This window comes from Psychrobacter sp. KFRI-CH2-11 (genome assembly GCF_038239325.1).
GTDB classification, from domain to species: domain Bacteria; phylum Pseudomonadota; class Gammaproteobacteria; order Pseudomonadales; family Moraxellaceae; genus Psychrobacter; species Psychrobacter celer.
This window is the reverse complement of record NZ_CP151283.1, coordinates 1,787,811-1,845,481: the sequence shown is the minus strand read 5'-3', so window position 1 is coordinate 1,845,481 and position 57,671 is coordinate 1,787,811. Positions and strand designations below refer to the sequence as shown.

55 protein-coding genes and 3 pseudogenes (2 of these 58 cut by a window edge) are annotated in these 57,671 nt (G+C 45.7%); 31 read left to right on the top strand and 27 right to left on the bottom strand.

The genetic code is table 11. From position 1 onward, the window contains the following. From mutL to radA, 9 genes are all read left to right on the top strand, one after another. On the top strand, positions 1-1,072 hold the 3' portion of the coding sequence (gene mutL / locus AADH33_RS07625; protein ID WP_348548485.1) for a DNA mismatch repair endonuclease MutL. The gene continues 815 nt to the left of window position 1, outside the view; 1,072 of the gene's 1,887 nt are visible here — the last part of the coding sequence; its start codon lies beyond the left edge, outside the window; it ends in the stop codon at positions 1,070-1,072. Between the two features lie 172 nt (positions 1,073-1,244). Then, a complete protein-coding gene (gene miaA, locus AADH33_RS07620; protein WP_348548484.1) occupies positions 1,245-2,396 on the top strand; it encodes a tRNA (adenosine(37)-N6)-dimethylallyltransferase MiaA in 1,152 nt (383 codons plus the stop codon). Between the two features lie 353 nt (positions 2,397-2,749). Continuing rightward, the gene (hfq, locus tag AADH33_RS07615; RefSeq protein ID WP_348548483.1) at positions 2,750-3,244 is read left to right on the top strand and encodes an RNA chaperone Hfq; all 495 of its coding nucleotides are present in this window, start codon (positions 2,750-2,752) and stop codon (positions 3,242-3,244) included. Positions 3,245-3,477: 233 nt separating this feature from the next. Then, positions 3,478-4,470 carry a KpsF/GutQ family sugar-phosphate isomerase gene (locus tag AADH33_RS07610; protein WP_075100953.1) on the top strand — a complete coding sequence of 331 codons (993 nt, stop codon included), beginning with the start codon at positions 3,478-3,480 and terminating at the stop codon, positions 4,468-4,470. A 120-nt stretch (positions 4,471-4,590) separates the two neighbouring features. Then, complete coding sequence (locus AADH33_RS07605; RefSeq protein ID WP_348548482.1) at positions 4,591-5,157, top strand: KdsC family phosphatase; 567 nt, start codon at positions 4,591-4,593, stop codon at positions 5,155-5,157. Continuing rightward, a complete protein-coding gene (lptC, locus tag AADH33_RS07600) occupies positions 5,154-5,735 on the top strand; it encodes an LPS export ABC transporter periplasmic protein LptC (protein WP_075100951.1) in 582 nt (193 codons plus the stop codon). Before AADH33_RS07605 ends, lptC begins: the two co-directional genes overlap by 4 nt. A 104-nt stretch (positions 5,736-5,839) precedes the next feature. Continuing rightward, the gene (lptA, locus tag AADH33_RS07595) at positions 5,840-6,367 is read left to right on the top strand and encodes a lipopolysaccharide transport periplasmic protein LptA (protein WP_348548481.1); all 528 of its coding nucleotides are present in this window, start codon (positions 5,840-5,842) and stop codon (positions 6,365-6,367) included. A gap of 123 nt (positions 6,368-6,490) precedes the next feature. Next, positions 6,491-7,201, top strand: coding sequence for an LPS export ABC transporter ATP-binding protein (lptB, locus tag AADH33_RS07590; RefSeq protein WP_243456105.1), 711 nt, complete (start codon positions 6,491-6,493; stop codon positions 7,199-7,201). Between the two features lie 94 nt (positions 7,202-7,295). Then, positions 7,296-8,735, top strand: a complete 1,440-nt coding sequence (radA, locus tag AADH33_RS07585) for a DNA repair protein RadA (RefSeq protein ID WP_348548480.1) — start codon at positions 7,296-7,298, stop codon at positions 8,733-8,735. 111 nt (positions 8,736-8,846) lie between these two features. Here the strand turns inward: radA and AADH33_RS07580 are convergent, their stop codons facing one another. Both AADH33_RS07580 and rodA read right to left on the bottom strand, forming a co-directional pair. Next, entirely contained in the window at positions 8,847-9,461 is a 615-nt protein-coding gene (locus tag AADH33_RS07580) for a septal ring lytic transglycosylase RlpA family protein (RefSeq protein WP_075100948.1), read from the bottom strand. A 612-nt stretch (positions 9,462-10,073) separates the two neighbouring features. Then, complete coding sequence (rodA, locus tag AADH33_RS07575; protein ID WP_348548479.1) at positions 10,074-11,216, bottom strand: rod shape-determining protein RodA; 1,143 nt, start codon at positions 11,214-11,216, stop codon at positions 10,074-10,076. 300 nt (positions 11,217-11,516) lie between these two features. On the opposite strand from rodA, the gene AADH33_RS07570 reads away from it, so the two are divergent. Next, positions 11,517-12,419 carry a D-Ala-D-Ala carboxypeptidase family metallohydrolase gene (locus tag AADH33_RS07570; RefSeq protein WP_348548478.1) on the top strand — a complete coding sequence of 301 codons (903 nt, stop codon included), beginning with the start codon at positions 11,517-11,519 and terminating at the stop codon, positions 12,417-12,419. A 223-nt stretch (positions 12,420-12,642) separates the two neighbouring features. Further along, on the top strand, positions 12,643-13,194 hold the full coding sequence (locus AADH33_RS07565) for a hypothetical protein (RefSeq protein ID WP_348548477.1): 552 nt from the start codon (positions 12,643-12,645) through the stop codon (positions 13,192-13,194). A gap of 114 nt (positions 13,195-13,308) precedes the next feature. On the opposite strand, the gene AADH33_RS07560 is transcribed toward AADH33_RS07565, so the two are convergent. The 3 genes from AADH33_RS07560 to AADH33_RS07550 form a co-directional block, all read right to left on the bottom strand. Beyond that, complete coding sequence (locus AADH33_RS07560) at positions 13,309-14,835, bottom strand: M16 family metallopeptidase (RefSeq protein WP_348548476.1); 1,527 nt, start codon at positions 14,833-14,835, stop codon at positions 13,309-13,311. Positions 14,836-14,882: 47 nt separating this feature from the next. Continuing rightward, a complete protein-coding gene (locus AADH33_RS07555; protein WP_348548475.1) occupies positions 14,883-16,445 on the bottom strand; it encodes a M16 family metallopeptidase in 1,563 nt (520 codons plus the stop codon). Positions 16,446-16,533: 88 nt separating this feature from the next. Then, a complete protein-coding gene (locus tag AADH33_RS07550; protein WP_158676722.1) occupies positions 16,534-16,695 on the bottom strand; it encodes a hypothetical protein in 162 nt (53 codons plus the stop codon). 725 nt (positions 16,696-17,420) lie between these two features. Here AADH33_RS07550 and ftsY point away from each other — a divergent pair. Beyond that, positions 17,421-18,476, top strand: a complete 1,056-nt coding sequence (gene ftsY, locus AADH33_RS07545) for a signal recognition particle-docking protein FtsY (RefSeq protein ID WP_348549970.1) — start codon at positions 17,421-17,423, stop codon at positions 18,474-18,476. Positions 18,477-18,559: 83 nt separating this feature from the next. Continuing rightward, on the top strand, positions 18,560-19,132 hold the full coding sequence (locus AADH33_RS07540; RefSeq protein WP_348548474.1) for a methylated-DNA--[protein]-cysteine S-methyltransferase: 573 nt from the start codon (positions 18,560-18,562) through the stop codon (positions 19,130-19,132). A gap of 43 nt (positions 19,133-19,175) precedes the next feature. On the opposite strand, the pseudogene AADH33_RS07535 reads toward AADH33_RS07540, so the two are convergent. After that, positions 19,176-20,252, bottom strand: a pseudogene (locus tag AADH33_RS07535) (transposase). Positions 20,253-20,446: 194 nt separating this feature from the next. Next, positions 20,447-21,196, bottom strand: coding sequence for a YebC/PmpR family DNA-binding transcriptional regulator (locus tag AADH33_RS07530; RefSeq protein WP_075100940.1), 750 nt, complete (start codon positions 21,194-21,196; stop codon positions 20,447-20,449). A gap of 333 nt (positions 21,197-21,529) precedes the next feature. On the opposite strand from AADH33_RS07530, the gene AADH33_RS07525 reads away from it, so the two are divergent. Beyond that, entirely contained in the window at positions 21,530-22,360 is an 831-nt protein-coding gene (locus AADH33_RS07525) for an ion transporter (protein ID WP_075100939.1), read from the top strand. A gap of 28 nt (positions 22,361-22,388) precedes the next feature. Here AADH33_RS07525 and AADH33_RS07520 read toward each other — a convergent pair whose 3' ends face one another. Together AADH33_RS07520 and aroQ are read right to left on the bottom strand one after the other, a co-directional pair. Then, positions 22,389-23,690, bottom strand: a complete 1,302-nt coding sequence (locus AADH33_RS07520; protein WP_348548473.1) for an ABC1 kinase family protein — start codon at positions 23,688-23,690, stop codon at positions 22,389-22,391. A 140-nt stretch (positions 23,691-23,830) separates the two neighbouring features. Beyond that, positions 23,831-24,358, bottom strand: coding sequence for a type II 3-dehydroquinate dehydratase (gene aroQ, locus AADH33_RS07515; RefSeq protein WP_348548472.1), 528 nt, complete (start codon positions 24,356-24,358; stop codon positions 23,831-23,833). A 339-nt stretch (positions 24,359-24,697) separates the two neighbouring features. On the opposite strand from aroQ, the gene AADH33_RS07510 reads away from it, so the two are divergent. After that, positions 24,698-24,913, top strand: a complete 216-nt coding sequence (locus AADH33_RS07510) for a cold-shock protein (RefSeq protein WP_075100936.1) — start codon at positions 24,698-24,700, stop codon at positions 24,911-24,913. Between the two features lie 264 nt (positions 24,914-25,177). Beyond that, positions 25,178-26,332, top strand: a complete 1,155-nt coding sequence (locus AADH33_RS07505; protein ID WP_207969262.1) for a DEAD/DEAH box helicase — start codon at positions 25,178-25,180, stop codon at positions 26,330-26,332. Between the two features lie 206 nt (positions 26,333-26,538). Here AADH33_RS07505 and AADH33_RS07500 read toward each other — a convergent pair whose 3' ends face one another. From AADH33_RS07500 to ilvA, 7 genes are all read right to left on the bottom strand, one after another. Next, positions 26,539-27,417 (bottom strand): sulfite exporter TauE/SafE family protein, encoded by an 879-nt coding sequence (locus tag AADH33_RS07500; RefSeq protein WP_348548471.1) that lies wholly within the window; start codon positions 27,415-27,417, stop codon positions 26,539-26,541. A gap of 112 nt (positions 27,418-27,529) precedes the next feature. Then, complete coding sequence (ccoS, locus tag AADH33_RS07495; RefSeq protein WP_075100933.1) at positions 27,530-27,775, bottom strand: cbb3-type cytochrome oxidase assembly protein CcoS; 246 nt, start codon at positions 27,773-27,775, stop codon at positions 27,530-27,532. Between the two features lie 220 nt (positions 27,776-27,995). After that, complete coding sequence (locus AADH33_RS07490) at positions 27,996-28,808, bottom strand: YdcF family protein (protein ID WP_348548470.1); 813 nt, start codon at positions 28,806-28,808, stop codon at positions 27,996-27,998. Beyond that, a complete protein-coding gene (gene murB, locus AADH33_RS07485; RefSeq protein ID WP_348548469.1) occupies positions 28,798-29,943 on the bottom strand; it encodes a UDP-N-acetylmuramate dehydrogenase in 1,146 nt (381 codons plus the stop codon). Before murB ends, AADH33_RS07490 begins: the two co-directional genes overlap by 11 nt. 108 nt (positions 29,944-30,051) lie before the next feature. Then, entirely contained in the window at positions 30,052-30,549 is a 498-nt protein-coding gene (locus AADH33_RS07480) for a low molecular weight protein-tyrosine-phosphatase (RefSeq protein ID WP_348548468.1), read from the bottom strand. A gap of 207 nt (positions 30,550-30,756) precedes the next feature. Then, positions 30,757-31,200 carry an RNA-binding S4 domain-containing protein gene (locus AADH33_RS07475; RefSeq protein WP_348548467.1) on the bottom strand — a complete coding sequence of 148 codons (444 nt, stop codon included), beginning with the start codon at positions 31,198-31,200 and terminating at the stop codon, positions 30,757-30,759. Positions 31,201-31,470: 270 nt separating this feature from the next. Then, complete coding sequence (gene ilvA / locus AADH33_RS07470) at positions 31,471-33,024, bottom strand: threonine ammonia-lyase, biosynthetic (protein ID WP_288995925.1); 1,554 nt, start codon at positions 33,022-33,024, stop codon at positions 31,471-31,473. A gap of 256 nt (positions 33,025-33,280) precedes the next feature. On the opposite strand from ilvA, the gene AADH33_RS07465 reads away from it, so the two are divergent. The 5 genes from AADH33_RS07465 (at position 33,281) to rpiA (ending at position 37,006) form a co-directional block, all read left to right on the top strand. Further along, positions 33,281-33,643: an ArsR/SmtB family transcription factor gene (locus AADH33_RS07465; RefSeq protein ID WP_348548466.1), complete on the top strand. Its 363-nt coding sequence runs from the start codon at positions 33,281-33,283 to the stop codon at positions 33,641-33,643. Between the two features lie 43 nt (positions 33,644-33,686). After that, positions 33,687-34,097 carry an arsenate reductase (glutaredoxin) gene (gene arsC / locus AADH33_RS07460; protein ID WP_348548465.1) on the top strand — a complete coding sequence of 137 codons (411 nt, stop codon included), beginning with the start codon at positions 33,687-33,689 and terminating at the stop codon, positions 34,095-34,097. Continuing rightward, complete coding sequence (gene arsH, locus AADH33_RS07455; RefSeq protein ID WP_348548464.1) at positions 34,081-34,839, top strand: arsenical resistance protein ArsH; 759 nt, start codon at positions 34,081-34,083, stop codon at positions 34,837-34,839. Before arsC ends, arsH begins: the two co-directional genes overlap by 17 nt. A gap of 43 nt (positions 34,840-34,882) precedes the next feature. After that, complete coding sequence (locus AADH33_RS07450) at positions 34,883-36,193, top strand: arsenic transporter (protein ID WP_348548463.1); 1,311 nt, start codon at positions 34,883-34,885, stop codon at positions 36,191-36,193. 153 nt (positions 36,194-36,346) lie between these two features. Next, positions 36,347-37,006: a ribose-5-phosphate isomerase RpiA gene (gene rpiA / locus AADH33_RS07445; protein WP_348549969.1), complete on the top strand. Its 660-nt coding sequence runs from the start codon at positions 36,347-36,349 to the stop codon at positions 37,004-37,006. Between the two features lie 137 nt (positions 37,007-37,143). On the opposite strand, the gene argF is transcribed toward rpiA, so the two are convergent. The 4 genes from argF to dnaB all read right to left on the bottom strand — a co-directional run bounded on the left by argF (position 37,144) and on the right by dnaB (position 42,231). Next, positions 37,144-38,067, bottom strand: a complete 924-nt coding sequence (argF, locus tag AADH33_RS07440) for an ornithine carbamoyltransferase (protein ID WP_025646602.1) — start codon at positions 38,065-38,067, stop codon at positions 37,144-37,146. 281 nt (positions 38,068-38,348) lie between these two features. Next, positions 38,349-39,458, bottom strand: a complete 1,110-nt coding sequence (alr, locus tag AADH33_RS07435; RefSeq protein ID WP_348548462.1) for an alanine racemase — start codon at positions 39,456-39,458, stop codon at positions 38,349-38,351. A 101-nt stretch (positions 39,459-39,559) separates the two neighbouring features. Further along, on the bottom strand, positions 39,560-40,636 hold the full coding sequence (locus AADH33_RS07430) for an RNA-guided endonuclease InsQ/TnpB family protein (RefSeq protein WP_348548461.1): 1,077 nt from the start codon (positions 40,634-40,636) through the stop codon (positions 39,560-39,562). Between the two features lie 191 nt (positions 40,637-40,827). After that, positions 40,828-42,231 (bottom strand): replicative DNA helicase, encoded by a 1,404-nt coding sequence (dnaB, locus tag AADH33_RS07425; protein WP_201587114.1) that lies wholly within the window; start codon positions 42,229-42,231, stop codon positions 40,828-40,830. A gap of 359 nt (positions 42,232-42,590) precedes the next feature. Between dnaB and pdxA the strand changes: the two genes are divergently transcribed. Continuing rightward, positions 42,591-43,685, top strand: a complete 1,095-nt coding sequence (pdxA, locus tag AADH33_RS07420) for a 4-hydroxythreonine-4-phosphate dehydrogenase PdxA (RefSeq protein ID WP_348548460.1) — start codon at positions 42,591-42,593, stop codon at positions 43,683-43,685. Between the two features lie 126 nt (positions 43,686-43,811). Further along, complete coding sequence (locus AADH33_RS07415) at positions 43,812-44,444, top strand: recombinase family protein (protein WP_348548459.1); 633 nt, start codon at positions 43,812-43,814, stop codon at positions 44,442-44,444. A gap of 263 nt (positions 44,445-44,707) precedes the next feature. On the opposite strand, the gene AADH33_RS07410 is transcribed toward AADH33_RS07415, so the two are convergent. Continuing rightward, positions 44,708-45,325: a trimeric intracellular cation channel family protein gene (locus AADH33_RS07410; RefSeq protein ID WP_348548458.1), complete on the bottom strand. Its 618-nt coding sequence runs from the start codon at positions 45,323-45,325 to the stop codon at positions 44,708-44,710. 337 nt (positions 45,326-45,662) lie between these two features. Between AADH33_RS07410 and AADH33_RS07405 the strand changes: the two are divergent. Next, a pseudogene (locus tag AADH33_RS07405) lies at positions 45,663-46,877 on the top strand (IS256 family transposase). A 275-nt stretch (positions 46,878-47,152) separates the two neighbouring features. On the opposite strand, the gene AADH33_RS07400 reads toward AADH33_RS07405, so the two are convergent. From AADH33_RS07400 to AADH33_RS07385, 4 genes are all read right to left on the bottom strand, one after another. After that, positions 47,153-47,731: a biliverdin-producing heme oxygenase gene (locus AADH33_RS07400; RefSeq protein ID WP_290165007.1), complete on the bottom strand. Its 579-nt coding sequence runs from the start codon at positions 47,729-47,731 to the stop codon at positions 47,153-47,155. 142 nt (positions 47,732-47,873) lie between these two features. Further along, positions 47,874-50,360, bottom strand: coding sequence for a TonB-dependent hemoglobin/transferrin/lactoferrin family receptor (locus AADH33_RS07395; protein WP_348548457.1), 2,487 nt, complete (start codon positions 50,358-50,360; stop codon positions 47,874-47,876). A 236-nt stretch (positions 50,361-50,596) separates the two neighbouring features. Further along, positions 50,597-51,037, bottom strand: a complete 441-nt coding sequence (locus AADH33_RS07390; protein WP_045456021.1) for a YbaN family protein — start codon at positions 51,035-51,037, stop codon at positions 50,597-50,599. Between the two features lie 766 nt (positions 51,038-51,803). Further along, the gene (locus AADH33_RS07385) at positions 51,804-52,007 is read right to left on the bottom strand and encodes a hypothetical protein (protein WP_193030879.1); all 204 of its coding nucleotides are present in this window, start codon (positions 52,005-52,007) and stop codon (positions 51,804-51,806) included. Between the two features lie 341 nt (positions 52,008-52,348). Here AADH33_RS07385 and AADH33_RS07380 point away from each other — a divergent pair, with 341 nt between their 5' ends. Further along, on the top strand, positions 52,349-52,696 hold the full coding sequence (locus AADH33_RS07380) for a type II toxin-antitoxin system RelE/ParE family toxin (RefSeq protein ID WP_348548456.1): 348 nt from the start codon (positions 52,349-52,351) through the stop codon (positions 52,694-52,696). 1 nt (position 52,697) lies between these two features. Further along, complete coding sequence (locus AADH33_RS07375; protein ID WP_348548455.1) at positions 52,698-53,000, top strand: helix-turn-helix domain-containing protein; 303 nt, start codon at positions 52,698-52,700, stop codon at positions 52,998-53,000. A 260-nt stretch (positions 53,001-53,260) separates the two neighbouring features. Here AADH33_RS07375 and AADH33_RS07370 read toward each other — a convergent pair whose 3' ends face one another. Then, positions 53,261-53,689, bottom strand: a complete 429-nt coding sequence (locus AADH33_RS07370) for a hypothetical protein (protein ID WP_348548454.1) — start codon at positions 53,687-53,689, stop codon at positions 53,261-53,263. Between the two features lie 366 nt (positions 53,690-54,055). Between AADH33_RS07370 and AADH33_RS07365 the strand changes: the two genes are divergently transcribed. The 5 genes and pseudogenes from AADH33_RS07365 to AADH33_RS07345 all read left to right on the top strand — a co-directional run bounded on the left by AADH33_RS07365 (position 54,056) and on the right by AADH33_RS07345 (position 57,416). After that, positions 54,056-54,406: an IS630 transposase-related protein gene (locus AADH33_RS07365; RefSeq protein ID WP_348548453.1), complete on the top strand. Its 351-nt coding sequence runs from the start codon at positions 54,056-54,058 to the stop codon at positions 54,404-54,406. A gap of 117 nt (positions 54,407-54,523) precedes the next feature. After that, positions 54,524-54,877: pseudogene (locus tag AADH33_RS07360) on the top strand (transposase); the annotation flags it as partial. 128 nt (positions 54,878-55,005) lie between these two features. Beyond that, on the top strand, positions 55,006-55,263 hold the full coding sequence (locus AADH33_RS07355) for a hypothetical protein (RefSeq protein ID WP_348548452.1): 258 nt from the start codon (positions 55,006-55,008) through the stop codon (positions 55,261-55,263). Between the two features lie 400 nt (positions 55,264-55,663). Next, positions 55,664-56,527, top strand: coding sequence for a 16S rRNA (adenine(1518)-N(6)/adenine(1519)-N(6))-dimethyltransferase RsmA (gene rsmA / locus AADH33_RS07350; RefSeq protein ID WP_348548451.1), 864 nt, complete (start codon positions 55,664-55,666; stop codon positions 56,525-56,527). Positions 56,528-56,579: 52 nt separating this feature from the next. After that, positions 56,580-57,416 carry a symmetrical bis(5'-nucleosyl)-tetraphosphatase gene (locus AADH33_RS07345; protein WP_105245641.1) on the top strand — a complete coding sequence of 279 codons (837 nt, stop codon included), beginning with the start codon at positions 56,580-56,582 and terminating at the stop codon, positions 57,414-57,416. 80 nt (positions 57,417-57,496) lie between these two features. Here the strand turns inward: AADH33_RS07345 and AADH33_RS07340 are convergent, their stop codons facing one another. Beyond that, positions 57,497-57,671: the 3' portion of a YnfA family protein gene (locus tag AADH33_RS07340; RefSeq protein ID WP_105245643.1), read on the bottom strand. The gene runs 158 nt beyond the window's last position; only the last 175 of its 333 coding nucleotides appear in the window; the start codon falls outside the window, past its right edge; it ends in the stop codon at positions 57,497-57,499.

Here is a 57,671-nt window from a genome sequence, read left to right as displayed (position 1 = left end):
TGATAGAGCCCGTGTCCATGGCTGGCTTTGGCCCAGTGTCGAGACACAAGTGGCGTCGGCACAGAGTATGCCAAAGCTGCTCTACGTCAATGGCCGTTTGGTCAAAGAGCCGATTATCAGCAATCAGCTGCGTCAATTGGCCCAAAGCGCGCGGCTGGCGGGTCTGGGTTATGCGCTATATTTTGAGTTGCCAGCCGAGTGGCTCAATATCAATGTACACCCGACCAAACAGCGTATTAAGATCAGTCCTTTAAATAACATCATGGCGCATCTCAATCATGCGGTTCGTGCTAAGCTAAAGCCCATTATGCCGGCCCAGCTGCCAGATGAGCCTATTCACAAAAAAGATAAGCGATTAGCAAATTACAATGCTACCAATAGCCACTCAGACAATAGGTCAGATGCTAAGCGTTGGCTGTCATCTGCAGTAGCCACCAATGATCATCACGATAGCTCATCACGGCTGCAGTATCGGCAGTCCAGCAGACGAGTCAGTGAATACCAGCAGCCCTATGAGCTATCCAAAAACCCAGATAGCACGGCAACAGCGGCGCCAGCAGGCAAAGCCTCGACTAAGACGTTGACTAAGACGCTGGGTGAGTCAAGGGATGCCGCACCGCAGGTGGTCTCTACAGAGTATGGGTTAAAGACGTTTTATTTAGACCTCGTCTGTTTAGAGGTCATCCATTTGGACAGCTTGCATAGTATCGAGCCTCTCATGGACTCTGCTGCTACAAATATAGATACATTTATAGGTAAAGATACATTGCCGTGGTTGCTGTTTTATCATCAAGGTCAATGCTCGATTGTCAGTGCCACCGTATGGCAGTCGCAGCTTAGCTTGCTGTTTGCGCCCAATAGGTGGACGGATAGTACTGATACAGATCAAGCTTGCATTGCCACTGATATCAATCAGCAACTAAGCGAGATAGGGCAGCAGATGTCGATGCCAGATGCGTTGGCATTCAAGGCTGACTTACAGGCTTTGCTAAGTAACCATGCCATTTATTCGGTAGCGGGCAGTCGATTAATCGCATGGATGCTATCAGCCGCCGCGCCGTCAATATCATAACCATATCACCAGTACTCGTCTTCTATAGCCAACCACTCATCAGCCTTATCATAAAAACCCTACAATAATTATCATATACCCTGCAATCAGCCATTGTGCTTTAGCATGTATAAAGCAATTAGTGTGGCGTTGGCTCACAATTTATATAAAAATCATTTATAAAGGTCGTTTTATGCAACTTTCCTCTGATAGCTCGTCTTATCGCCTAAATCCCAATTTGGCGGACAACAGCGTGGTGTGTTTGATGGCGCCTACCGCCAGTGGCAAGACAGCGCTAGCGTATGAACTATATGACACAGGACGCTATGAGCTAATCTCAGTGGACTCAGCGCTGATATATCGTGAGATGAATATCGGAACCGCCAAGCCCACAACAGAGGAGCTGGCGCGTTATCCGCATCATTTGGTCGATATTATCGACCCTGTGCAAAGCTATAGCGTCGCGGAGTTTGTCAGTGATGTGGCGCGGCTGATTGAAGATTGTCATCAAAACGGCAAAATCCCACTACTGGTCGGTGGTACCATGATGTATTACATGGCGCTGCTAGATGGGCTCTCACCTGTGCCGGATAGTGATGAGGCAGTACGCCTGCGCGTAGAGCAGTGGCGGCAAGAAGACGGTATCGACGCGCTGTATGGCTATTTGGAAAAGGTGGATCCGATCAGTCACCGGCGTCTCAATGCCACTGACACGCAGCGTATTACTCGCGCGGTCGAGGTGTATCTGCAAACGGATACAGCGATCAGTGACTGGCAGCAGCAGCCCAAACAAGCCCTCGCGCACAATAAAGACCAACAATGGCATGCGCTGGCCGTCATGCCAGATCGCTCGTGGTTACATCAGCGCATCGAGCAGCGCTTGGATATCATGTGGCAAGAAGGGCTGGTTGCTGAAGTCCTAGGCCTGCTTGAGCGTCATTCGTTAACGCCTAATATGCCCTCGATGCGCTGCGTTGGCTATCGGCAAGTGCTAGAGTATCTCGTCCAGATTGACCACCCAGTCTTTGAGCACAGCCACTTGGACAAAGCGCTATTTTATGATGCTTTTTTAACCTCGTCATCGCAAGATCAAGCGGCCGTCTCTACCAGTGAGCGTGCGCGGCTTGCTTGTCAGCAAATGCAAAATAAGGCATTATACGCCACTCGGCAGCTGGCAAAGCGTCAATACACATGGCTACGTAAGCTCACGAAAATGCCTACCCTGTCTGATACGCAAGTCAATGACGCGCACTCGCTTGCCCATCCTAACGATCGACAAGCCGTTCATCCAATCACGCTACAGACATTTGATACCATGGCCCACGTCAGAGATTACTTGTATTAACGCATGTTTTATCAATATGTAAAAAATAATGACAATTAGTTTCAAAATATAATGTAGATAACTGTTATAATTTAAACCTAGTAAACTAGTGGGAATTGCCTAATTATTGCGGTTTTTATGGATATTGACTGACCTTTGTTTATAGAAAGTCTTTGTGAAACAAGTGGTTACTTAATTATTTACAATAAAGATGTATTCGCGATAAAGTAGAATGACTCACATAGCATGCGTGTTTATTTGGATGCGTTTGATGAAAGCGTATCATTGTATCTATCTTCAGCCATTATAATGAAAGCCACACTTAAAATAATTGGCGCTCAAAACATAATTATATAATATTTAGGAGAGACTTCATGTCAAAAGGACAAACTTTACAAGATCCGTTCTTGAATTCGCTGCGCAAAGATCGCATTCCTGTCTCTATCTTTTTGGTTAATGGTATCAAGCTGCAAGGTCAAATCGAATCGTTTGATCAATACGTGGTACTGCTCAAAAACACAGTCAGCCAGATGGTTTACAAGCATGCCATCTCGACAGTAGTGCCAGCACGCAACCCACGTAGCAGCACTACTGGCACGGGTAGTCAAACACAAGGCGTTAGTCCAACGGGTTATCAAGGCGGCGGGTTTGAACGAGGCGGCAACCCTGCGGGTGTCGGCGGTTTTGAAGAGCGTGGGTTTGCTTCGAGTCGTAGCGGTTTTAACCGTGGCGGCTTTGGTCAAGGCCAAGACCGCGGGTTTGAGCGTGGTAGCTTTGGTCAAGATCGTGGGTTTGAGCGCGGTGGATTTGGTCAAGACCGCGGCTTTGAATCGCCCGCAGACGAAGGGTCGCACGACGATAACGGCTAGGCGACTTAGTACAGGATAAACGCCGCGATGTGATGCGATGCGATGCGATATGATTGATAGAATTAAAACCTGCTTTATAGTAGGTTTTTTTTATATGGTTTTTATACTTTTACAAGCAATGGGGCGTTGATACTCTAATACCCGCGCCTCTCAGTACGTTTGAAGATATTATTAATATTGACGATAGTATAGTAAAATAGACAGTTGATTCATGATAACAATAGAGCGGATCCATGAGTAATACCCAAAGCAATCTCACCCACGAGCAATTTATCAGCACTGCTATTGAAGCCATCAATACGGAAATTTCTGCGCTGGCCTTGTTGACCGAGCAGATAGATGATCGATTTGCCCAAGCCTGCGATATTATTTTGGCCTGTCAGGGCCGTGTGGTGGTGACGGGGATGGGTAAGTCGGGACTGATCGGGCGCAAGATAGCGGCGACCTTTGCCTCGACTGGTACGCCTGCGTTTTTTATGCACCCAGGCGAGGCAGGGCATGGCGACTTAGGGATGCTGGTCAAAGGCGATGTGCTGCTCGCCATCTCCAACTCTGGCGAGTCAGATGAGATCAAGATGCTACTTCCCGTGGTCAAGCGTCTAGAGATTCCACTGATCAGTATCAGCCGTGATAAGCGTGGCATGCTACCCCGTTCAGCGGACATCGTATTGACACTCGGCAAGTCGCAAGAAGCTTGCCCGCTGAATTTAGCGCCGACTTCTAGTACCACAGCGACGTTGGCATTAGGTGATGCGTTGGCAGTGGCGTTGGTACATGCGCGTAATTTTACCTCAGAAGATTTTGCATTGTCGCATCCAGCAGGCGCGCTTGGTCGCCAGCTACTGACGCGCGTGGAAGACTTGATGCACACCAAGTCTGAAGACTTGCCGCTTATTCATCAGCAAGCGCCTTTACAAGACGCCCTCTTTACGATGTCAGCTGGGCGTTTGGGTATGACGGTGGTGATTGATGATAGCGATAGAGTGGTTGGCGTTTTTACCGACGGGGATTTGCGCCGTGGCTTAGAAAAAGGCATCGATTTACAAACACCGATGCATGAGGTGATGGTCAGTAATCCTCGCCGTGTCAGTAAGACCATGCGAGCATCGGATGCGCTAAGCGTGATGAACGAAAACGGCATCAGTCAGCTACTTATCATCGATGAGCAAGACCGCTTAGAGGCCATCATCACCTTGCATGATCTACTAAAGGCTGGTGTAAAATAACTTTTATTGCGAAAAGTACAGTGGGTAACACAAAGCGCCACTAAACAAGAACCAAGCTCATTAGCCGCTAAAGGGCATGCAATTTAATCACTATCTATAACATAATAAAAGAGAGATATCATGCAAGACTTAATCAAAAAAGCAGGGAAAGTCAAACTTTTGGTGATGGATGTCGATGGTATCTTATCAAACGGTCAAATCATTTATGATGCCAATGGCACCGAGACCAAGGCTTTTTCTGTACAAGATGGCGTCGGCGTCAAGTCGTTGGCGCGCTATGGTATTTTGACCGCCATTATCACAGGGCGCAGCAGTCCTATGGTCGACAAGCGCGCCCGTGAGATGGGTGTGGATTATGTCGTACAAGGTCGAGATGATAAACTGATTGCATTGACTGAGTTGTTAGCGATGCTGAATCCTGCGCTCAACATCACAGCAGCAGACTGTGCCTATATGGGCGATGATTTACCGGACATCAAAGCGATGCAGACCGTAGGGTTTGCCGCCACTGTCCCTAATGCTCATGCCGAGGTTATCAAACGCAGCGACATGGTGACGACGAGAGCGGGTGGTACAGGCGCGGTACGCGAGATATGCGATTTGATTTTAAAGGGTCATGGGCACTATCAGGGTTTTATAGCGCATTATACACTTGAGCAAACGCAAACTGGGGATAAGGGACTGTGAATACACGTGTATTAATCGTTCTGGCATTGATTATCGCTGGTATCGCTGGTTGGTTCTTTCAGCAGCAAGGCGAGATAACCCCGCCGGTCAGTATGGAAGCGACCGATGTCGACTATGAAGCAACGGACATCAAGGCTGTACAGACCAACGAGCAAGGCGAGACAGAATACGAGCTGACAGCCGAATCATTGACCCACAACCCTGTGACCAATCTCGATGAGATGTCCGGTATTACCATGAACTGGGAACCATCTGCCGAGCAGCGCTATCGTATTGAGGCTGGGAGTGCCGCTATCAGCCAGCAGACAGGGGAGCTTAGCTTGTCTGGCGGTTTTACCCTCATCAGTGAAGGCAATCCGGATAAAGAGGTCGAGCCTATCAAGGTGACGGGCAGTACGCTAAAGGGCAATACCAAATCAGGACAAGTGTATAGCGAAGCACCTGTGAAAATCGAGCAAGGAGCAAACCGTTTTGAAGCGGCCACTATGACAGCCAATCTCGAGACTGGTGATTATGAATTTGGGCAAGTAGCGGTCGCCTTTACACCAGCTCAGCGTCAGGACAAGGCACTGTTTTAAAGAGCCGATTTAAAGTGGCTGTTTACAGTACCCATTTAAAGAGCTCATTGAAAGAACCCAGTTGGCGGCAAGTCCTCCTATCTATTATAAGACGAGTGATGTTTATGAAACCTAAATTTTTGTCTACGCTGCGCGTGCTACCGATGCTCATGTTGGTTGCGCTGCCGCTTTATAGCCACGCTCTGCCATCAGATGCCAATCAGCCAATCAAACTATTGGCAGACAAGGCCACGTATAGCGAGCGTACAGGGGTCACCAGCTATGCAGGCAACGTGATTATTACTCAAGGGACTTTTAAGATGACCGCAGATAATATCACGGTCAACCTATCTCAGCAGCGCAGTATCAACTCAGCGGTGGCGACTGGTCGGCCAGCGACGATGCAGCAAATCGTGACACGAGAAAAAGGCCTAGCAAAAGGTCAAGCCAATAAGATTGATTATAATGCCGTCACTGGCATCATCACGCTGACTGGCAATGCCAGACTGGTGCAAAACGGCGCAAGTTTTGCAGGTAATGTCATTCGTTATAGTCTAAAAGCTGGCGATGTTGAGGCCACTGCCGGTGGTAATCAGCGCGTAGAGCTGGTGTTTCCGCCCAATGCCAGTAGCAGCCAAAGTGGTATACGTTAGACGGCAAAGCAGCCTTTGTCGTCGTGCCTGAATTTTGCAAAACATGAGTAAGTTATGAGTGATAATCAAAGTATTGACCCTGTAGTCGCCCAGCAAGCCTCGGTCTCAAGCACCCGACTGTCTATGCAAAACTTGGGTAAGCGCTATGGAAAGCGCTGGGTAGTCAAGGACGTCTCGTTTTCTGTCGAACAAGGACAAGTGGTGGGACTGCTAGGCCCGAACGGTGCTGGCAAAACCACCAGTTTTTATATGGTAGTCGGGCTGGTCAATATGGACAAAGGCCGCGTGACACTCGGTAAGATGGATCTGTCCAAATACGCCATGCATGAGCGTGCGCGGGCAGGTATTGGGTATCTACCGCAAGAGGCTTCAATATTTCGTAAACTCTCTATCGAAGACAATATCTTGGCGATCTTACAGACGCGGACAGAACTAAGTGCCGCTCAGCAGCGCCAAGAGCTTGAAAAACTCATTGGTGAGTTCCATTTAGAGCATGTGCGCAAATCTTTGGGCATGAGCGTCTCTGGTGGTGAGCGCCGCCGCTGTGAGATTGCCCGTGCTCTTGCGGCTGACCCGAAGTTTATTTTGTTAGATGAGCCGTTTGCTGGGGTAGATCCTATCTCTGTCGGCGATATCAAAGACGTGATTTTGACTCTAAAAAATCGCGGTATCGGCGTCCTGATTACTGACCATAATGTGCGAGACACACTGGCCATCTGCGAAAAAGCCTATATCGTCTCAGAAGGTGCTATTATCGCTGAAGGTACCTCTTGTGAAGTGCTAGAAAATGAGTTGGTGAAATCAGTATACTTGGGTAAAGACTTTCAAGTATAAACCAACCATCTTTCATACTTTTTTACCATGATGGGGGCTAGGTACTCAGGTTATTGGTATTATCAATCAAACACCTAAAATAGGCTCATAAATTATGGCAAAAAATAGGAGCAGTTATGTTTGTCAAAGCTGCGGTGCGCATTTTGGTAAATGGGCAGGGCAGTGTAGCGATTGTAGTGAATGGAATACTCTGGTCGAAGCCCCAAATGTCAGCATGCCGCATCATAACAAAAGCGCGGCAAAATCTACGGCCAGCCGTGGCACTCCTCGTACGGCCAGTACTGCCGCGACCGGCAATTACTCAGGTACGCATAGTGCGGTGATGCCACTCAATGCGGTGAGCGTCACATTGGATACACGCTTGCCGACAGGTATCAGCGAGTTCGATCGCGTACTAGGTGGCGGCTTGGTCGCAGGCTCAGTGGTGCTGATCGGTGGTGATCCTGGTATCGGCAAGTCAACCATTCTTTTGCAGACAGCGACCAATATGGCGCGCGCCGACTCGTTGGCGGGTAGTGCGCTGTACGTGACGGGCGAAGAATCATTGGCTCAGGTCGCTATGCGTGCCAAACGCTTAGAGCTGCCAGCCGATAGATTGCGAGTATTGGCGGAGACCAATGTAGAGACCATCTGTGCTGCATTGACCCAAGAGCAGCCGGCGATTGCGATTATTGACTCTATTCAGACCATCTATACCGACGCCATTAGCTCGGCACCGGGCGGCGTCAGTCAGATTCGAGAGTCAGCCGCGATGTTGACTCGTTATGCCAAACAGACAGGTACCGCATTATTTTTGGTCGGTCATGTGACCAAAGAGGGTACCCTTGCAGGCCCGCGCGTACTTGAGCACATGGTCGATACGGTACTGTACTTTGAGGGGCAGTCAGACTCTCGTTTTCGAATGATTCGCGCAGTCAAAAACCGTTTTGGCGCAGTCAATGAGCTGGGTATCTTTGGTATGACGGATTTAGGCCTCAAAGAAGTGGCGAATCCTTCAGCGATTTTTTTGAGCCGTTACGACAAGCCGGTTGCAGGCTCAGTGGTGATGGTCAGCCGCGAAGGTACAAGACCACTATTGGTCGAGGTGCAGGCATTGGTGGACGATTCACAAGGATCGCCTAGGCGCATGGCATTGGGGTTAGATTTTCAGCGTTTATCGATGCTGCTGGCAGTGATGCATCGTCATGGCGGCATCCATACCAGCGGTCAAGACGTTTATGTCAACGTCGTCGGCGGGGTCAAAGTGATAGAAACAGGCTCTGATCTGGCGGTATTACTTGCGTGCGCGTCAAGTATCAAAGAGCGCGCTCTGCCGTCTTCGCTAGCGGTGTTTGGTGAGGTGGGTCTTTCAGGTGAAATCCGTCCCGTACCCAATGGCCAAGAACGGCTCAAAGAAGCCATGAAGCATGGCTTTAAGCATGCCATTATTCCTAAGGCCAATGCGCCTGCAAAAGGTGCGGCGCAGTTTAAAGGAATTAACGTCATCGCGGTGGAGCGTCTAGATGATGCCATCGAAAGCGCTTTTGAGTTATGAGGGGAGTTTTTCTCGAGCAGACACTATAAATGACCTTTAAAATAAAAAAAGCACCTAACTTATTCAAGTTAGGTGCTTTTTTAGTGCTATGTACTAAATATCAAACCAGTATTAGGGTCCTGCAACGCGCTCGATTGATACGTTACCGACACCTTTATTGGTAATGCCTAAACGCTTAGCAGCGCCATAAGATAAATCTAATACTCGATTGCCATGGAATGGGCCACGGTCGTTCACCTTAACCACGACACTTTTGCCATTGGTTTTATTGGTTACTTTGACATAGCAGTTCAAAGGTAAAGAACGGTGAGCAGCAGTCAAACCATTCATGTCAAAAGTTTCGCCGCTGGCTGTTTTGCGGCCATGAAACTTACGACCATACCAAGAGGCAAGCCCTGTTTGTTTAAATTTGCTCACAGAATTAGAAGCCACGGCAGTGAGACGCTCTAATACATCTTCGTCGTTGCTGACTTCTGTGGTATCACTGGCCAGTAGTGAGCTGCTCAGTGCCAACGATGTTGGCTTGCGTGCTGACTTAACCAAGCTTGATGCGCCGTCATGCTGACGGCTAAGCTCACTTAAGACGCGATCGATATGGGCGGCGTTGTCTTGCGAAATCATGGCAAGATTGGTTTTTGCTTCAGCAGCGTTTGCATGAGTCGCCGCTGCAGAGCCAGCGAACAACACAGCTGACACAGTCAGTAAACCAGATAAACGCTTATTCATAGATACCTCGATAACTTATATATCAAAACCTAACTCTATTCTTTGTGAGGTTTAGATGGAGCGCTATAACGTTGGACCAATCCAGCGGTATCGCGTACTCCAAAGCCTTCTCATCACGATATATATTGATGACAACCAAAGGCTTTCTAGGTATTGATATACGTTAATTTTATGTCATTATCATAAGTGGTTTTCAAACCTAGCTACTTATGAAACGCTCAAAGGATGGTTAACGATACATACTTGATTTAAACGATAACGATCTTAGGAGAAAAGACGGTGCCAAATATATAAGGCACATTGCTAACTTAATCAAGGGTTTGAGAAGTGTTAAGTGTAACTTTGTTATTAAACCGTTAATTAAGTAGTGTCTTTGCAAGCCTGCAATCTACAAGTCGCTAACTATACGGCTGAGCTACAACCAAAATATAATTGAATGCAAAGTTTTTTAGCGCCTATGTACGGGTTATGTATCATAGGGCAATAAAAAGAGGGTAACGCAATTATTTGTAAAAAACAAGGATTAATAACTATCCGTACCAACCAACTATGGGTTGGTACTAGAGGATAATTGAGGAGAAATGTTGGATTATGCGATAGGTGAACGTAGTCTTAGCTTGGTCTGTGCGTATGAATAGACATCAGTAGGCCAAAGCCTGCCATCAAGGTGACAATGGCTGTACCGCCATAACTGATGAATGGCAACGGCACCCCAACCACGGGTAATAAGCCGCCAACCATGCCAACGTTGACGAATATATACACAAAAAACGACATGGCGATGGCGCCAGCCAGCAGCCGGCTATAGATATCAGGATGCGTGAAGGCAATATATAACGCCCGTGCCAGCAGGCAGCAGTAAATAAACATTAGCAATAATACACCAAGCAAGCCAAACTCTTCTGAAAATGCCGCAATGATAAAGTCTGTATGACCTTCTGGTAAAAAATGCAGATGTGACTGCGTGCCTTCAAGGTAGCCTTTACCAGTGAGTCCGCCTGAACCGATAGCGGTTTTGGACTGTATGATGTTCCAACCAGCGCCTTGGACATCTGCCTCTGGGTTGAGCAGCGTCATGACACGCGTCCGCTGATAATCGTGCAACAAAAAATTCCATGCAATGGCCACAAAAGGTACGGCAAGAATGGCAGCCGCGGAAATCAGCCGCCAAGACAGACCAGCTAAAAACAACACAAAAATCCCACTGGTCGCGACCAATAACGATGTGCCTAGGTCTGGCTCTTTGGCGATCAACAACACCGGAACCATAATCAAGGCTAAGGTAATGATAATGCTTGCAAAAGAGGGCGGCAGGTCACGCTTGGACAAAAACCAAGCACACATCATCGGCATCCCAAGCTTCATAAACTCTGAGGGCTGCACGCTACCGAACCCTGGAAGGTTAATCCAGCGCTGAGCACCCATCCGAACTTCACCAATGATATCAACCAACACCAATAAGATAAGCCCTAAGACATAAAAGATGGGCGTAAAGGTTCGATAAACGCTAGGAGGGATCTGCGCCATGGTAAACATCACAGCAAACGCCACACCATAACTGACCACTTGACGGATGACCATGTCCACGTCCTGACCGGCGGCGCTGTACAAAATCGTCAAGCCAATACAGCAGACCGTCAATAACAAGAGGGTCAGCCAGGGGTCGATATGAATACGTTGCCATAGCGTCGGTGCATGACCTTGGCCTAAATGATGGCTTTGACGTGAAAAACGGTATTGCGGGTTAGAAGACATAGGCAAGTGGGGCTGACAATTGGTATAAAAAATGGGGGAGCCAAAAATAAGACATCAAACCTAACGATGTTGTCTTAGTATCGATAGCCTACCGTATATAAGGTAACACATAAGCAATAAAGTCACGTAATTATAAAACTATTCAGCATAAGTGTTATTTGTAAATTTTTGACCTCTATTTAGAAGCGATAGTTTAGCCTGCTTGCTGAAAATTTGATAGTATCGATAAAACGTTTTTAGCGGCAGTTTCTTGCGATGACTCATACAAAAAAATCTCTCTATAGGCAAATTTATCAGCCTATGCTGGCTCTCATGCTAGGTGCCAGCAGTATCACCACCCATGCCGTTATTATAAGTGACGATAGTGAGCGCCGTATTCAAGTCAGACACGGTAGCAGCACGGCAAATGCTTATGTTAACAACAGTGACTCTAATCATAGTCCGGGCGTGACCATGCTCAGCGGCGCGAATGCCGTATCGGGCGACAGTATGCAAAGCTTGATTGCTCAAAAACAGCGTGATTTTGAGTCGAGCTTGTCCATACAAGAAAACAAGCGTGTCAATATCAAGCAGCGTCCACCTAGCTATACGTCCCCCAACAATCGCTATAGCACCGCGCGCAATACTTATGATAATACCTATCGTGATTTTTCTAGTATGAATTTTCATGCATGGCTCAATAGCAACAGCTACCGCGCCCGTCAAGTGGCTGATTATCAGCGTTATCTCAGCGCTCGCGTTGGCGCTCAAAACGTACCGCCTTTGTCGCAGCTACTCACCACAGCACGCAGCTGGAGCAAGTGTGGCTATGAGCCCTACCAGTTGCCACCGCAAGAGCTGTGGGCAAATATCGTACCGACGTTGCGATTATATAGCGAGCTCAAGCATCAAGGTGTACTGTCTGCCACCAGTGAAATACGGTCGGTATATCGCAGCCCTGGGCTCAATGAGTGTGCCGGCGGTGCTGCGAGTAGTAAACACATGAATGCAAGTGCCATAGATATTTGGGTGCCAGAATACCAAGACGATCTGTGGCGACTGAGCACCATGCAAGATGGCCTGTGTCAGTTTTGGCACTATCAAGGAGAAGCGCACAACTTTGGGTTGGGGCTATATGCCACAGGGGCGATTCACCTAGATACCGACGGCTACCGAAAATGGGGCTTTAATCATGCCAGCAGTAGCTCATCATGTCGCTATTAGCTCAAGAAAAACGACCGTTTTGCCTAAGGGAGCACAGAGCCTAATAAATTTCGGTCAAAGCCGTTATAATAGTTCTGATACAATAACGATAAGTGGCGCATGCTTGATTGATTGATCACGCCATATTATTGGGTAAATATTGTTGGGTAAATAAGGTAACAACGGGCGTTTATGACAAGCGGGATTTATGAAAAAGCGGTATGTAACCACAGTGGTAACTGCCATGATTGATAAATCAAAGACAGGGTTTTGGCAGTCAAGTAATATACATTTAACATTTTTTGTTGTCAGTTTTTTATTGCTTTTGGCCATCAGTGCTTGTAGTTCAGAGAGCTTCTCTGAAAACGGCTCGGCAGGGGCAGACAAAGCAGTCATGAATGACAATAAAGCCAAAGCTGAGCAAAATGCCCAAGAGATTAAAGACAATATCAGAAACTCTTATGCCAGATTGGCCTCTGGTCGCTCTGATGTCTGCCCAAAGCTCATACAAGAAAAGGTGGGCAGTCTAGTAATTAAGCGTACCGCTGAAGTCATGGTCGATGATTACTGCGACTATTTTTTGTATGTAAGAGAGGAGCAAATGATTGCTGTGCAGACGGACAATCGTCAGCTAGAAGCTTTGCTTATCGTCCCAACGCTGCATAATTTTGCCAACGGTGATTATCAGGTCGGCTCTTATGATAAGCATGTGATTCGCTTAAGCTACAATGGCGCGACGTATAAGCCTAAAAATCTGGTTTATGATGTTGCCGTTACTGTCTCTGATGTACATTAATAGCGCTCAATCATAGAATCTAAGTCATAAAACATGAAATAGAAAATGGACGATACCACATGGCATCGTCCATTTTTTACGGCGGTTTGTTTTATCACCGAGAGGTATTTGGCGCTATTTTTTAGCCTGCTTGTCTTGCCAAGGATCTACCTGCCCGACAGTGACAATCAAAAAATCATCAGGCTGCAACGTATCGCGTAGGGTTTGATTGACGCCAGCGAGCTGTACTTGATCGATACGATTGACATAATCGTCTAGGTAGCTGTTTGGTAGTTGATAAAAGTTCATCATACCCAGTAAACCATTGATGCCTGCATTGCTGGCAAAGCCCATCGGAAAGCTGTTTTTTAGGCTGTCTTTGGTCAGACGTATCTCATCATGGGTAAGACCATTATCCAAAGTCTCTTGAATAACCGCTAGGCTTGCATCAATGGCTGCACGCGCTTTGTCATTGCGGGTCGAAAACCCAATCTGATACGGCCCGCGTGTTAGCATCGGATTCATAGCGCCTGAGATACCATAGGTGTAGCCAAGGTTTTGTCTGATTTCAGTCATCAGGCGAGCGTTAAAATCACCACCTGCCAATACGTCATTACCGATGGCAAAGTTGGTTTGCTGCTGCTGCTCTTTTGGATTGGTCGCGCGTTTGCTACCCAGTTGCCCCATTAGCACCGTAGTTTGTGTACTGGGAAAGGGTATATGAATATGCTTGGCTTGGGTGAGAGGTTTGGGTTCGGCAAGCTCAGGCGCAGGCTGACCGGAGGGCAGCGTGGTGGTAATGTCCTCAGCCAGTTTTTTTGCTTGCGCCAAGGTTAGGTTGCCCGTGATAGCAAGAGAGGCATTGGCCGCGACCAGATAGCGGTTTTTAAAATCGATAAGCTGCTGCTTGTCTATGTTTGGTACGGTTTCAAGGGTACCAACTGAAGGGTGCGCATAAGGATGATCGCCGTATAGTGCTTGACTAAACGCAATGCTCGCCAGGCTGCTTGGGTCTTGTTTTTGCTGCTGTAGGCCGACCAGCAAGCGTGCTTTGTTTCGTGCCAATACTTCATCATTGAAGGCAGGCTCGGTGAGCATCTGTGTCATCAAGTCGGCAGCTGGCAATAAGTGCGCATCATCTGACAAGCTGCGTAGCGAGACAATAAACATATCTTTGTAGGCGCGGCTACTCAGATTGATGCCTAAGGTTTCAACGGCTCGTGTAAACGCTGTTTCATCCAAGCGCTTGGCGCCTTGTGTCAGCATGGTGGCGGTCATATTGGCAATGCCAAAACCTTCTTTGCGTATGCTACTATCGCGGGCGCTACCGGCGTTAAAGCGTAGATCGATATCGACGATGGGCAGCGCGGTTGTTTGGACAAAGCGCACGGGCACACCAGCGCTGGTCGTAAATTGCTCAATCGCTGGGACAGTGACGGTTAAAGGCGCAGCATTATCCAAACTGCTGAGCTTAGATAAGGCGGCAATGGGCGCGCTGGTATCGACGATTGCAGTGCTGCGGTTTTCTTCTGTGACTGTAGTGTCTGCTTGCGCTGGCATGACCAGTGTGGTCAGGCTCAATAATACCCCGCTGCTAAGCTGTGACAGTTTATAGCTGAAGGGTCTTTTGATTACTTGCAATAAATCACTAGTATGGCTCATGGTTTTCTTCTTATTCATCATGTATTTGGCAGGCGACTGATTGAGGCTTATTTATCTGTAGCGTCTTGTTGTCCAAGCTTTTTTTGCACGGACTCTTTTCGCTCAGTCTCTTTGGGCGGTATGATATGCATCGCAGTCAAGTTGTTTTTTACCAGATACTTTTTGCTTGCCGCCTGAATGTCTTGTACTGTGATGTTGTCAAGCTTGCTTGGTAGCTCGGCCAGCAGCCGATCGTCGAGCCCGATAGATTGTAGTGAGCCAATCATACGTGCCTGACCCTCCATGCTATCTTGTGCGTAGATAAGGCCTGTGACGGTGTTGGTCTTAGCGCGACTGATTTCATCGGTGGCGATGGGGTCGGTCTTTAGTTTTTCTATCTCATCGATAATGGCTTGCTGAGCTTGTGCTAAGCTGACGCCTTCGCGCGGTGTTGCCTGAATCAAAAACAATCCGTCACCGCGATCTAACAGATCATAGGACGTGCCGACTGTGGTCAGTAGACCCTGCTCACGTATCAAGCGGCTCTCTAGACGGGCAGAGAGGCCGCCATCTAGGACGTCCTGAGCGAGCGAGAGCGCATAGGCTTGTTTTTCATCGTTTTTATCTACAGTCACAAGGCTTGGGACGTTATAACCCATCAGCAAAACGGGTACTTGTACGGCTTGTTCAGAGTCAACTTTTTGGTAGCCGCGAAAGCCTGGTTGTCTGACGGCTGGGCGTTTGGGTAGATGACTTGGCGTTAGCTGCCCAAAGTAGCGCTGCACTTGCGTCAATACGTCTTGTGGCTGTACATCGCCGACGATGACTAACGTGGCGTTGTTTGGTGTATACCATGTTTTGTACCAGTCTTTTAAATCAGGCAGCGTGATAGACGCCAGCTCATCCATGGGGCCGATGACCGACTCGCCCTTTGGACTATCAGGCAGCGCAAGCAAACGAAATGATTCGTAAGCTTTGGCAAGCGGGTTGTCATCAGTACGCTGACGGCGCTCCTCCATCACTACCTGATGCTCTTTGGCAAACTCATCTGCATTGAATATAAGGTTTTTCATACGGTCAGCTTCTAGCTCAAGCGCTAGCGGAAAACGGTTGGCTGGGAATAGCTCGTAATAACCGGTGTAGTCGTAGCTGGTAAAAGCATTATTGACCCCGCCAAACTTGGCAATCAAGCGCTCAAAGTCATCGCTTGATACATCGCTTGTACCTTTAAACATCATATGCTCAAGCAGGTGCGAGATACCCCCTTTATCGACCGGCTCGTCTGCCGAGCCAACGCGATACCAAACCTGCGTCATCACGACAGGAGCGCGGTGGTCTTCTCTAATCACCACTTTTAAACCGTTTTTTAACTGGTACTCATGGCGGCCTGACATGTCCATACTCAAGGACGATGCACTCTGAGAACTATTAGCGTGTTGGGCGCCGTTATCGGTCTTTTGGCCTGCTTGGCTTTGCGCTTCGCTAAACGGTGTCGCCGCTGATGAAGGTGGGCTAATAGCACTGGTTTGGCAAGCACTTAGGGTCGTTGCCAACGCCAGCGCACACGCGATGCGTAATGATAGAGCAGATAAAGGCGCAGAGGGTACAGACGATAAAAAGGGCAGTGACATGGTAGCTTCTACTTATATAAAATGGCAGCAAATAAACAGGCAAAAAACAATCAATCAGACGTATGATTGATGGCGAAAAAGCGTGCAGTTAGATAGACTTGTGCGCCCCAACCATGACGCTGGCAGTCGGCTTGATTTCTTGAGTCGTGCTACACCCAGTCATCGAGAAGGCGATGCTCGTCAATAATAATGCCGAACCGATGCTGGTGATTTTTTTGCTCAGGCGTTTATGATAAGAAAGTAGTGACATAATTGTTTCCAAAAATAATGATGAAAGATGACTGTGTTTGGATAAGGCAGTCTTTAAATAAGACTCTGTAGAGTAGGCGAAGTTTGGGAAATACAAGGTCAGATTTTTGTGTCCAAACCTTAAGCCAAACTTACTTGGCATCACGCCTGAATCCTCATACCCAAGGCATTTATCGATTGTCCGATATGGTAGGGCAGAGCGCACTTGTAATTATGCTAAACTAGACCAAAATAATCCGCCACGCTGGGATTCGCCGATAGCGAAAACGGATTACATACCAAACCATTTAAAATAATCAAATTATTGATAGCAATAACTTTTAGGGCAAGCTTATGAACAACCCAAATAATAGCAGTCGTGTGGTCATCAATCTAGATGGCGATCTAGACGATTTAGATGACGATGATATTACCTTACCCAGTCTGCCAGCGCAATCGGTGCCCATTATCGATGAGCCTGAACATCAAGATGAGCCTCACACAGCGCAGAAGGACACAACTGCGATTACAAATGGCTCTGCGGCAGATAGTGCAGATAATGTCGCTTTAGGCGCGCCCATCGTGACGCTTGATGAGCAAAATGACATCAGTCACACATCGACGACGCATACTGAAACGGATGAGCACGCGGTCAATGAGGCTAAAGAGAGTGATAATGACACCAGTGGTCACGCCGTATCAGCACCGCCGCAGCCTAAGCCCAGTACTGTTTCCACTATCCCGGCCATGCCATTGCAAGAAAAACTAGGCGATAGCCAAAGTGTTAGTGCGACTCGTACGTCAGCAGCCAGTCAGCCTACATCTAAAGCAGCAGAGGCGGCAGAAGACAAAAAGGTAGAAGACAAGAAAAAGGGCAGCTGGTTTAACCGTATGAAAACGGGGCTAAGTAAGTCACGTAAAAACCTAGCCGAAGGCATGGTTAGTATTTTGATTGGCGGCAAGGAGATCGATGATGAACTGTTAGAAGAGGTCGAAGATCAACTACTGGTCGCCGATATAGGGGTCAATGCCACCAATCGTATCATCAAAAGTCTCACCGAACAGACCGACCGTGGTGACTTGATTTATGCCCACTCCCTTTATAAAGCGCTACAAAATGAGCTGGTTGATATCTTAACACCAAAGGTTGCACCGCTGCTCATTGATACCAGCAAAAAACCCTTTGTTATTTTGGTGGTCGGCGTCAACGGTGTCGGAAAAACCACCACCATTGGTAAGCTTGCCAAGCGTCTACAAGGCGAGGGTAAATCTGTCATGCTCGCGGCAGGTGATACCTTCCGCGCGGCAGCCACCGAGCAGCTGCAAATCTGGGGTGAGCGAAACGACATACCAGTCGTGGCACAGGGTCATGGCTCTGACAGTGCGTCGGTGATTTTTGATGCCATGCAATCGGCCAAAGCCAAAAACATCGATGTGTTAATCGCTGATACGGCTGGGCGCTTGCAAAACAAGACTCATTTGATGGCGGAGCTTGAAAAGGTGGTGCGTGTCATGCGAAAAGCCGATCCAAGCGCGCCGCACGAAGGTATGATCGTCCTTGATGCAGGCACCGGACAAAACGCCATCAATCAAGTCGAGCTGTTTAATAAAGTTGTACCATTGACTGGGATCACCGTCACCAAACTAGATGGTACGGCCAAAGGCGGTGTGGTCTTTAATATCGCTGAAACGACGGACGTGCCGATTCGCTATATCGGCGTGGGAGAGTCGATTGATGACTTGCGTGCCTTTAGCCCTAAGCAGTTTGTCGCCGCTTTATTTGAGACCGATGACAAAGTGTAGCACTGCTAGCATGATTTGGGTGAACAAGCAAAATAGTGATGACTCAAAACGAGTGAGCGTATAAGTAAGAGCAAGGAGGCACCATGATAGTCACTGAAGCGGTATTTGCAGCGCACCGAGTCGCACTGATTGCGACTGGGCACGCGCAGGATACGCCTAGGTTGGTGGAGGTCAACTGGCTGCAAGCTGGGGACAGTTGGCACTCTTCAAAGTCCATTGCTAAGCTAAAAAAACATCATGGTCTTTGTGATAAAGACTTTAGCTTTATCGCAAAAAATAGCCTAAGCGAAAATAAACCAGCTCAAGCGTTACTTATTGACACCATCACGCAGCTAACCGCGTACTTTAGCGGCGCGCGGCAGACCTTTGATTTGCCGCTAGACATGAGTCTGGGTACCGAGTTTCAGCAGCGGGTTTGGCAGGCTTTGCAAGGCATCAATTATGGTGAGGCCATCAGCTATGCTGAGCTAGCAAAGCGAGTGGGCAGCCCAAAAGGCTTTCGCGCGGTTGCCAATGCCAATGGCAAAAACCCTTTTAGTATTATCGTGCCGTGTCATCGCGTGATTGCAAGCGATGGTAAAATTGGCGGTTATACTGGTGGTCTGGACAAAAAAGCGCATTTACTGGCGCTAGAAAGGATAAATTATAAAAGGTAAGCCGTTTGACTTCCTCCCCGACCTAAAGGAACGGGGATTCCTACTAAAGACGGCCAAGCCCGACCGCGAGAATGTTTTTTGCTCCATTAACATCTCTGTTATGGGCCGTTTTACAAGAACGACAAAACCATGCTCTTATACCAAGACCCTCTCTACCTTTCGGACTGTCTTGGCGAGAGCCGCAATTTGATCAGGTTTGGGTGCTGTACGCTTCATTGACTTCGATATAGTGGCAACCTGCGTTCGCGCATTTGTAGTCCAGTTGCCGCTTAATCTCAAACCAACCAGCGTCATAGACGGATTTGGCCAGTTTGGATGAAGTGAATGAGTTTGATTTAATCTTCCCAACAACGATTAGGCTGTTGGCTTTAACAAGCTTTTATGTGAATTTATGAATCAAGTCTTGGCGGGTGTTTTTAATCTTGGCATGAATGGCCTTAACCCGTTTTTTATTCTTGGCTCTTTGGGCAATGGCCAGTTTTTCGGCGTATTGATGGGTGACTTTGGTTTGTAGCTGATCACCTTCACTACTGACTGCGGCATCTTTACAGCCTAAATCAACACCAACCTTACCAGTACCACACTTAATCTTTGGAAATTCTTTGACCGTCACACAAGCATACCAGTGGCCGTGATTGTCTTGTACCAATTCGCACGTATTAATGCTGTACAGGGCTAGGTTATAGCTATCCCATACATCAAGGATTAGCTTCTGATGGTTAGCAAGGCTAAGCTGGATAGTTGATTTAAGGCTTTTCTTGCCTGTTTGTCTGGTTGCCAAGTGTTTGATAGCGGTTTTCTTAAACGGAATCCATCCAAGAGATCTGCGCTTGGCCTTTGGGTTGTTGGTGCGCCAGTTTAGTTTGGCTTTTTTGAATTGTTTACGGCTTTTGGCATGGGTTTCAGAGATGGCTTGTAGGGTTTGGCTGTGCAAGTTTAAATACTCGCCACTACCTTTGGTATAAGCGGCCAAGTCATAAGCTGAAAAGAATTTGCCTGTGCGCTTAAGGTGTTTAAAACTTAGCTCATTGACGTAATTCCAGACAAAATTAACCGACCCAGCCAAGATATTGAGCTGAGTGGCGTGTTTGTCTTTGATGCGTAGTTTGAGCGTTTTCATGGATTAATTATGATCTCAATGTATTTGGTTATCAAGGGGTTAGCCATACTTGGCGACAACAACTGACGCCTGATATCCACGCTCTAGAAGGACGTGGTTTTACGGCGCTGGATGATAAAAAGAGGCCAAACGCTAAATACGTTTGGCCTCTTTTTTATTATTTGTATAGTGAAGGCTATTTTGTATAGTGAAAACTACTGCTCGAGCTGTGCCATGACGTCAGCGGAGAAGCTCACATTACTATAGACTTCTTGGACGTCGTCGATGTCTTCGAGCATGTCGATCATTTTCATGACCTTTTCGGCATCTTCGACGTTATCTATCTCAGCGGTGGTAGAGGGTGACATGGTCACTTCTGCATTGTCAGAGACCAAACCTGCGGCATTGAGCGCGTCTTTGACTTGACCAAAGCTTTCCCACTCGGTAATGACCATCAAGCTCTCGCCATCATTTTCGATATCTAAGGCACCAGCATCCAGCGCCGCCATCATGACCTCGTCCTCTAAGCTTGTATCATTAAAGGTAATCTCGCCGCGCTTGGTAAACAGATAAGCCACTGAGCCTGAGGTACCAAGATTGCCATCGTATTTGGTAAAAGCATGACGGACTTCGCTGACGGTTCGATTGAGGTTGTCGGTCATGGTCTCGACCAATACCGCCACGCCGCCGACGCCATAGCCTTCGTAGCTGACTTCTTCCATGTTTTCGTTATCGCCGCCGCCTGTGCCGCGATCGACAGCGCGATTGATGGTATCGCGGGTCATGTTCACCGATAGACCCTTTTCGATAGCGGCACGTAAGCGAGGGTTTTTATCAGGATCAGGGTCACCTTGTTTGGCGGCTGAGACGATCTCACGAATCACTTTGGTGAATACCTTGCCTCTTACCGCATCCTGACGAGCTTTACGGTGTTTGATGTTTGCCCATTTTGAATGGCCTGCCATATGACATCCTTAAGTTTTGCGTGTTATTGGTTGAGCGAAAAAACGGTGAATAACAACCATTTATTACTACATCATCTGTTTTTATTATATGATTGGTCTGTCTATTCAAGGTAGTAGAACTACTGGCACATGAACGATTTGTATGTCGTTGATAGTGCTTTTTTGTTACACTGTGGCAACTTATAGATTGTATTGATTGCTATAAGTGAGCAATATTATAAACCAGTTTTGTGTCGTTTGACCAACTTGCCCTTATCCTGCGCATTTTAATTCATTGGCAGCCTGTCGCCTTTGGGTTGATAGCGCTACTGACTCTATGATGTTACTGACTCTATGAAGCAACCAACCGCTGAAGCCATTACCCATTTGCGTAACCGCATTCATATTATTATCGAAGGGACTGATACCCGTTTGGGTAAGCTGTTTGATATTGTGTTGTTGATTGCGATTTTGGCGAGTGTGGCGGTGGTCATGCTCGACAGTGTGCTCTATATGCGCTTGCAGTATGGCATATTGTTTTTGTACGCAGAGTGGTTTTTTACCATTTTGTTCACCATTGAGTATGCGCTGAGATTGTTTTCAGCGCCCAATCGTTTGCGCTATGCTTTTAGTTTTTTTGGTATTGTCGATTTATTGTCGGTGTTGCCAAGCTATTTAAGCTTGATGTTTGTCGGCGTCCAGTATCTGCTGGTGATACGTGTGTTGCGTATCTTACGTGTGTTTCGTGTCCTCAAGCTCAAGGCCTATATGCAGCAAGCGGGGTTTTTGGCATCAGCGCTGCGCACCAGCCAACAAAAAATCACTGTGTTTTTCTTATCTTTGGTGCTGTTGGTGACGATTTTCGGCTCGATCATATATGTGGTCGAGGGGCCGGAGAATGGTTTTACCAGTATTCCGCTGTCCATCTATTGGGCGGTTGTCACCATGACCACGGTCGGCTATGGTGATATGTCGCCCAAAACGCCGCTGGGTCAAGCCATTGCGACCATGGTCATGATTACAGGTTACTCTATTATTGCTGTGCCGACAGGGATTTTTACCTCGGAGCTGGCGCGTAATATGCGCCCGCAGCTCAACCCTGTGACCTGTCCAAACTGTGGTAAGTTTGGACATGCAGTCGGTGCCGACTTTTGTGATCGCTGCGGGCATGCACTGCACATTTAGGGCGGGGAGGAAGTCAAAGCTATATAAATCAAAGCTTTATATAGTCATTGACGAGCGGTGATAAGTCGATAATCACGCCTAGGTTGACCAAGTTCCAATATTGGCCAGATACCGTTCGGTCCAGCATCATGGTCATCGCAGACGGCTGAAATTGGCCAAAATACTTTAAGGAAGTACGCATCTGCGTGATGACTTCATGATGTACTTGACTGTTGCCAAAATCAAAAGCGCCTTCATGATAAGGTGAAATGGATAAAGGTTTTAGTCCGATAGATAGCCACTTTTCATAAAATTCACCTGGAATGTGTTTGTCATCATCGCGGCGGATATCTAGAGCGATTAAGTCTTGTTCAAGGGCTGTGACATCAGCTTTGATGGCATGCTGGGCAAAGCGCTTAAACAGCTGCACCTCACTGTCACTATAGCTACGAATGCCGCCAAAATCATAGGCGATGACGCTGCCATCTTCCCGAAAGGCGAAGTTGCCAGGGTGTGGGTCGCAGTGCATACGGTATAATTCAAACAGCTGGCCTGCGGTAAAATGAAACAAACGCTTGGCGATTTTTTGCTTGATATCATTATCCCATGTTGCCGCGACACTGAGCGTCTCGCCCATCTCTTCTGTCAGGGTCAATATCCGCTTGGTCGAGTGGCTGCTGATGACCTTGGGAATAATAATACCCGTATCTTCTGCATGAAACGCCCCAAACACGCGCAGATTGTGCGCTTCTTTAATATAGTCTAGCTCATCGTGTAGGCTTTGGCGTATTTCATGAAACAGCTGCTCTTGCAATTGTTTGCTCATATTGAGTACGCCGGCGATTTTAAGCGCCATACGCACTTGTTTGAGGTCACTGTCGCAGTTTTCATCAACATTGGGGTATTGAACCTTGACGACGACTCTCTGGCCTGATTTCAAGGTTGCTTTATGGACTTGTCCGATGGAAGCGGCAGCAAACGGTGTCTCTTCGAATTCACTAAATAATTCTGCTACTGGTGCTTTTAGCTCGCGCTCAATCTGGGCGCGTATCTGAGTATATGGCATCGGCGGCGCGTCTTTTTGGAGTTTTTCTAGCGCCGCTGCTACCTCAGGTGGAAACACGTCTTTATATTGCGAGGCGATTTGTCCCACTTTCATCACCGCACCTTTCATCTCACCCAAGGTCTCAGCGATTTGGATACCCACATCTTGCATCAGCTCTGAGCGGGCTTGCAGGCGCTTTTCTTCATCGCTTGATAGGTGTTTAAATGAGTTTTTAGCGGCTTTACCGGCGATGCTTGCTGTCATGCCAGCAAGTTTCATAAAGCGTTTTCCGGAGGTTTTTGCCATTCATATCACCTTGTAGTGGGTTGTGTGCTCATCTGTTATTTTATTATTTTAATCAAGTGATTGCTGTTTGACTAGTGTGCCAAAAGTAACCTTGTATGACGACTTTTTTAGCGAGCGCGTAAAACGCAGGCGTCTTTTAGTCATGGGCTGACCAAATAGGTATGGGTCAACCAGTAGTCAAGTGCCATCTGATACCCTTGCTGTCCCAAACCGCAGATCACACCCGCCGCGATATCGCTTAAGTAAGAATGCTGGCGAAAAGGTTCGCGCGCATGAATATTGGATAAATGTACCTCGATAAAAGGCTTTTGAGTGGCCAATAGTGCATCACGTAGGGCGACGGAGGTATGGGTGAAGGCGGCAGGGTTGATGATGATCGCATCAACTTGCGCCGCTGGATCGGCAAGCAGTCCGTAGTGCTGGATATCGTCCACGAGTTGGCCTTCGTGGTTGGATTGGATGCATATCAGTTCAACGCCATGCTCGGCGGCGCGAGCGATCAAACGTTCTTCAATCTCTGCCAGTGTGGTGTGCCCGTATATTTCAGGCTCACGTTTGCCGAGTAAGTTTAGATTGACGCCGTTGACCAGCAATAATTTATAAGAAAGCGCGCTTGGGCGATTGGCCTCAAAAGAGTGAGTGGCGGCTACAGAAGAGGTGGTGGACATAGTGGTCTCTTTAGTTATTAAATCGGTTAATCATACCAGCTTAGGTCGCGGACGATAAAAAAATTACGGCAAAAATCTCTCTTATTAGCAAAAAGCAAGTTAAAAGTCTTTATGTTGCTAAAAACCCGTGCTATGATATTTTTTATGCAACAATTCTTGCAAGTTTGTTGCTATTACCGTTTGTTACTATCGATGGGACAAGCCTACTCAAAGGCTGAGCTTAAAGATAGTGGTTAGAACAGTACTCTTAAGTTTTTGATTTCACAATCTTAGACCCCGTTTATATGCAATGTTGCAAAGGAAGTTGGGGCTAAGCGGACTTTTTTAGGAAGTAATATTATGTCAGCTCGTGAGCAAGGTATCGTTAAGTGGTTTAATGACTCAAAAGGCTTTGGTTTCATTCAACGTGACAGCGGAGAAGATATTTTTGTCCATTTCCGTGCGATTCAAGGTGATGGCTATCGTTCTTTAAAAGATGGCGAAAAGGTTGAGTTCAGTGTGGTAGAAGGTGAAAAAGGCCTTCAGGCTGAAGAAGTCAGAAAAATGGAAGAGTAATCTATCCAGTCATTACGGCGGTTTCGCTATAATGTCTGTACAAACTACTGATATACTACTGAGTCAAGCCCGTCTGGTCTTACCTATGCTAAAAAATCGGCATGGGTAAGATACGATATCGGGCTTGGCTTTTTTTGTGCTTACGCGATGCGCTGTGTATGGGCTGTTAAATATACGGTCTTATGAAGATAGCGAGTGAGTCATTCATCAGCGATTAGCATCTGATTAGTTATAATAAGTTATTTATCTAAAAGGATATTTTTTTTGAGTAATTTTAAGAAATTTACGGATTTACCGTTATCAAATCCGACCCTACGTGCCGTCAGTGATTTGGGTTTTACCGAGCTGACACCCATTCAAGCAAAGATATTGCCGCATACTTTGGCCAATCAAGACGCGATCGGCCAAGCCCAAACAGGGACAGGGAAGACAGCCACGTTTTTATTGACCATTATGGAGGCGCTGTTAAAGCGGCCTTTTACTAGTGACGAAGAGCGTTATTTGGGAGAGCCGCGTGCGGTAGTGATGGCACCGACGCGCGAGCTTGCTCAGCAGATATTTGATGACTGTATTGCCTTGACCAAATATACTTCACTGCATAGCGTCTGTATCATGGGCGGCACCAATTACGAAACCCAGCAGCATGAGCTTGAGCGTCAGTACGTGGATATTTTGGTAGCGACGCCAGGGCGTCTGATTGATCTTGCCAATAAAGGCATGGTGTTTTTGGATCGCGTTGAGGTATTGGTGCTCGATGAAGCAGACCGTATGCTGGATATGGGATTTATCCCCGACATCAAGCGGTTGGTCGGGCGCATGCCTGCCAATACTGATCGTCAGAGTCTTCTTTTTTCCGCGACCTTCAACCAAGATGTGATGAACTTAGCGTATCGCTGGCTGCATGAGCCGCAGTTTGTTGAGATCGAGCCTGAGCACAAAACCAGTGAGCTGGTCGATCAGCACTTTTATCTATTGACAGAAGATCAAAAGCTGACGGCCTTGCAGCGCATTATTAGTGATAGCGATGTCGAAAAAGTTATCGTATTTGCCAATCGCAAAGACCAAGTCAAACGCCTCTATCATAAGCTGCGCCAATCTCATAAAGTCGTTATGCTATCGGGCGATGTGATTCAGCAAAAACGCGAGAAGTATTTGCAGCGTTTTAAAGACGGTCATGCTGCTATTTTGGTCGCCACAGACGTCGCAGGTCGCGGGATTCATGTCGATGATATCAGCCACGTGGTCAACTATACCTTGCCTGATCAACCAGATGATTATGTACACCGTATTGGCCGTACTGGCCGTGCTGGGCAGACAGGCATTAGTATTAGCTTTGTCAGCGAAGATGATGCGTTCAATATCCCAGCATTAGAAAAGCATCTGGATACAAAATTTGCGTTAGAGCAGTGGCAGGAGTAGGGCGATATTTGTCGTCTAGGCTCGGGCATGTCCTTATTTCTAACTCATTTAGATGGCTATCGATTGAATTGAGGACACGCCCTCATACAAAAGCCCTTAATCTCAGTGGTGAGGTTAAGGGCTTTTAGCTAAAGTGTCTTAGTAAAATACGATAATGTCGAAATCAAGACCAGCCTTAGCTGTTGATACTTTTAAATGTATGATGTCTACGAAGACGGCTCATGGTGTGCATGATGACTCATGGCGTCATCACTCATATCATGCATACTATGGTCGACTGTGCTATCCATCGCTGGCGTCATATCATGATCCATCTGGCTCATATCATGATGACCTGTGCTGTCTGCATCAGACATCATCGCCGAGTGACTACCATGATCCATTTGCCCATGGCCACCGCCGTGTCCACCGTGCATATTTGCCATGACCATAGGGATAGCAACGACAGCCAAGCCAGACAGCACCATGATTGCGCCATTGAGCTGTCTTAGATGAAAGCGGCCAATTTTTTCACGTAACCAGCCGACTGTCTCATGGGTGGCGACCAGCATCGGCACCGTGCCAAGACCAAAGACAAACATCAACGCTGCACCGCCCAAAGGATTGTGAGCGACCACCGCGATGAGTAGGGCGCCATATACCAAACCGCAAGGCAAAAAGCCCCAAAGTAGACCAGCTGTCAATGCACGTGGAAAGGTATTTAGGGGAAAGACCTTTTGGCGTAGCGGGCTGAGATATTGCCAAAAGCGCATACCAAAGCGCTCAAGCTTATTTAAAAAAGGCGCGCCAAGCATGGTCACACCAACAAAGACCAATACTGAGCCCAATAAAATACGTGGCAAGCTATTGCCTTTCATAAGTGGCTCTAACACCGTCGTACCGATAAATCCTGCCAGCAAACCTAACAGTGCATAACTGCTCAGACGACCAAAATGATAAGTAAAGACAAGAGCGCGGCGCTTGGCTGGGCTAATATCTTTCATCGACAATCCAAAAGCAGTCACCAGTCCGCCGCACATACCCAAGCAATGCGGTGAGCCAAAAAATCCCATTAGTAATGCCGTAACAAGTAACGCTGTGGTCATAGGGTAACTCCTAAAAATAGTAAAAAGTTGGTCTAATGATATGACACGGCTGATCGTCAAATAGCACCATATCAAAGGACTACCAGCCGTGTATGACTAACGCCTTAATTGTTCAAAGTTTATCGCGCTCTTGTGGTTGCACCGATACGCTATCTGAATCATCAGTCTGCTGATGGGTAGTGGCGCGCTCATGAGTCTGCATGGTTTGGCGGCGCTCTTGCCGATCATCTAAAATGATGCGCTGAGAGGCATTGTCTAAATCCTCAAATTGATTGGATTTGACCGCATAACGCACCGCCCAAATGGCAACCACAAACAGCATCAGACTTAATGGAATTAATAAAAATATACTGAGCATGGTAGATCTCTTTTCTAGCAGTTTCTGCTCTTATTATACACTCATTGACCCTACTAATGGCTGGACAGCTGCCAACTAATAAGCAAGTATGGTCGAATCCAAATAAATCAAATACTCGGAGATTGGTTGCTTAGAGCTTGGATACATCGCTATCAAGTCATCCAATGAAAAGTGGTATCGTTTTTATACTGTAAATGGCATGGCCGCGACCATATGAATGCTATTCTTCTTCTATAGTTTGGTTTTCTATGGTTTGTTCTGCTTTGGGCGTTGTCTTGGCCACATTGCCTCTAGGCGTCAGTAGTTGCTGCTCGCTTACATCATTGGCGTGGCGACAATCCATCTGAGGCCTTATCACATCGCGCAAGTAGGCGGCTACTTCATACACTGCACGCCGTGAGTGCGTTAAATTCTGCGCAGGTTTGTGCCAGTCGCGTCTTACTGGCAAAGGGGCTATCAGTGGGGTACTGTTGATACCATTTAGGGCAAACTGCCTGCGCGCACGCGCCATATGATAGCTATCGGTAATCAGATACACGTGATGCAGCGGGATACGCTTGGCGGTAAAGCGCGCGTTTTCGCAGGTGTTCATGCTGGCATTTTCACTGATCAGGCCGTCAATACCATGCTCGATGAGCCATTGACCAAGCCAAGGCGCTTCTGCTCCGCTTAACACAATAGGTAAAGGTAAGTCATGATAGGCCGTTGCAGCCGTGCGGGCGCGATTGAGGCTGTAGCTGTTGAGAATGATTTGATTGTTATGATCATTGGTCAAGCCGCCTCCCAATACCACATAAGCGGTCGGCGGTGAGCTCATGGCAGCTGATGGCATGTTTGGTAGCGGTAATAAGGAGAGGATATAGATGACGGCTTGAGAAAATAAAGGGGTAAATAAGCTAATCAGTATCAAAATGATGGACGTGGTGCCCAATAAAAAAGTGATATTAATAATACGAAGCAGCTTTAGCAAACGCTCAGCCATGCGCAGATAATGCCGCCATAAGCGTATCGACCATGATGGTTTAGGCCGCATGCTCATCGTACCCAATCGAGCCATCAGCGTTTATCCATACTGGCTCACGTGATAAACGTATGGCAAATTTTTCGTATACCACTTGGGCAATATGGTGCTGCGCGGTGGCCACATCATTTTGCGTCGCCTGATAAGGCTGGTGGTTGGTCAATACAAGGGCCTGCTGCTGATGCGTCATGATGGGTGCAATGCCGCCGCCTTTGAGTCCTGCTTGATCGATTAACCAGCCAGCCGCAACTTTTATCATCGCATCTGGCATGGGGTAGCCGACAATGTCAGGATAGGTGGTTTGCAGCGCTGCAAACTGCGCTTGAGGAATAATAGGGTTTTGGAAAAAACTGCCACAGTTGGGTAGCTGTTTTGGGTCGGGCAGTTTTTGCTGGCGAATATCGATGATCGCTTGCATCACATGCGCTGGGGTGAGGTGCTGATACCCTTGCGCATCGGCATAACGCTGCGCTACTGTCTGTACATCGCCATAGCTGGCCTTTACTTGGGTTTCATGAAGATGCAAGCGAAAGGCCACCCGGCTGATGAGCCAAGTATTGGGCGTGCGCTTAAAGATACTATCGCGATAGCTAAATTGACACTGTGCCGCTGACAGATGCTGCCATGTTTGAGTAGGCAGATGATAGGCGCGGACATATAACAAATGGTCTTCGAGCTGTACGCCATAAGCACCAATGTTTTGTACAGGAGCCGCCCCTGTTAGACCAGGAATCAAGGCTAGGTTTTCAAGACCGTACCAGCCCTGATGGACGGTATAAGTCACCAGGTCATGCCAGTTCTCGCCTGCCATGACCTCGATATCGATATAACTGTCTGTCTGCGCGCCCACGTTGATACCGCGCATCAAGGGCTGCAATACAGTGGCATCTAGCTTGGTAGGCAGTAACACGTTACTGCCACCTGAGAGGATTAAGAGAGGGCGCTCTTTAATGGCTGCTGTCTTATCTACCATCAACGCGTCAATCTGCGCTTCGTCATGCAAGGTGATGACTGTATCAGCCCTACAGGCTAAGGCCATGGTGTTATGATGAGACAAATCGACGGCATGACGCAGGAGGGCATCTGCTGGCGAGTGAGTCTGAGTCGCTAATTGAGCATCTCGCTCGAGACGTGAAACTAAGGTCATAACGTAGCCTATATGGCAGATAAAGAACAAATAATACTGGGTTTATTTAGTACGGGGGTATTATAAAGGATACCACTCATAAAAGTAGCAAAAATATGGACCTTATCGCTAGCATGTTTTCCAGCTTTCAATCCAAGCTTGTGCACTCGATTCAATGCGTTTTATGACTTCCTCAAAGTCCTCAGCATCGCCATGATAAGGATCAGGCACATCATCACCGCCATAAGTGGGATCTTCTTCACTAAACAAAGCCAGTTTTGATAAGGTCTCTTCAGGCTCATCTATCCCGTCCTTTATCGCTTGCAAATCCGCTAGATTTTGAGTGTCCATAGCCAAAATTAAGTCAAAACTCCGAAAATCATCGGCAGTCACTTGCCGAGCCACTAATTTACTAATGTTATAGCCGTGAGATTTGGCATGGCGCTGCGAGCGTTCATCTGGCGCATGACCGATATGCCAGTCGCCCGTGCCTGCTGAGTCTACCTTTAGGGACAGGCCAGCAATCGCTGCTTGCTGCCGAAAAATCTCTTCGGCCGTGGGCGATCGACAGATATTTCCCAAGCAAACCAATAACACAGAAGATGGGGTACAGGCTTTTATCAGCATACTATGACCTTTTATAACAAAAAAAACATGCCATTAAGACCAGCATAGGGGATGCGGCTTATTAGCATGTTAGTGATTAAATAGTCCCTAGCCTAACGGTTAATACATGAAATGGCAAGGGCGAAGAACACGGTGGCATCTGTGACATTCACAGCACGTTTACCAAGAATACCTAAAGTAGGTAGTCCTTGATGTTTCGGGTTTCGATCATGAGTGTTGTTTGTTTTTAAAGCGCTGCAAATCACGACGCTCTTTTTTGTTGGGTTTATTATCAGGACGGGCAAGGTTGGCAAGCTTACGCTGCTCGGCATAGTATGCTCGGCGTTTTTCGCTCTCCTCGGTCTCTGAATATAGCATCTGTGCCGTCGAGGCGTTGCCGCGCTGAGCACTTAGCGCCTCGACGATGACGGTTTTTTCGGTCATGGCAGTGGCGGAGCCTTGACGAATCTGCAACTCGTCACCGACAGCAATCTCTTTACTGGTCTTTACACGGCTGCCAGCATAATGCACACGTCCGCTCTCAATCGCTTCTTTGGCGAGCGTGCGTGTACGATAAAACCGTGCCGCCCACAGCCATTTATCGATACGCATGCGTGCCATATCTGACTGGCTATGACTCGGTTGATTATGGTTTTTATTGTGTTTGCTCATCAAAACCTCATAGATATCAATAAACTATGATCATAAATGGTGCTTTTTTTATAAATTAAAAGAGCAACTTAGTCTGAGGATGCAATCGATACCGCCCTAATTGGTCAATCTAATAAAGGATACCATCAGCAGATCATAGCACAGTACAGGATAAAAAACGGCTCGTCTTAATAAAGACAAGCCGTTGAGAGTTATACTGTGCCATAAAGTATTGGTCGTCTAAGCTATGTAAACTAAGCTATGTAAACAATGGTGATTGACACATCCTGCTTACTTTAAAAACAACTGATAGGCGATATTATCATTAATCATAGTGCACTCGTAGCCGATATCTAGCAGGGCGTCTTGCAGTTGACGTGAGTTGCTCATCGAGGCTTGTAGGCCAACCAACACGCGACCCTCAGCGGCGCCATGATTGCGATAATGAAATAAGGTGATATTAAAATCATCGCCAAGTTTTTCTAAGAAAGTCAGCAACGCGCCAGGACGCTCTGGAAAGACCACTTTTAGTAGCTGCTCGTTTTCGACATGAGCATGACCACCGATAAGATGGCGGATGTGTGATTTGGCGATGTCGTCGTCGGTCAAATCGTGAGCGGTATAGCCATCATCTGCCAGCTGTTTGCTGATGGTGTGTCGCTCTTTTTCGCCTTCTTTTAGGGCGATACCGACGAAGATTGAGGCAGGCTCCATCGAGTCTGGTGATTTTTGGCTATCGGCGCGGTAGTTGAACTCAGTAATATTACGTCCGTGCAAGCTGCGGCAGAAGTTTAAAAAAGCGCCCGTTTGCTCAGGAATGGTCACACCAAAGATGGCTTCTTTTTTCTCACCGATTTCGGTGCGCTCAGCGATATAACGCAGGCGGTCAAAGTTCATGTTGGCGCCGCAGATGATGCCGACGCAGTTTTTACCTTGCAAGTCGTGCGCTTTGATATATTTTTTCATACCAGCGACCGACAGAGCACCGGCTGGCTCAACGATACTGCGGTTTTCTTCAAAGACATCTTTGACTGCTGCGCAGACTTCATCGTTAGTACAAGTCACCACTTCTGGCTCGACAATAGGCCCGGAGCCATCGCTTTTTTGCGTGCGCACCACCTCAAAAGGTAGCTCGCCAATTTGCGCCACCGCTACGCCATCGACAAACAGACCAACTTGCTCAAGCTTAACGCGCTCATTGGCTTCTAAAGCAGCTTTGAGTGATGCCGATTGTTCCGCTTCTACAGCGATGACTTTGACATGCGGCGCAACTTCGCCTAAAAATGCGGCAACCCCTGAGACTAAGCCGCCGCCGCCAACCGCCACAAACACATAATCCATGTTGCGCCACTGCTGAGTCAGCTCAAGCCCTATGGTGCCTTGACCAGCAATCACCAGCTCATCATCATAAGGCGGGATAAAGGTCAGACCCTCAGCCTCGGCGCGATTGATCGCGTAGCGGTTGGCCTCGTCGAAGCTGTCACCATGTAAGTCGACATTGCCCCCAAGTGCTCTCACCGCATTGACTTTAATGTCTGGCGTAGTGGTGGGCATGACAATGATGTTATTAAGATTAAGTGTTTTCGCAGAGTAAGCAACCCCTTGCGCATGGTTGCCTGCTGATGCACAAATCACGCCGCGCGCTTTTTGCTCATCGGACAGCTGGCTAATGCGATTATAAGCGCCGCGCAATTTAAAGGATTTGACAGGCTGCAGGTCTTCGCGCTTAAAGCGAATATCATTAGCAAAACGTTGGGTCAGCTTGGGAGCTGCTTCTAGTGGCGTTTGAATAGCAACGTCATAGACGGTGGCTTGCAAGATGGCTCGTACCCAGTGTGATAGCATAATGACCCCTAAAAATTGTCGATAAAAAGTATAGATAACAATAAAAACGAAATAGATTAGCCTATGCTGATTTTACCTATCTTGCAAGACACAATTGCAGTTTTGTGGTGATTTCATACTGAGCTGGGCAGGAGTGAGTGTTTGGCGGTTAAAAGGTAGTCAGCTTGTTTGGGTATCTGATAGAACAGGGCGGTAATCTGACTGGGTATAAACGAAACTTATTGCATTATTCTGATATGTCTGTATTATTGGACATATGGAAATAACTAACGCTATCGCAAGCTTTGCCGCACTGTCTCAAGACACGCGTCTAAAAGCCTTTAAACTACTGGTCAGTCAAGAGCCTGACGGCCTACCTGCAGGTGAAATAGCCCGTCAGCTACGTGTGCCGCATAACACCATGTCTGCGCATCTATCAGTGCTGGCACGAGCAGGGTGGGTGGTGTCAAAAAGACAAAGTCGGCAAATTATCTATCGCGCGTCGTTGTCGCATATGGAGGCGGTCGTGCAGTTTTTGTTGCAGGACTGCTGCGCAGGGCATCCAGAGCTGTGTGCTTCGCTCATAGATAGCTTAAGCGGCTGTGAGGCTGCCAAATCTGATAAAAAAGACAGTCTGTAAAGCACACCCTAATAACTAGATTCAAAAAATAGGTGAAATCGCTATGAAACCCTTGATTTTTTACAACCCCAACTGCGGTACTTCTCGCAATACGCTTGCCATCATAAAGGCATCAGGTGAGCAGCCAGAAGTGGTGGAGTATCTAAAAAACCCGCCGACTCGTGACGAGTTGGTTGACCTATTGGCAAAGATGAATATCTTGCCTAGAGAATTATTACGTAGCAAAGAAGCTATCAATGATGAGCTGGGCTTAGACAATCCTGAGTTGTTTGATGACCATATTATCGATGCGATGATCGCGCACCCTATCTTAATCAACCGTCCTATCGTGGTCACGGATAAGGGCGCAGCGTTATGCCGACCTTCAGAGCGGGTGTTTGAATTGTTAGAAAATCCAGTGAGCAGCTTTACTAAAGAAGACGGCGAGACGATTTATCATGACAATAGCCAATAATAATCAGCCTCACACAGAGGGGTCGTTAAAGTTAGATGACCTGCCTAATATTGATGCCAGTCAATTACAACCGATAGATATTGAGTCATTGATTGCACCAAATGACCCACGTCATCCACCTAAGATACTCGTCCTATACGGGTCATTACGTGAGCGCTCATTTTCTAGATTAGCGGCTGAGGAGGCAAGTCGGCTGTTGCGTTGGTATGGCTGCGAGGTGCGGATGTTTAATCCGTCGGGGTTGCCGCTGCCTGATGACGCTGACAGCAATCACCCAAAGGTGCAAGAGCTGCGCGAGCTGGCGCAGTGGTCAGAGGGCATGCTGTGGGTGAGTCCAGAGCGTCACGGCAGCATCACCAGCATTATGAAAGCACAAATCGATTGGATACCGCTTGCACTGGGCGGCGTACGCCCCACTCAAGGCAAAACCTTGGCAATAATGCAAGTAAGCGGTGGCAGTCAAAGCTTTAATACCGTCAATCAGCTGCGTATTCTGGGGCGCTGGATGCGCATGATTACGATCCCGAATCAATCGTCTATCCCTAAAGCCTTTTTAGAGTTTAATGATGACAATCGCATGGATATGTCACCTTTATATCTACGCCTCGTGGATGTCTGTGAGGAGTTGGTGAAGTTTACGTGGCTCACTCGTGGACGCTCGGCCTATCTGACTGATAGATACTCTGAACGGGTGGAAAGTGCTGAGGAAGTGTCACAACGTGTCAATCAAAAGTCGCTGTAATATCTCCTAGTTATAATCAACACGCTGTAAATAAGGTTGTACCATGCTCGCATTCATTATCTTTATCGTGACCTTGGTTTTGGTGATATGGCAGCCTAAAGGTTTGGGCATTGGTTGGAGCGCGCTGGGCGGAGCCTTGGTCGCCTTGGCTTTTGGTGTGGTGCAATTGTCCGATGTCGCTGTGGTGTGGGATATCGTTTGGGATGCGACCTTTACCTTTGTAGCGCTTATCATCATCTCGCTTATCTTAGATAGGGCAGGGTTTTTTGGTTGGGCGGCGCTTCATGTGGCCAGACTGGGCAACGGGCAAGGGCGTTTGTTGTTTCCTATGATTGTGATACTAGGCGCGTTTATCTCCGCGTTTTTTGCCAATGATGGCGCAGCATTACTTTTGACACCGATTGTCATCGCCGTCTTGCTACGGCTTAAGTTTTCGCCGCCATCGGCATTGGCCTTTATCATCGCCACGGGCTTTATCGCTGATACCGCAAGTTTGCCGTTAGTGACTTCTAATCTGGTCAATATCGTCAGTGCCAATTATTTTGATATCGGCTTTGGGCGTTATGCGGCGGTCATGGTGCCAGTCAATATTGTCTCTGTCATCGCGACATTAGCAGTGCTGTGGGTAGTCTATGCGCGCCAAATTCCAACACAATATTCCATTGCCAATCTTAGCGCACCTGCATCCGCTATCGAAGATCCGCTGGTGTTTAAAGCCGCCTTTCCGCTACTTGCTTTGTTATTGGTTGCGTATTTTGCCACCGAGCCATTAGGTGTGCCCATTTCCCTCGTCACGGGAGCAGCGGCATTGGTATTAATGGCTATTGCAGGCCGCTGGTGGCAGGGCGGGCGAGATGCGGTTGTTTCGGTGTCTGACGTCGTACGTAAAGCGCCTTGGCAAATCGTCTTGTTTTCGGTCGGTATGTATTTGGTGGTGTATGGCTTGGGTAACGCAGGACTGACGGCTTATGGTGCTCAGATACTCAATTGGCTAGGGCAGCAAGGCAATATCATCGCGACAGTAGGCACGGGATTTCTTTCAGCGATTGTAGCCTCTATTATGAATAATATGCCATCTACCTTGGTAGGTGCACTAGCTATCGATAGCGCGCAAGTACCCGCAGCGACTCGTGAACTGATGATTTATGCCAATGTGATTGGCAATGATCTGGGGCCGAAGTTTACGCCCATTGGCAGTCTTGCGACCTTGTTATGGCTGCATGTATTGGCAGAAAAGGACTATAAAATCAGCTGGGGGCAGTATATGAAAATCGGCCTGCTTATTACGCCGCCAGTATTATTAGCAACGCTACTAGCTTTGGTGTTTTGGTTACCTCATGTCTCTGGGGTTTAAAAGGCATTTATATGGGTTATCAATTCCGGGTGGAAGACCTCATTATTAGAATTGGTTTTACGCTGACATATCTAACAAGCATCAGTTATAATATGCGCGCCTTTTAACTTTTTAACGTTTAAGACGATACGTTTGTTCTGCCAAGGATTTATGATGAGTGATCAGCAAGCACAAAAGCAAGCCGCAGCCCAAGCTGCTCTAAGTTATATCGAAGATGACATGATACTCGGCGTAGGGACAGGTAGTACGGTAAACTGCCTGATTGAGCTATTGCCGCAGGTCAAGCTTGCTGGCGCCGTTGCCAGCTCACAGGTGACAGAAGACAAATTGCGTGCTTTGGGTATCGAGATTGTCGATCTAAACTTTGCCGGCCAGCTTGATGTCTATATCGATGGTGCTGATGAAGTTAATGCCCATCTGCAACTCATCAAAGGCGGCGGCGGCGCGCTGACGCGTGAAAAAATCGTCGCTGCAGCGTCCAATAAATTCGTCTGTATGGTTGATGAGAGTAAGAGTGTCGATATTCTAGGTCGCGCATTCCCAGTCCCAATCGAAGTCTTGCCGCAAGCGCGCTCCTATGTGGCGCGTCAGCTAGCACAAATGGGCGGTGAGCCAGTCTACCGTGAGGACTTTGTCACTGATTATGGCAATGTCATTCTCGATACTTATGACCTAGATGTCAGCAATCCTATAGCGCTTGAAAAAGAGCTAAATAATATCGTGGGTGTGGTCTGTAATGGTATCTTTGCCGCCAATCAAGCCGATGTTTTACTAAAAGCCAGTGGTAATGGGGTTGAAACGATAACGCGTTAATAAGCGTCATTATTTATCGTTAAACTTTTGAAGCTTGAAACTTAAAACTAAGAAAAGGCAGACTACTATAAGTAATCTGCCTTTTTGCTATCTGTTTTAAAAAAGATTTGCTTTTAAACAAATTGATTATCCATCAGTTAAACCGATAGTTTAATCTTATCTTTGAGCAAAAACTCCATCAAGGCCTTTTGCGCATGTAAGCGGTTTTCGGCTTCGTCCCAGACCACGGAGCGCGGATCATCGAGCATGTCGTGAGAGATTTCTTCGCCGCGGTGCGCAGGCAAGCAGTGCATAAAGACAACATCTGGATCAGCTTTATCTAGTAGCGATGGCGTCACTTGATAGGGTGCAAAGCGGCGCGCGCGTGTATTTTGCTCAGACTCTTGACCCATACTGGCCCAGACGTCGGTGACGATAAGGTGCGAGTCTTTTGCCGCATCTTGCACATCTTCGACTAGGCTGACGCAATGCGAGAAACGCTCCATCAGCTTAGGATCAGGCTCAAAGCCGTAAGGCGCGGCCACGCGTAGCTCAAAGCCGAACTGACTCGCCGCTTGCATAAAGGAGGCGCACATATTGTTGCCATCACCGACCCAAGTGACGGTTTTGTTCTCAATACTGCCGCGATGCTCATAGAAGGTTTGCATATCAGCGAGGAGCTGACAGGGGTGAAAGTCGTCCGTCAAAGCGTTGATAATCGGTACACTAGAGTATTTAGCAAAGGTTTCGACTTTTTCGTGACCAAAGGTGCGAATCATGATGATATCGACCATGCTCGAGATGACGCGGGCTGAGTCCTCTAAAGGCTCGCCGCGACCAAGCTGCGTATCATTTGGTGATAAAAAAATCGCACTGCCGCCAAATTGTCCCATACCGGTCTCAAACGAGATACGCGTACGGGTAGAGGACTTCTCAAATATCATGCCAAGCGTCCGGCCCACAAAAGGCTGATAAATCTCACCTGCGTGTTGCATTTTACGCAGCTCGCTGGCTCGTTTGATTAAGGTTTCTAGTTCTTGTTTGCTTAAATCAGATAAAGTCAAAAAATGGCGCAAGCTCATAGCAGTCCTAGCAGTCGATCACGGTCAATTATAATGGTGGGCTATCAGCCGGTGTTGGTAGTTGTGCCTCAGCACACTGACCGCGGAGATAACAAACTTTTAGTATAACGCAATTAGGCCCAATGTAAACGGCCAATTTTCTCAAGTCAGCACCCTTTTATACGGCTGCGGTATTACTTGCTATAGATGCCCGATGCCATCTGTGCGCGTAGACTGGCTAATGACATAAAACCCTTTACCAGTCAGGATGCCAAACCTGTCAGTGATTCAAGTTTAGGTATTTAGTGAGCGGCTATACGGGCTGGGCGCGTGCTCAGGCGACATAATAGCTCATAGCTGATAGTTCCAGCGTGACTTGCGACTTCATCGACGTGCGGCGCCTCACCCCATAAGATGACTTTGCTGTTTAAGGCAGTGTCTGCTGGCATCGCGCTGGCATCGATAACGATCATGTCCATGGCCACGCGTCCAAGTATGGCACAGCGATAGCGCTGCTGATCTGCGGCATTGATGACGGTCACATAGGCGTCACTGCTGATAACGCGAGGGTAGCCGTCACCGTAGCCGATACTGACGAGGGCGGTTTTGGTATCGTGCGGTGCTGACCATAAGCTGCCATAGCCGATGGCATCATTGGCGCTGACTGTCTGCAAGGCGATGATTTGGGCGCAAAGCTCCATTGCAGGCTGCAAGTCTAACGTAGCTGCACTTTGGTCGACGACCGGTGAGCTACCATATAAAATAATACCAGGGCGTACCCAGTCATGATGATGCTCTGCAAAATTGACGATACCTGCTGAGTTACACAACGAGCCTTTTACTTCATCGCTGACGGTTTCTTTTAAGGTTTGCAGCATGTCGTTAAAGCGCTGAATTTGTAGCGCATTTAGCGGGTGGCTGCTGTCATCGGCATTGGCAAAATGAGTGGTCAAAATCAGCTGATAGCCGCCTGCATGTAGCCGCGCCGCCGCATCGATAACGCCTTTGGCATCAAACCCTAAGCGATTCATACCGGTATTATATTTTAGCCAAACCACGCGCGTGGCACTGCTGGCAGGCGGGATGTTGTCTAGCGCCCACATCAGCTGCGGCTCATGGTGAATCACGCAGCTGATATCTTGGGCAATGGCGGTCTGCCATTCATCAGCGGTAAAGGCGCCTTCAATGAGCCCAATGGTTTTATGCCAGCCCAATTGCCGCGCCTCTAGAGCCTCTGCCAAAGTAGCCACACCGATGCCGTCGGCTTGCTGCAGGGCGGGCAGTACCGCCGCCACGCCATGACCATAGGCATTGGACTTGACCATGGCGAGTACTTTAGCATTTGGGGCCAGTTTTTTTACTTGGTATAAGTTATGAGTGAGGGCTTTTGGTTTGATAGTAATGGTACGCATAATGGGCTTCTTTATTGGCAACGTGATTTGATAAATCAACTTGTTTTATGAGCAAATACATCGATTGACTTCCTCCCCTCCCTAAAGTGAGGGGATTCCTACTAAAGACGGCCAAGCCCGACCGCGAGAATGTTTTTTGCTCCATTAACATCACGTTGATGGGTCGTTTTACAAGAACGACAAAACCACTCTCTTATACCAAGCCCTGATCTACCTTTCGGACTGTCTTGGCGGGAGCCGCAACACGAGCAGGTTTGAGTGCTGTACGCCTCATTGACTTCAATATACTGGCAACCTGCGTTCGCGCATTTATAATCCAGTTGCCGTTTTATTTCAAACCAACCAGCATCATAGACGGATTTGGCCAGTTTGGATGAAGTGAATGATGTTGATTTGATTTTACCAACAACGATTAGGCTGTTAGCTTTAACAAGCTTTGATGTGAATTTATGGATTAAGTCTTGACGGGTGTTTTTAATCTTGGCGTGAATCGCCTTAACCCGCTTTTTGTTTTTAGCTCTTTGGGCAATGGCCAGTTTTTCAGCATATTGATGGGTTAGCTTAGTGGTTAGAACATCGCCATTACTACTGACCGCTGAATCCTTACAGCCTAAATCAATACCAACTTGACCAGTACCACACTTAATCTTTGGAAACTCTTTGACGGTGATACAGGCATACCATCTGCCTAGTGCATCTTGTACCAACTCACAGGTGTTGATGCTGTACAGGGCTAGGTTATAGCTGTCCCATAGATCTATAGTAAGTTTTTTGCCTTTAGCGAGGCTTAGCTGAATGGTGGATTTGAGGCTTTTCTTACCAGACTGACGGGTTGAAAGGTGTTTTATGGCTGTCTTTTTAAAAGGAATCCAGCCCAAACTTCTTCTCTTGGCCTTTGGGTTGTTGGTACGCCAGTTTAGTTTGGCTTTTTTAAACTGTTTACGGCTTTTAGCATGGGTTTCAGAGATGGCTTGTAGGGTTTGGCTGTGCAAGTTTAAATACTCGCCACTGCCTTTGGTATAAGCGGCCAAGTCATAGGCTGAAAAGAATTGACCTGTACGCTTAAGATGTTTAAAACTAAGCTCATTGACGTAATTCCAGACAAAATTAACCGACCCAGCCAAGATATTGAGCTGAGTGGCGTGTTTGTCTTTGATGCGTAGTTTGAGCGTTTTCATGGAGTAATTATGATCTCAATGCAGTTGGCTATCAAGGGGTTCGCCATACTGGGCGACAACGACTGACGCCTGATAAAAAGGGGATGAAGCAATAAAGCCAATGCGATATCAATGGCGCTGATACCGCACTGGCTAGGGTTCGTGATGATTTGTTTGGGTTTTATTCAATGCTCAATCGTGAGCGTTTGGGGTTATTCATCGTTTTCAAAACTGACACCTTGATAGTACTCAGGCGTTAGGTTGATAAAGCGGGTAAACTGGCCTTCAAAGCCCAAACGTACGGTACCAATGGGCCCGTTACGCTGTTTACCAATGATGATTTCGGCCACGCCTTTGAGGTCTGAGTTTTCATTATAAACCTCATCGCGATAGATGAACATAATCAAATCGGCATCCTGCTCAATTGCCCCTGATTCGCGCAAATCCGACATAATAGGGCGTTTGTTTGGGCGGTTTTCTAGACTACGGTTAAGCTGTGATAAGGCGATGACCGGACACTGAAGCTCACGTGCGAGCGCCTTTAGACTACGAGAGATCTCAGAGATTTCACCCACACGGTTACCATCGAGGCTAGGAACTTTCATCAGCTGTAGATAATCGACCACGATAGCGCCTAGCTTGCCATCATGGTTTTTGGCTATGCGCCGGCAGCGTGAGCGCATCTCGGATGGCGGTAGCGCCGTGCTGTCATCGATGTACAGATGCTTGGATTGTAGATGCTGAATGGCATTCATCATTTTCGCCCATTCGTCTTCGTTCATCTGGCCTGAGCGCAGGTGCGTTTGGTTGATCGCCCCCCAAGAGGATAGCAGACGCATGACGATAGACTCAGCGGGCATCTCCATAGAAAACACCACCACTGGCAGGTCTTCATTAAACAATACACCTTCTGCTAAGTTCATGGCAAAGGTGGTTTTACCCATAGATGGACGGGCGGCGACGATGATTAAGTCGCCAGATTGCAAGCCTTGCGTTTTATTGTTCAACTCTGCAAAGGGTGTTTGTAAGCCAATCATGCCATCGGGGTTGGATTTTAGCTCTTGAATTTGGTCGATGACATTGGTCAGCACCGAGGTAATACCGACAGGCCCACGCTGCTCGGCGCGTTTATTATGCTGCTCATTAATGCTAAATATCTTACTCTCGACATTGTCTAAAATATCACTGACCGTTTGGTCTTTTGGATTATATGCCAGTGCCAGCATATCGTTACCAGTGGTAATCAGCTGGCGTAAGGTGGAGAGCTCACGCACGCGCTGCGCATAGGCGGTGAGGTTAAACAAGGTCGCTGGGCTTTGACTCAAAATATCTGCCAAATAGCTGTCGCCGCCTGCACTTTTTAGGAGTTTTTGTGCTTCTAGCCAGTCATGGACCATCACAGTGTCATAAGGCTCGCCAACGGCAGCTAAATGGGCAATCGCATCAAAAATGTATTGATGCCGACCCGCATAAAAGTCGTCTTTGGTGACGATATCGGCAATCTTGTCGTACGCCTCTTCAATACTCATCAAAGAGGCCAGTAGCGCCTTTTCGATATCGATATTATGCGGCGGTGTTTGATTGAGTAAGTCGTCGGATTTGTCGTTGTCTGCCATGAGTGCCTAATGTGTCAAGAGTCGGTATAAATATGCTATAAAAAAGGTATAGATGGGTATGTGGTAAGGTTTTTATTTTAGTAATGATGCAGCAAAACGACGCAACAAAACAAAGGCGACGCACGGTTATGCTAGAGGTACCAAACGTGGTCTCAATGCTTGCTAGTAAATGCTACAATGAAAGGCGAAAGTTTAACACATTCTGCCCTTTTTTCGGACGTTATAAATAATTATCTGTAAAAACACCGTCTTTGATGAGCGAGAATGTTTAAGATTAGACTTAACGAGGAAATCTGATTTTTCTAATAAAAAATATAATTAAATCAAAGAGTTAATGTAAATATAGGATGGTTTTAACTATGCAAAAAAAATTACCGCTATTAATCACCACCGGTGAACCTGCTGGTATCGGTATGGATATTGTCTTGCTACTGGCCGATACAGGTAAGCTACAAGACTTTGCGCGTCCTATATGGGTCACTGCCGATCATACCGCGCTGCAAAAGCGTGCTGATATGTTGCTCGCAGCGGGCGTACTACGAAGCTGTCCGCGCTGGCAAACTGTCGATTTAGACATAGCAGCTGATAATTTTTTAGAGCAGATGCCACAGAAAACGCATATGAATACTCATGATGACCATGCGTTTATTTTGTTAAATACGCCTTGTGCTCAATCCGTCGTTTGTGGACAAATTAATACGTGCAATTCGGCCATGGTCGCCCAGCAGTTAGAGATTGCTCATCAATTGGCCACCTACAAAGCCATCGCGGCCATTATCACCGGACCACTGCAAAAGTCTGCGCTAATAGATGCCGATATCAAACTGCCTGATGGCACTATGTTCAGCGGTCATACTGAGTTTTTTATGCAGCAAAGTGGCTGCGATAAAGTGGTGATGATGCTCGCCAATCAAGCCATGAAAGTAGCGCTTGTCACCACGCATTTGGCCTTAAAGGATATCCCTGCTGCCATCACCGCTAATAATGTACGGCAAACGGTACAAATCGTCATCGATGATATGCAAGAAAAATTTGGTCTGATGCAGCCACGTATATTGGTCTGCGGTCTAAACCCACATGCAGGTGAGGGCGGACATTTGGGAGTGGAGGAGATGGAGATTATCAATCCCGTATTGCAGGAGTTTATCAATGCAGGTGTCGATATCTCTGAGGCGATGCCAGCTGATACGCTGTTTACCACTAGACATCTAAAAGAGTGTGATGCGGTTATCGCTATGTATCATGATCAAGGTTTGCCAGTACTTAAGTCGCATGGCTTTGGCGATACGGTAAATCTCACCTTAGGACTGCCTTATATTCGCACCTCTGTCGATCATGGCACCGCGCTTGACCTAGCAGGGCAAGGCGGCGCAAGTGCGACGAGTTTATACCAAGCCATTGTAATGGCAAATGAGATGGCAGACAGATCCATTGTTAGTGGAACTATTGTATAAGTTGCTGTCTTATCTAGATTTGTTAGGCATTATGGGATAAGTCTAATGTCAGCTATGTCTATTTATAAGTTATCAAGCATGACCTGGTATAATGGAACCACTTATAACAGACTATTTTAGGTGCTTATGTTTATCAGAGCGTATTTACGAGCGTCAACCAAAGAGCAAGACGCTAAGCGTGCCAAAAGCGAACTCATAGCATTTGCCAACGATCATGGCCACAAAATTGCTGCCTTCTATGTCGAAAACGAATCAGGAGCTATTTTAGTGCGACCAAAGCTTATGCAGCTGATTGAAGATGCTCATAAGGGCGATGTTATCTTAGTTGAGCAGATTGATCGCTTGGCACGTTTGAATCAAGCTGATTGGGATACGCTCAAAAGAATGCTATCAGAAAAAAAGCTCTCTATCGTGTCAAAAGAGCTGCCGACCTCATATATGGCGCTTCAATCTGAAAGCAGTACAGAATTTATGAGCAGTGTATTGCAGGCCATTAACTCGATGATGCTGGATATGCTCGCAGCCATTGCTCGAAAAGACTATGAGGATCGCCGTAACCGTCAGATGCAAGGGATTGCTCGTGCTAAGGCAGAAGGTAAGTATTCAGGACGTAGGAAAGATACGGAAAAGCGTAAGATTATTGCCAGTCTACTCAAATCAGGTCATAGCTATTCTGAGATACAAGCTATGACCAAGTGCTCACGGCATCTGATCGCTGATGTGGTCAAGCAAAGACCGGAACTTATCATTGCTCATTAAGTGGTTCCACTACAGCAGTCTACTATGAGTAGTCTATTAATGGATTAATGAGCCTTTTTAGATGGTGCCACTGGGGTATACCATACTTACTAAGCCTTAATGAAGCTTGTAAATATGCTAAAAATTAGCTAGATCAGCATCTTTTTGGCGTTAACCACTCAAAAAAAGAGTCAGTATGATGGTAGAAAAATAGAGAGCCTTGAAGGCTCTCTGAAATAACACAGCTCGCTCGTAGACATCATTACAACGGTAGGATCACTATTTTATTTCGCATTCTCTAACAAACGAAATACGGGTAATCGCCACTTTGCTCTAATTGCTACCATACGGATTAAGTAACCAGTAACTAAACTAATAATGACGCTGACATTACCACTAATAGCAAAATGCTGAAGTATCAAATATAAACAAGCAATGACTAAAGAAACTGAAGCGTATAACTCATGATGTAAAACCAATGGGGTTTGGCGACATATTAAATCACGCAGCAATCCGCCAAAGACGCCTGTTGCAATGGCCGCAACTATACAAACACCGTAATGGAGTCCCATGTTAAGCCCTACTTGACAACCAATGATACTAAAGGCCGCCAGCCCTAAAGCATCCAAACGTATGAAAATGCCATTAAATTTAACAACCCATTTAGCCAACCAAGTCGTTATAAGGCCGGCCACACAGACAATTAATAAATATTTAGGATGTTCTACCCAAGTTAAAGGGTAGTTACCAAGTAGGATATCTCTTACACTACTACCACCTATCGCTGTTACACTCGCGATAAGCATAACCCCAAACCAATCCATATTCTGTCGTCCCGCGCTTAGTGCCCCCGTCATTGCCTCTGCTGTAATACCAATAATGTAAACTATACTCAAAAGCATGGAATACTCACCTTAAATCTATCTGATAGTGTAAATAAAGGGGGATTGTAGAGATAAAGCTGGTGTATTACGAATGATAATTTGAATCGTTTTGAAAACATCGAGTATCAATCTATTCTAGTAACAGGAAAACAAAAAAATGCAACGTTATTGTCATTATTTGGTTTCAGTATCAGAGTCGGGCAGGAATGTACGAATAATAAAGCGATAGATATCACAACATAATGTCCAGAAAAACCAAAGCAATATAGCAGCACATGACCCCAAGCCGATAACAATAGGGGAGTTTCCCAAACTCTGTGTAACTGCTTATAATCCATTAACAGGAGAATAAGCAATGACTACTCAATCTGACCTTAAAAAACTGGCCGAGCAAATGGCTGGTAGCATGAACAGCTTTGATGACATCAAAGACTTTCAAAAGCAGCTCATGCAATCTTTTATCGACACTGCCTTAGAAGCTGAGATGGAAGACCATCTTGGATACCCCAAGCATGAAAAAGCAGACAAGCCTAATAAGCGCAACGGTCATACTAAAAAGACCGTCCGTAGCGACACAGGCGACCTTGAGATCTCCACTCCAAGAGACCGTGATAGCAGCTTTGATCCTGTACTCGTCAGTAAGCATCAAACCCGTATTAGTGGCCTTGATGACAAGATCATATTCCTTTATGCCAAAGGTCAAACCACCACTGAGATTGTAGAGAGTATCAAAGAGCTTTACGACGTCGATATCTCAAGCTCTCTTGTCTCAAGAGTCACCGATAATATATTAGAGGACATCACCGCTTAGCAGAACAGGCCGCTGAGCAGTGTTTATCCTATTGTCTATTTGGACTGCATTGTCGTTAAGGTACGCCAAGAGAAGCAGATCATCAACAAGGCTATATATCTGGCGCTAGGTGTGGGACTTGATGGTAGAAAAGAGCTGCTTGGCATGTGGCTATCAGAGAATGAGGGTGCTAAGTTCTGGCTAGGCGTTCTCACTGAATTGCAAAACCGCGGGGTGCAAGATATCCTCATTGCCTGTGTTGATGGTTTAAAGGGCTTCCCCGATGCCATCAATACCGTTTACCCCAACGCTCAGGTTCAGCTGTGTATTGTGCATATGGTACGCTATTCGATGAAGTTCGTGCCGTGGACAGATAAGAAGGCAATAGCGGCTGATTTAAAGGCCATCTACGGCGCTGATACCCTTGAGATAGCAGAGGCCAATCTTGAGCACTTTGATGAGGTGCGGGGTGATAAGTATTCGCATGTGGTTAAGTCTTGGCGTAATAACTGGGAGGGCTTAACGGTGTTCTTTGGCTACCCTAAAGACATTAGAAAAGTCATATATACCACCAATGCTATTGAGTCGCTAAACAGTGTGATTCGGACAGCGGTGAATAAGCGTAAGGTGTTCCCGTCTGATCAGGCAGCGTTTAAAGTGGTGTACTTAGCCACCCAGCAGGCATCCAAAAAGTGGTCGATGCCTATTCGTAACTGGACGTCTGCTCTTAATCGCTTTATGATTATGTTTGATGATCGTATCAGCAGGCATTTAATCTAAATGGCAGTTACACAGAATTCGGGATGGGCTCAAAAGAGAGCTAGACCGCCCCAGGATTGACCTATACTTTAACTTCCGTACTATAGCTTTGCTTTTTCTTAGTCATGGCAAACTCCTCATCGAGTCGTTAGTTTACTAAGTTTATTTATACGGTTTCCTCAGCATAGCTCAGTGATTACTCAATATGGCATTAAAAAACCGAACGTCTGCTTTAAGGCGCGTTCGAATTACATTGATGACCATGTATGTCAGCAACCATTCAATCTAAATGACCGTTACACCGTTTCTTCAGCATAATTTACTTGTCGAATGACCCTTTTAAAAAATGCAAAGGCATCTTCAGCTCCTTTTAATGCTTGTTGGCGTTGTGTTAGTGTCAATTCTAAGCCATCTAATTGCTCTTTAAATTTACGCCAATGCACCATTCTGCCATCTTTATGTGCAGATAGGTGTTTTGCACCATGAGTACTTGTAAGTTCAATTTTTTGAGCTTCTTTATATAAAATTGCGGCGCCTAAATTTGAACCTTCAGAGCAATAAAGCCAACCAATAGATTCAAACTCACTTGGACTAGGTATAGCCTCATCGACTAACATAGTCTTAACGTGAAGGTCTTGCATGTCCATGGCTACTTGTTCTAAGCGTGATAGACTATTAAGTCCCTTAATCTTAAGGTTTAAGCTGGGATTCTCATAGATAGGTTGCAAAACTTCGTGAAAAGCATTTTGTGCTTGTAAAAATTTACTGTAATTTTCTATAGAGGCAAATGGTTCCATAGATAAAACGAGCATGTCAACACTATCATGTGTTTGGCGGGAGTGCTTTTTTAATGCTTCACTAAGAGGTAAGTTCATCACTGTTTCCTATATTTATTAATTTAAGGGGCGCTCTCCCATTTCATCCTATTTAGTTAGCTTTTTTTAGATTGAGCGCACGCCAAAATATTTTTGGGTTTTTATTGATAGTTTTTTATGTATTTTATCCAAGACATATGGGCTAAAATTCGTAGGTTAACCCTACTTTGTAATTTCTTCCTGGTGCCGTAAATCTTTCAATGCCAACTCCTTGGTCATCTACCATAGAGTTGACGTTTAATTCTGCTAACGAACGCAAGTTATCCCACGGAACATATTTAGCATCAAATAAATTAAACACCCCTGCTGATAGTTTTAAATTAGAACCTAATTTTTTACTCCCATAAACATCATATACATAAGCCGATTTAGACTTATCAATGTGCTTATAAGGAGCAATGACATTTTCATAAGGCATGTTATAACCATTTGATTCTAAGGTAGCTACTTTTGCGTCTTCAGCATGTTTTCTGCCTAAATACCTTAGATTCGCAGACAGTTGCCAATCTTTTTTAGGTGATTCATATCCTAGCCCTAACGTTGCATTTAAAGGCTGAGTCGCAAGCAGGTTGGTTCCTTTGTCAGTTTTATCTTTGGCATAATTTAAATTAGCAAATACCTGAATCTCTCCTTCTGTATCAGCAAGCTGTCCAACATCCCATACGCCTCCTAAACGCAATCCATAAGTCTCTGCATCCCCAATATTTTGGGCGCTGAGTATATTTATAGAAAGGGGTGAACAAACCGGTTGGCCGGTCGAATAATCTTCATAGCATCGTTGTTGTTCCTCTTGAGAATTCAACAAGCTGATAAAGTCACTATATTTGGTATAAAACCCTGTGGCTGTAAAGCTTAAATCTTCAAACTGTCCAGACAAACTGAGTTCATGATTGAGAGATTTCTCAGGCTTAAGATGAACATTGGGTGTCAAGCTGTTTCCCATCATCTCAAATGCTGAATACATTTGGCTGGTAGCAGGTGCCATGAATCCAGTAGACAGCTGATACTGGGTCTGTAAATATGGGCTAAGTTTGTAGTTTATGGAAAACATCCCTCCTATATTGTCCATTTTCTTATTGTGGTCAAACTCGCCATTCTCATAATCAATACGTACCGGATAATATTTGCTCGCCTTCTCGATGGCTTTTTTATTGATTTCATCCATATAAGGTTTGTAGTTGTAATTGTCATATCGAAGCCCAATCGTCGTATCGAGCTTTTCCGTTAAATTTATTTTGTCTTGAATGGCCACATTGAAGATATCTTGCTTCACTGAGGGCCCAATAAAATCGTACCAAGAACTGGGGTTGCCTGAAGAAGGAATATAAGTTTCTTCTAAAGTCAATCTATGGTCCGTCTTTGCATATTTTGTATTAACTGACAAAGTATGAGAGCCTAGCTTCTCAGTTTCTAACGGTAAGCTTGTTGCCTCTATACTTAGTTGTATGGTTTTGTCCTCTTGAGGCCGATGCTTCACTCCATCTACCCTATAAGAGTCAGATCCCCATACTTGGCTATAAGTTTCTGTATTAGCCACTCCTGTAATTTTTTGCTGAGTTAAAGTGGTATTGACCTCATCTATGAACTCACTAGTAATAGGTAGGTATCTATGACTGATGCCATAACTTTCTAATTCTGCAGTATCCTTACCAATTCTTGAAGCAAAAGTCTTTCTGGTAAAGTTATTGGATACTCTATCCGTTTTTTGTTTAGTGGCATGAAAACCTAATCGGTTTTCTTCGTTCAAATGGAGATATAACTTTGCTAACGTTGCCTCTGTTGTATAACTTAATGGGTCAGGTAATATTGCTGCTGTATTAGATCTGTATCCTGTAGAGGGATATTTATAGTCTGGATCATTGATAAAATCATAGGCAGGATCTAGTTTGTTTTTATCGAAATCTAACATTCGGTGATTTTTTGTTTCATGTCCTTCACGATGCACATAATTAATTATTGCCTCAACCTTATCGTTTTTCCCTGCTAAACCAAAAGCGTTACTAAATTCTTCATTGCTATTGCTATAACCTGTTTTGATATAACCACCAAGTTGACGATCAGGTCTTATTAAATCTTCTGGGTCTTTGGTCTTGAAACTAACAGACCCTCCCATTGCACCACTACCAGAATTAAAAGAGTCCGCCCCGACTTCAAACTCCACCTCTGACAGAAGCTCTACATCGGGTGAAAATCGACCCTCAAACATATATCCATAAGCTGAAAATATTTCACTGACTTGCTTATCTGGCAAGCTAACGCCATCTAAGTTTAAAGCTACCCTATTGCCATCTACCCCTCTGATGGCGTAGCCATTGCTACCATATCTTCCTGCATCTGCCACACTTATATCAGGGTTATAACGGACTAAATCTTTATCACTGTCAATTAGGTTGTCTGATATCGTCTTGGCCGTTTTAAGGTCGTCCCCTACATTTATAGGGGGCTGCTTATTAGCATAAACAGTTATCGTGTCCATATGTAACATCGGTAAGTTTTCTTCTTGGTGCTGAGTATCCGCAATGGCTGATTGATACATCAAAGTTCCAACAAGAATACTTAATAGGGTTTTAGACTTACCTTTAAGACTAGGTATATATATCGACTTCTTATAAGTTGAATCCTCGTGCATTCCAAATTTCCTATAGTAAAAATAAGCACAATTTTCTTCACATCAGCCTCGTCGTCAAAGGAAATAATATTAATTGTTAATAACATTGCTGATAGTTTCTTCATATAATAAAACAATATAGTTACGTTGTAAACGATAATCATTAACAAATAGGAAAATATATTATCTTAGAGTATTTTACTTTTTGCAAAGGCTTAGCAAGGAGTCAGGAAAACGTCTTGTAATAGTAGGAAAAATTAAGCGTCCGGCAGTCGAGACATCCACACAGTAACAGTGATGCATATTGCGCATGTAACCCAAGCAAGCCACTGCAAACTATCAGAAAATCGGTAAAACAACATACCGCATGACATAGCCATCATTGACCAAGCCAAATATTTTGCCTTACGAGGAATAGCTCGATGCTGCTGCCAGTTCTTTACCATTTCACCGAACACTTTATGTTTGAGAAGCCACTGATTGAATTTATCAGACCCTTTAGCCCAGCATGCTGCCGTTAGTAAAATGAAAGGGGTGGTAGGTAATACTGGAAGAATAATACCGACTAAGCCTATGAAGAAGAAAAAACCGCCTAGCGCCATAAATAATATTCGTATTATGCGGTTATGATGAATTTGGTTGAGCATTACTTTTTTTTGTAAATTCGATGAATTTGTTGAAGGTTGCACATTGTTCATAAGAAAGTAGCTCGATAGTTAAAGAGTAGCAGCCAGTTATTTAGCGAACTGCGAATATTTTTATTAGAGAATAAACTGTATTTGCAGGTAGTTTTTTACAGATTATTGTAAATGATAATCATTCAATTATCAAAATTATGATGTGTTACTACCCCAATCATTCCAATGAATGAGTGTTTTACGATTTATATTGAATATTTTTGATAAAAGTAGGGCAGTATTTTTTTATGTGAACTAATAGATACTTATATTACAGACCTATACTATCAATCCTGTAGAACTTGACTTAGGGGGTTTTATTTACGCAGTCTGATAATGAAAGTCAAACCACATTTTTCTTGGCGTTCTATAGGCTAATGATAGGTTTTCAGGTGTACTCACTGGTTTAGTATTACTGTAATATGTATATTATTTTGATTAACTATAAAAACCCAAGGGGACAGCATTGGACAATAAAAGATTTTTTATACGAGCAATTGGGATTTGCGGTTTAATTTTTATTTTATCCACGATGGTTGCTGCTAGGTTTTTTTAGTATGGTGACTGAATAGACCACGGTTAGCAGTCGTTGCAGCGTGTTTTATTGAGTTTAGTTCCTATGCTAGAACACAAACTGTCGGCTGTACGTCCAGTTTTTACGGGCTTTCTTATTATTTATTTTTCTCAATATCAACACCCGCGCCAACAATCAGTTTTTGTTCCGCCTAATTACTGTCTTTTTAGGGTTCGTCAATATAATGAAGGTGTGCTGATTTTTAGCAGACCATCAAAAATTTAAATCATCGAGCGACTCAATGCCAATGACTTTACCTGCTATCAATCCCCTAACAAATCCTTTTGTCAGCTGCTCGTTCTCTGCTTTGGTTATTTTCTTGCTGTCGGTATCAATCGTAACCGCGTCTAACCAGTCAGTGTTAACAGTAGGGTCTTGATGATAAATTACTTGTCTTGCTTGCTCTGATTTATACAAAGTTATTTTTCCTTTAAATCGTGATTATTGCGCTGTAAAGGCATTGAACTCTTAGTCGTTTCCCAAGTGTTTTAGTGGTCTGTAGACTTCTCTGATTGTATTTTAACATCATTTGCGTATTGCTATCTTGGTTTGAATATCAGGTTCTAAGTTGTCCGAAAATAACTAAAAACAAGTATCGTTATACGATAGAAAATACTATCACTATTAAGAATAGGTTGTTAAGAGCTGATCATAATGTCATAAGCCAGTAACACGACGCGCTAAAGCTGCTCGTTCTAATTGCAGACTGTCTCGATTAGCTGTATTATATAGATTGTAATCTATATATTGGTTTTTATATGTGGACTGTCATCACAACAGAGCTGTTCAACCAATGGTTTGATCAGCAAGATGAATCAACGCAAGAAAAAGTACTGGCAGCTTTGATGGTTTTAGAACAACAAGGCCCAAGCTTAGGTCGCCCTTTAGTGGATACTGTGTATGATTCGAAATTTACCAACATGAAAGAGTTACGTGTTCAGCACAGAGGTAAGCCACTCAGAGCCTTTTTTGCCTTTGACCCAAAGCGGCAAGCTATTGTGCTTTGTATTGGTGATAAGGGTAATAGAAAGCGTTTTTATAAAGAAATGCTAGCCACTGCAGACCAGCAGTATGAGTGTCACCTCAGAACTTTAGGAGATCCATAACATGACTAAGACATTACAAGAGATGTTAGCTGAGCGCTCTTTGGATAGCCAAGCGCGTATTAAACAACTGGCAGAGCAACTGCTTTTAGAAAACCAGCTGTCTCGTATCCGTGAAGAGTTAGAGTTCTCTCAAAAAGAGCTGGCTCAAACAATGGGTATTAAACAGCCTTCATTGTCTGCTATAGAAAATCGCGGCAATGATCTTAAAATATCGACCATGAAAAAATATGTTGAGGCTATGGGTGGTAAGCTTCGTATCGACGTTGAGTTGCCAACAGGGAAGCATATAGGCTTTAATGTGTAACAATGAATTCAAATGATTCAAGCGCTAATAAGCCACCTTCTTATGGGTGGCTTATTTATTACTAAGAATAGGCTAATGTTATTAGAAAAGCATAGCAACCAGCCCCTTAATTCAAAAACTTGTTATAGATGGTTCCATATTAATAGTCTGTTTTAAGTGGTCTGTTAATAGAGTTTTGGCACTTTTTAGTTGGTTCTGCTGGGGCATGCTATTTATTCAATAAGATAGCAGCCTTTTCCGATACCACTTAGGCTTATCTTCTATGTGGGTGCAGTTTCTATTGCACCGGCAACAGCACAACCCTGATATGTTCTACCTGCATAGCTTAATGTGGCAATAAATTCATTTTGATAGCCATTGTCATCAATACAAATATTTTTTCGTATATTCAAAATAATAGGTTGCCCGTTTACTGTGCTCTCGTATTCGAAGCCGTTAGTATTAGCAGAACCCACTACTACAACTGTAATAGGCTTTAAGAAATCTGCTTCTACACTTAATTTATTTCCTTTAACCACTGTCCGCCAACTTTTTTCTTTATTGCCAAAAGCGGTAAATGCCGCTGATGCTACCGGCATTTCCATTGTAGATTGCTGACTAAGATCCGTGGTTTCGACTCGATGGTTATTACACGCCACTAGAGCTAAGCTGCCCGTTAAGCATATTGTCGTTAGAAGCAAAGAACGCATAATTTTCCCTTTGAATATAATGAGAGAACACTGCTATCTAGCAGTATTCTCTTGGTTTACGTGATGAAATTCAGATTTTGGCTACCATAGTTTGATTTGCGGTAGGCTAGCGCATTGACTCACACTGTTCATTACAGGTAACGCCCATTAATACCTTACCGATACACTCTTTATGTTAGTAATTCTAATGTAACATATCTATAAAATTTAACAGTGTGAAGTAAGTTAAAATCGGTATTTTTTACTGCTCGGGGGTTTATAATATGAAAAACTTAACTGCTGCTATTCTACTTGCGCTTCCTATAGTCAATTTCACTTAAAAGTGTTATAAACTAAGTATCAAACTTAATTGTTATTATAAAGACCATGACTTACTCGCTAGATTTTCGCAAACAAGTTCTTAAAAGTATAGACGAGGGTATGACCTTTGCCGAGGCGGCTAAATTCTATAACCTCAGCCCAACCACTATACAAAACTGGAAGCGGCGTGTTCATAGTAAAACAACCAGGCAAACCAAACCCTATAAAATACCAGATGACGTGCTACTTAATGATGTGAAAGAACATCCTGATGATTACCAGTATGAGCGAGCCCGTCGTTTAAACTGTAGTAAAACAGGCATTCATCATGCCCTAAAGCGCCTAGGCATCAGTCAAAAAAAAGACCTTAGAACATCCAAAGGCTTGTCCGATAAAAAGAGCGATATATCACAGTAAGCTTAATAGCTTTAGGCAGCAAGGCTATCCCATCGTCTATATGGATGAAAGCGGCTTTGAGCACGAGACCATCCGCTCTCATGGTTACGCGCCTATTGGTAAGGTAAAAAGCGAACCAACGTTATCAGTGCTCTGTATAACAAGATGCTGTTTGCACTAGATTACTTTGAGACAAACATCAACAGCATCGTCTTCTATCACTGGTGCAAACACAAGCTAATCCCAACTCTTAAAACCAAATGCGTGATTGTGATGGATAACGCCAGATTTCATAAGAGTAAGCGTATCCAAAAACTACTGAACAGACATGGTCATCGTATATTATGGCTGCCGCCGTACAGCCCAGACTTGAACCCCATCGAAAAGAAATGGGCACAAGTGAAGTTTCTACGCCAAGGCTGGATGGAAAACGACTTATCCAAATTGTTTTATGATGTTTGTCCTAACCATAACAATTTTATTTTGAACTGACTATATTCTAGTAGTAAGCCCTACAGTCATGGCCGCATCTTCAGATGCAGTGGCTAAAACTGTTAATGTTCAATTTAAAAAAGGTGCCAGCTCAGCTAACTATTACGGAAAACTAAAAGGCAATAAGTATGATTCCTATACATTTTACGCCAAAAAAAAACCAAAGGCTTTCTGTCAAAATAGCGGGAGGGAATGTAGATCCTTATTTATTCCATAAGAATCTATCAGACTCTGTTGACGTAGGAGAGTATGCACCTGAAGTGGACGATCAAGGTTATTACACGCTCCCATATTCAGGTAAATATGAGTTACGTATTCTTCAGCCACGCTCTCAAGCTTCTAGAGGAAAAACACCTGCGTATTGGCTAGAAGTATCTATTTTATAGTTATATAAGCTTAATATTATGATGCTGACCTACGCTATCACATATACAGATAGCAATACACATGCTGAGTATTGCTATCTGTATAGCGCACCGAACATAAATAAAATTTGCACGGTAAGTACACTGGGACTATTTCAGCGATTTGAAACATGGATACTATTAACCTCCAACCAAAGGTTCAAGTCCTCACTAGGGTACCGCCCTTATTCACATTATGGTTCTTATGTTAGATGGTTCGAGAACAAAAAGCTGCCGTGTTGATTGTGCTAGATTGTACATGGTTTATAGATAAAATATCTCAAAAACACGCCCTAATTATGAGCTGTGTTATAATTTACCATTATAACACCAGCACATTGCTACCATCTCTCATTTATCTTTTATCCATTAAGACCTTTTTATGTCCAAAACTACTTTTGATGCTCAAAGCCTTGCTTCCAGTCTACGCACTGCCAAACACCAGCCGCGCAAACGTTTCGGTCAAAACTTCTTGCATGATACCAGCGTTATTCGCCAAATCGTCGATAGCATTCGTTTAGAGCGCGACGATAATTTGATTGAGATTGGTCCTGGTATGGGCGCTTTGACTGAGCCGCTATTGGCAGAAGTTGATGCGATGACGGTGGTGGAGCTGGATCGTGATTTGGCAGATAGCCTGCGTATCCGTATCGGTGCCAACAGCCATCCGAACTTTACTATCATTAAAGACAATGCCATGCACGTCGATTATCGCGAGCTGTATAGCGCTGAGCGTGGCAAGCTGCGAGTGGTGGGCAACCTTCCTTATAACATCTCCACACCGATACTTTTTCATCTGCTTAGCTTTGCAGATGTCATTCAAGACATGCATTTTATGCTACAAAAAGAAGTGGTTGAGCGTATCACCGCGGATGTCGGTAGCAAGACCTATGGCCGTCTATCGGTCATCATGCAGTATCACTGTGATACCGATTATCTACTGACAGTGCCACGCGGTGCGTTTAATCCACCACCTAAAGTCACCAGCGCCGTGTTTCGCTTGACCCCGCATATTGACAAGCCAGTGGTGGCAGAAGATGAAGAGTATTTTGCTATCGTCGTTCGTGAGACTTTCAATCATCGCCGGAAGACATTGCGCGCTATCTTTAAAAATTCGACTTTGTTGCCGACGCTAAGCGAAGCGGACTTTGCTGCCTGTGTCATCGATCCGCAAGCCAGACCTGAGACGCTGAGTGTCCAAGACTTTGTCGCGCTAAGCAATCACTCGCGGCATTTGCTTGTATAGCAAGACTACTGTTTGTTGGTTATGATTTTATAGATTGATTTGTTGAGGGGTTATGGGGTTTCGTCATCAGTATGTCATCGGCGATTTGCAAGGTTGTTATGCCGCTTATCGTCAATTACTAAACACGTTAGCATTTGACCCGACCCAAGACAAACTGTGGTTTGCAGGTGACTTGGTCGCGCGCGGTGAGGATTCGTTAAGCACGCTGCGCCATGTCAAGTCGCTGTGTGAGCAGGGCGCAGCGGCGACCGTGCTAGGCAATCATGATATCAACTTGATTGCGGTCTGGCGCGGCGCGGCAAAGCTCAAAAATAAAGACAAGACCGCGCCGATTTTTGCTGCTGAAGATTGTGATGAGCTGCTAGAATGGCTGCGTCATCAGCCAGTATTGGCTTATCCTGATGAGTATACGGTATTGGTGCATGCGGGTGTGCCGCCGCATTGGAGCATCGAGGCTGCGTCTGATTACGCGCGGCAGTTAGAAGCCGCGCTGCAAAGCAGTTTGCCGCAGCTGGATGCGCTATTGCCCAACCTATATAGCAAGACAGCTGATAAGTGGCATGCACAGATAAGCGGCTATACTAAGCTGCGTGCGATTGCTAATTACTTCACACGTATGCGCCTATGCAAACAAGATGGCACCTTAGAGTTTGACTTTAGTGCAGGGCTGCAAGAGCCGATGCCTGATGACTTCGCGCCGTGGTTTGAATGGCAAGTACCGCGTACGCGTAAGATACTCTTTGGTCATTGGGCTGCGCTCAAAGCCGAGGTCGATCTGCCACATGCACGTGCGCTAGACGGTGGCTGCGTATGGGGCAATCATCTACTGGCTTATCGCTTGAGCGATGGTAAGGTTGTTACCTCAAGCGCCCACTGTCCAAGCTTGTGACGAGACGATAGTTAATTTCGTTTTGGGTGTCTGTTAATAGGCTTGAAGAGAGCAATGACAGTCGCCAATGGGGTATTGCGCTATGTAGTGCGCGGTGCAAACATGATAATAGCCATGCCTAGCAGTGCCACTGATGTGCCTAAGATGTCCCACGCCGTTGGTTGAATACCATCGACAGCCCATAACCATAGAATTGCAATCGTTACATACATACCACCGTAAGCCGCATAAACCCTACCAACGGCGGTTGGATGT

Coding starts and splice junctions, on each gene's coding strand:
- miaA (WP_348548484.1), top strand. CDS start 1,245: ATGCAACTTTCCTCTGATAGCTCGTCTTATCGCCTAAATCCCAATTTG.
- hfq (WP_348548483.1), top strand. CDS start 2,750: ATGTCAAAAGGACAAACTTTACAAGATCCGTTCTTGAATTCGCTGCGC.
- AADH33_RS07610 (WP_075100953.1), top strand. CDS start 3,478: ATGAGTAATACCCAAAGCAATCTCACCCACGAGCAATTTATCAGCACT.
- AADH33_RS07605 (WP_348548482.1), top strand. CDS start 4,591: ATGCAAGACTTAATCAAAAAAGCAGGGAAAGTCAAACTTTTGGTGATG.
- lptA (WP_348548481.1), top strand. CDS start 5,840: ATGAAACCTAAATTTTTGTCTACGCTGCGCGTGCTACCGATGCTCATG.
- lptB (WP_243456105.1), top strand. CDS start 6,491: ATGCAAAACTTGGGTAAGCGCTATGGAAAGCGCTGGGTAGTCAAGGAC.
- radA (WP_348548480.1), top strand. CDS start 7,296: ATGGCAAAAAATAGGAGCAGTTATGTTTGTCAAAGCTGCGGTGCGCAT.
- AADH33_RS07580 (WP_075100948.1), bottom strand. CDS start 9,461: ATGAATAAGCGTTTATCTGGTTTACTGACTGTGTCAGCTGTGTTGTTC.
- rodA (WP_348548479.1), bottom strand. CDS start 11,216: ATGTCTTCTAACCCGCAATACCGTTTTTCACGTCAAAGCCATCATTTA.
- AADH33_RS07570 (WP_348548478.1), top strand. CDS start 11,517: ATGCTGGCTCTCATGCTAGGTGCCAGCAGTATCACCACCCATGCCGTT.
- AADH33_RS07565 (WP_348548477.1), top strand. CDS start 12,643: ATGATTGATAAATCAAAGACAGGGTTTTGGCAGTCAAGTAATATACAT.
- AADH33_RS07560 (WP_348548476.1), bottom strand. CDS start 14,835: ATGAGCCATACTAGTGATTTATTGCAAGTAATCAAAAGACCCTTCAGC.
- AADH33_RS07555 (WP_348548475.1), bottom strand. CDS start 16,445: ATGTCACTGCCCTTTTTATCGTCTGTACCCTCTGCGCCTTTATCTGCT.
- AADH33_RS07550 (WP_158676722.1), bottom strand. CDS start 16,695: ATGTCACTACTTTCTTATCATAAACGCCTGAGCAAAAAAATCACCAGC.
- ftsY (WP_348549970.1), top strand. CDS start 17,421: ATGCCATTGCAAGAAAAACTAGGCGATAGCCAAAGTGTTAGTGCGACT.
- AADH33_RS07540 (WP_348548474.1), top strand. CDS start 18,560: ATGATAGTCACTGAAGCGGTATTTGCAGCGCACCGAGTCGCACTGATT.
- AADH33_RS07530 (WP_075100940.1), bottom strand. CDS start 21,196: ATGGCAGGCCATTCAAAATGGGCAAACATCAAACACCGTAAAGCTCGT.
- AADH33_RS07525 (WP_075100939.1), top strand. CDS start 21,530: ATGAAGCAACCAACCGCTGAAGCCATTACCCATTTGCGTAACCGCATT.
- AADH33_RS07520 (WP_348548473.1), bottom strand. CDS start 23,690: ATGGCAAAAACCTCCGGAAAACGCTTTATGAAACTTGCTGGCATGACA.
- aroQ (WP_348548472.1), bottom strand. CDS start 24,358: ATGTCCACCACCTCTTCTGTAGCCGCCACTCACTCTTTTGAGGCCAAT.
- AADH33_RS07510 (WP_075100936.1), top strand. CDS start 24,698: ATGTCAGCTCGTGAGCAAGGTATCGTTAAGTGGTTTAATGACTCAAAA.
- AADH33_RS07500 (WP_348548471.1), bottom strand. CDS start 27,417: ATGACCACAGCGTTACTTGTTACGGCATTACTAATGGGATTTTTTGGC.
- ccoS (WP_075100933.1), bottom strand. CDS start 27,775: ATGCTCAGTATATTTTTATTAATTCCATTAAGTCTGATGCTGTTTGTG.
- AADH33_RS07490 (WP_348548470.1), bottom strand. CDS start 28,808: ATGCGGCCTAAACCATCATGGTCGATACGCTTATGGCGGCATTATCTG.
- murB (WP_348548469.1), bottom strand. CDS start 29,943: ATGACCTTAGTTTCACGTCTCGAGCGAGATGCTCAATTAGCGACTCAG.
- AADH33_RS07480 (WP_348548468.1), bottom strand. CDS start 30,549: ATGCTGATAAAAGCCTGTACCCCATCTTCTGTGTTATTGGTTTGCTTG.
- AADH33_RS07475 (WP_348548467.1), bottom strand. CDS start 31,200: ATGAGCAAACACAATAAAAACCATAATCAACCGAGTCATAGCCAGTCA.
- ilvA (WP_288995925.1), bottom strand. CDS start 33,024: ATGCTATCACACTGGGTACGAGCCATCTTGCAAGCCACCGTCTATGAC.
- AADH33_RS07465 (WP_348548466.1), top strand. CDS start 33,281: ATGGAAATAACTAACGCTATCGCAAGCTTTGCCGCACTGTCTCAAGAC.
- arsC (WP_348548465.1), top strand. CDS start 33,687: ATGAAACCCTTGATTTTTTACAACCCCAACTGCGGTACTTCTCGCAAT.
- arsH (WP_348548464.1), top strand. CDS start 34,081: ATGACAATAGCCAATAATAATCAGCCTCACACAGAGGGGTCGTTAAAG.
- AADH33_RS07450 (WP_348548463.1), top strand. CDS start 34,883: ATGCTCGCATTCATTATCTTTATCGTGACCTTGGTTTTGGTGATATGG.
- rpiA (WP_348549969.1), top strand. CDS start 36,347: ATGAGTGATCAGCAAGCACAAAAGCAAGCCGCAGCCCAAGCTGCTCTA.
- argF (WP_025646602.1), bottom strand. CDS start 38,067: ATGAGCTTGCGCCATTTTTTGACTTTATCTGATTTAAGCAAACAAGAA.
- alr (WP_348548462.1), bottom strand. CDS start 39,458: ATGCGTACCATTACTATCAAACCAAAAGCCCTCACTCATAACTTATAC.
- AADH33_RS07430 (WP_348548461.1), bottom strand. CDS start 40,636: ATGAAAACGCTCAAACTACGCATCAAAGACAAACACGCCACTCAGCTC.
- dnaB (WP_201587114.1), bottom strand. CDS start 42,231: ATGGCAGACAACGACAAATCCGACGACTTACTCAATCAAACACCGCCG.
- pdxA (WP_348548460.1), top strand. CDS start 42,591: ATGCAAAAAAAATTACCGCTATTAATCACCACCGGTGAACCTGCTGGT.
- AADH33_RS07415 (WP_348548459.1), top strand. CDS start 43,812: ATGTTTATCAGAGCGTATTTACGAGCGTCAACCAAAGAGCAAGACGCT.
- AADH33_RS07410 (WP_348548458.1), bottom strand. CDS start 45,325: ATGCTTTTGAGTATAGTTTACATTATTGGTATTACAGCAGAGGCAATG.
- AADH33_RS07400 (WP_290165007.1), bottom strand. CDS start 47,731: ATGAACTTACCTCTTAGTGAAGCATTAAAAAAGCACTCCCGCCAAACA.
- AADH33_RS07395 (WP_348548457.1), bottom strand. CDS start 50,360: ATGCACGAGGATTCAACTTATAAGAAGTCGATATATATACCTAGTCTT.
- AADH33_RS07390 (WP_045456021.1), bottom strand. CDS start 51,037: ATGAACAATGTGCAACCTTCAACAAATTCATCGAATTTACAAAAAAAA.
- AADH33_RS07380 (WP_348548456.1), top strand. CDS start 52,349: ATGTGGACTGTCATCACAACAGAGCTGTTCAACCAATGGTTTGATCAG.
- AADH33_RS07375 (WP_348548455.1), top strand. CDS start 52,698: ATGACTAAGACATTACAAGAGATGTTAGCTGAGCGCTCTTTGGATAGC.
- AADH33_RS07370 (WP_348548454.1), bottom strand. CDS start 53,689: ATGCGTTCTTTGCTTCTAACGACAATATGCTTAACGGGCAGCTTAGCT.
- AADH33_RS07365 (WP_348548453.1), top strand. CDS start 54,056: ATGACTTACTCGCTAGATTTTCGCAAACAAGTTCTTAAAAGTATAGAC.
- AADH33_RS07355 (WP_348548452.1), top strand. CDS start 55,006: ATGATTCCTATACATTTTACGCCAAAAAAAAACCAAAGGCTTTCTGTC.
- rsmA (WP_348548451.1), top strand. CDS start 55,664: ATGTCCAAAACTACTTTTGATGCTCAAAGCCTTGCTTCCAGTCTACGC.
- AADH33_RS07345 (WP_105245641.1), top strand. CDS start 56,580: ATGGGGTTTCGTCATCAGTATGTCATCGGCGATTTGCAAGGTTGTTAT.